Annotated in this window: 55 protein-coding genes and 3 tRNA genes (2 of these 58 running past the window's edge); 28 read left to right on the top strand and 30 right to left on the bottom strand. The window is 62.1% G+C overall.

The window, feature by feature from the left end:
- A protein-coding gene (locus G473_RS0118020) for a putative bifunctional diguanylate cyclase/phosphodiesterase (RefSeq protein ID WP_029014253.1) crosses the window boundary here: on the bottom strand, positions 1–1,564 show its 5' portion. It extends 707 nt beyond the left edge of the window; the window shows 1,564 of its 2,271 coding nt (coding positions 1–1,564); its start codon is at positions 1,562–1,564; its stop codon lies beyond the left edge, outside the window.
- A 267-nt stretch (positions 1,565–1,831) separates the two neighbouring features.
- Between G473_RS0118020 and G473_RS0118015 the strand changes: the two genes are divergently transcribed.
- The 3 genes from G473_RS0118015 (at position 1,832) to G473_RS27625 (ending at position 5,553) form a co-directional block, all read left to right on the top strand.
- Positions 1,832–4,345: a cation:proton antiporter gene (locus G473_RS0118015; RefSeq protein ID WP_029014252.1), complete on the top strand. Its 2,514-nt coding sequence runs from the start codon at positions 1,832–1,834 to the stop codon at positions 4,343–4,345.
- Between the two features lie 119 nt (positions 4,346–4,464).
- Positions 4,465–5,013 (top strand): signal peptidase II, encoded by a 549-nt coding sequence (gene lspA, locus G473_RS0118010; protein WP_245580107.1) that lies wholly within the window; start codon positions 4,465–4,467, stop codon positions 5,011–5,013.
- A gap of 45 nt (positions 5,014–5,058) precedes the next feature.
- Positions 5,059–5,553, top strand: coding sequence for a DUF3035 domain-containing protein (locus G473_RS27625; RefSeq protein ID WP_161631006.1), 495 nt, complete (start codon positions 5,059–5,061; stop codon positions 5,551–5,553).
- A 218-nt stretch (positions 5,554–5,771) separates the two neighbouring features.
- On the opposite strand, the gene G473_RS0118000 is transcribed toward G473_RS27625, so the two are convergent.
- Together G473_RS0118000 and G473_RS27620 are read right to left on the bottom strand one after the other, a co-directional pair.
- Positions 5,772–6,014: a hypothetical protein gene (locus tag G473_RS0118000; RefSeq protein ID WP_245580105.1), complete on the bottom strand. Its 243-nt coding sequence runs from the start codon at positions 6,012–6,014 to the stop codon at positions 5,772–5,774.
- Positions 6,015–6,047: 33 nt separating this feature from the next.
- Positions 6,048–6,272 carry a hypothetical protein gene (locus G473_RS27620; protein ID WP_035707657.1) on the bottom strand — a complete coding sequence of 75 codons (225 nt, stop codon included), beginning with the start codon at positions 6,270–6,272 and terminating at the stop codon, positions 6,048–6,050.
- Between the two features lie 209 nt (positions 6,273–6,481).
- On the opposite strand from G473_RS27620, the gene G473_RS27615 reads away from it, so the two are divergent.
- Entirely contained in the window at positions 6,482–7,954 is a 1,473-nt protein-coding gene (locus G473_RS27615) for a M16 family metallopeptidase (RefSeq protein ID WP_154667457.1), read from the top strand.
- Positions 7,951–9,324: a M16 family metallopeptidase gene (locus G473_RS0117985; protein WP_084438279.1), complete on the top strand. Its 1,374-nt coding sequence runs from the start codon at positions 7,951–7,953 to the stop codon at positions 9,322–9,324. Before G473_RS27615 ends, G473_RS0117985 begins: the two co-directional genes overlap by 4 nt.
- 116 nt (positions 9,325–9,440) lie before the next feature.
- Here G473_RS0117985 and rpoH read toward each other — a convergent pair whose 3' ends face one another.
- Positions 9,441–10,322, bottom strand: coding sequence for an RNA polymerase sigma factor RpoH (gene rpoH, locus G473_RS0117980; RefSeq protein WP_029014248.1), 882 nt, complete (start codon positions 10,320–10,322; stop codon positions 9,441–9,443).
- 145 nt (positions 10,323–10,467) lie between these two features.
- Positions 10,468–11,559: an RluA family pseudouridine synthase gene (locus tag G473_RS0117975; RefSeq protein WP_245580103.1), complete on the bottom strand. Its 1,092-nt coding sequence runs from the start codon at positions 11,557–11,559 to the stop codon at positions 10,468–10,470.
- 188 nt (positions 11,560–11,747) lie between these two features.
- Here G473_RS0117975 and G473_RS30430 point away from each other — a divergent pair, with 188 nt between their 5' ends.
- The 3 genes from G473_RS30430 (at position 11,748) to G473_RS0117960 (ending at position 13,189) form a co-directional block, all read left to right on the top strand.
- Entirely contained in the window at positions 11,748–11,933 is a 186-nt protein-coding gene (locus tag G473_RS30430; protein WP_154667456.1) for a hypothetical protein, read from the top strand.
- 77 nt (positions 11,934–12,010) lie between these two features.
- A complete protein-coding gene (locus G473_RS0117965) occupies positions 12,011–13,045 on the top strand; it encodes a threonine aldolase family protein (protein WP_029014245.1) in 1,035 nt (344 codons plus the stop codon).
- 68 nt (positions 13,046–13,113) lie between these two features.
- A tRNA-Glu gene (locus G473_RS0117960) sits at positions 13,114–13,189 on the top strand.
- A gap of 295 nt (positions 13,190–13,484) precedes the next feature.
- On the opposite strand, the gene G473_RS0117955 is transcribed toward G473_RS0117960, so the two are convergent.
- Positions 13,485–13,832 (bottom strand): zinc ribbon domain-containing protein YjdM, encoded by a 348-nt coding sequence (locus G473_RS0117955; RefSeq protein ID WP_029014244.1) that lies wholly within the window; start codon positions 13,830–13,832, stop codon positions 13,485–13,487.
- Between the two features lie 245 nt (positions 13,833–14,077).
- Here G473_RS0117955 and G473_RS30425 point away from each other — a divergent pair, with 245 nt between their 5' ends.
- Complete coding sequence (locus G473_RS30425) at positions 14,078–14,560, top strand: hypothetical protein (protein ID WP_154667455.1); 483 nt, start codon at positions 14,078–14,080, stop codon at positions 14,558–14,560.
- Positions 14,561–14,644: 84 nt separating this feature from the next.
- Here G473_RS30425 and guaA read toward each other — a convergent pair whose 3' ends face one another.
- Positions 14,645–16,222 carry a glutamine-hydrolyzing GMP synthase gene (guaA, locus tag G473_RS0117950; protein ID WP_029014243.1) on the bottom strand — a complete coding sequence of 526 codons (1,578 nt, stop codon included), beginning with the start codon at positions 16,220–16,222 and terminating at the stop codon, positions 14,645–14,647.
- Between the two features lie 185 nt (positions 16,223–16,407).
- Between guaA and G473_RS0117945 the strand changes: the two genes are divergently transcribed.
- Genes G473_RS0117945 through G473_RS0117935 form a run of 3 tightly spaced genes read left to right on the top strand, consistent with a single transcriptional unit; the run spans position 16,408 to position 17,435 of the window.
- Positions 16,408–16,758: an ArsR/SmtB family transcription factor gene (locus G473_RS0117945; protein WP_051330406.1), complete on the top strand. Its 351-nt coding sequence runs from the start codon at positions 16,408–16,410 to the stop codon at positions 16,756–16,758.
- A gap of 12 nt (positions 16,759–16,770) precedes the next feature.
- Positions 16,771–17,028 (top strand): hypothetical protein, encoded by a 258-nt coding sequence (locus G473_RS0117940; RefSeq protein ID WP_029014241.1) that lies wholly within the window; start codon positions 16,771–16,773, stop codon positions 17,026–17,028.
- 5 nt (positions 17,029–17,033) lie between these two features.
- Positions 17,034–17,435, top strand: a complete 402-nt coding sequence (locus G473_RS0117935; RefSeq protein ID WP_035707653.1) for a hypothetical protein — start codon at positions 17,034–17,036, stop codon at positions 17,433–17,435.
- 3 nt (positions 17,436–17,438) lie between these two features.
- Here G473_RS0117935 and G473_RS0117930 read toward each other — a convergent pair whose 3' ends face one another.
- A complete protein-coding gene (locus tag G473_RS0117930) occupies positions 17,439–18,110 on the bottom strand; it encodes a DUF2987 domain-containing protein (protein WP_029014239.1) in 672 nt (223 codons plus the stop codon).
- A 48-nt stretch (positions 18,111–18,158) separates the two neighbouring features.
- Positions 18,159–18,977 carry a class II glutamine amidotransferase gene (locus G473_RS0117925; protein WP_029014238.1) on the bottom strand — a complete coding sequence of 273 codons (819 nt, stop codon included), beginning with the start codon at positions 18,975–18,977 and terminating at the stop codon, positions 18,159–18,161.
- Between the two features lie 230 nt (positions 18,978–19,207).
- Here G473_RS0117925 and G473_RS0117920 point away from each other — a divergent pair, with 230 nt between their 5' ends.
- From G473_RS0117920 to G473_RS0117910, 3 genes are all read left to right on the top strand, one after another.
- The gene (locus tag G473_RS0117920) at positions 19,208–19,387 is read left to right on the top strand and encodes a CsbD family protein (RefSeq protein ID WP_029014237.1); all 180 of its coding nucleotides are present in this window, start codon (positions 19,208–19,210) and stop codon (positions 19,385–19,387) included.
- A 7-nt stretch (positions 19,388–19,394) separates the two neighbouring features.
- The gene (locus G473_RS0117915; protein ID WP_245580100.1) at positions 19,395–21,023 is read left to right on the top strand and encodes a phospholipase D-like domain-containing protein; all 1,629 of its coding nucleotides are present in this window, start codon (positions 19,395–19,397) and stop codon (positions 21,021–21,023) included.
- A gap of 183 nt (positions 21,024–21,206) precedes the next feature.
- Positions 21,207–22,139 (top strand): ribose-phosphate pyrophosphokinase, encoded by a 933-nt coding sequence (locus tag G473_RS0117910; RefSeq protein WP_029014235.1) that lies wholly within the window; start codon positions 21,207–21,209, stop codon positions 22,137–22,139.
- A 126-nt stretch (positions 22,140–22,265) separates the two neighbouring features.
- Here the strand turns inward: G473_RS0117910 and G473_RS0117905 are convergent, their stop codons facing one another.
- The 3 genes from G473_RS0117905 to gatC all read right to left on the bottom strand — a co-directional run bounded on the left by G473_RS0117905 (position 22,266) and on the right by gatC (position 25,417).
- On the bottom strand, positions 22,266–23,297 hold the full coding sequence (locus G473_RS0117905; protein WP_035707650.1) for a methyl-accepting chemotaxis protein: 1,032 nt from the start codon (positions 23,295–23,297) through the stop codon (positions 22,266–22,268).
- A gap of 336 nt (positions 23,298–23,633) precedes the next feature.
- Positions 23,634–25,115, bottom strand: a complete 1,482-nt coding sequence (gene gatA / locus G473_RS0117900) for an Asp-tRNA(Asn)/Glu-tRNA(Gln) amidotransferase subunit GatA (protein ID WP_029014233.1) — start codon at positions 25,113–25,115, stop codon at positions 23,634–23,636.
- Positions 25,115–25,417, bottom strand: a complete 303-nt coding sequence (gatC, locus tag G473_RS0117895) for an Asp-tRNA(Asn)/Glu-tRNA(Gln) amidotransferase subunit GatC (protein ID WP_029014232.1) — start codon at positions 25,415–25,417, stop codon at positions 25,115–25,117. The genes gatA and gatC overlap by 1 nt, the downstream gene beginning before the upstream one ends.
- Before the next feature lie 102 nt (positions 25,418–25,519).
- Between gatC and ruvX the strand changes: the two genes are divergently transcribed.
- On the top strand, positions 25,520–26,050 hold the full coding sequence (gene ruvX, locus G473_RS0117890) for a Holliday junction resolvase RuvX (protein ID WP_029014231.1): 531 nt from the start codon (positions 25,520–25,522) through the stop codon (positions 26,048–26,050).
- A gap of 55 nt (positions 26,051–26,105) precedes the next feature.
- On the opposite strand, the gene G473_RS0117885 is transcribed toward ruvX, so the two are convergent.
- Positions 26,106–26,654 (bottom strand): GNAT family N-acetyltransferase, encoded by a 549-nt coding sequence (locus G473_RS0117885; RefSeq protein WP_029014230.1) that lies wholly within the window; start codon positions 26,652–26,654, stop codon positions 26,106–26,108.
- Positions 26,655–26,905: 251 nt separating this feature from the next.
- On the opposite strand from G473_RS0117885, the gene G473_RS0117880 reads away from it, so the two are divergent.
- The 3 genes from G473_RS0117880 (at position 26,906) to G473_RS0117870 (ending at position 30,197) form a co-directional block, all read left to right on the top strand.
- A complete protein-coding gene (locus tag G473_RS0117880; RefSeq protein WP_029014229.1) occupies positions 26,906–27,670 on the top strand; it encodes a TerB family tellurite resistance protein in 765 nt (254 codons plus the stop codon).
- Positions 27,671–27,739: 69 nt separating this feature from the next.
- Entirely contained in the window at positions 27,740–29,560 is a 1,821-nt protein-coding gene (locus tag G473_RS0117875; protein ID WP_029014228.1) for an ABC-F family ATP-binding cassette domain-containing protein, read from the top strand.
- 70 nt (positions 29,561–29,630) lie between these two features.
- Positions 29,631–30,197, top strand: a complete 567-nt coding sequence (locus tag G473_RS0117870) for a hypothetical protein (RefSeq protein WP_051330405.1) — start codon at positions 29,631–29,633, stop codon at positions 30,195–30,197.
- Positions 30,198–30,249: 52 nt separating this feature from the next.
- On the opposite strand, the gene gpmA is transcribed toward G473_RS0117870, so the two are convergent.
- Positions 30,250–30,939, bottom strand: coding sequence for a 2,3-diphosphoglycerate-dependent phosphoglycerate mutase (gpmA, locus tag G473_RS0117865; protein WP_029014226.1), 690 nt, complete (start codon positions 30,937–30,939; stop codon positions 30,250–30,252).
- A 380-nt stretch (positions 30,940–31,319) separates the two neighbouring features.
- Here gpmA and G473_RS0117860 point away from each other — a divergent pair, with 380 nt between their 5' ends.
- Together G473_RS0117860 and G473_RS0117855 are read left to right on the top strand one after the other, a co-directional pair.
- Entirely contained in the window at positions 31,320–31,844 is a 525-nt protein-coding gene (locus G473_RS0117860; protein ID WP_051330404.1) for a sigma-70 family RNA polymerase sigma factor, read from the top strand.
- Positions 31,841–32,605: an anti-sigma factor family protein gene (locus G473_RS0117855; protein WP_029014224.1), complete on the top strand. Its 765-nt coding sequence runs from the start codon at positions 31,841–31,843 to the stop codon at positions 32,603–32,605. Before G473_RS0117860 ends, G473_RS0117855 begins: the two co-directional genes overlap by 4 nt.
- A gap of 64 nt (positions 32,606–32,669) precedes the next feature.
- Here the strand turns inward: G473_RS0117855 and G473_RS0117850 are convergent, their stop codons facing one another.
- The 4 genes from G473_RS0117850 to G473_RS0117835 all read right to left on the bottom strand — a co-directional run bounded on the left by G473_RS0117850 (position 32,670) and on the right by G473_RS0117835 (position 36,999).
- The gene (locus G473_RS0117850; RefSeq protein ID WP_051330403.1) at positions 32,670–34,799 is read right to left on the bottom strand and encodes a TonB-dependent receptor; all 2,130 of its coding nucleotides are present in this window, start codon (positions 34,797–34,799) and stop codon (positions 32,670–32,672) included.
- A gap of 158 nt (positions 34,800–34,957) precedes the next feature.
- Positions 34,958–36,118, bottom strand: coding sequence for a pentapeptide repeat-containing protein (locus G473_RS0117845; protein WP_161631005.1), 1,161 nt, complete (start codon positions 36,116–36,118; stop codon positions 34,958–34,960).
- A gap of 258 nt (positions 36,119–36,376) precedes the next feature.
- On the bottom strand, positions 36,377–36,640 hold the full coding sequence (locus tag G473_RS0117840; protein WP_029014221.1) for a hypothetical protein: 264 nt from the start codon (positions 36,638–36,640) through the stop codon (positions 36,377–36,379).
- A 23-nt stretch (positions 36,641–36,663) separates the two neighbouring features.
- Positions 36,664–36,999, bottom strand: coding sequence for an Mpo1-like protein (locus G473_RS0117835; protein WP_029014220.1), 336 nt, complete (start codon positions 36,997–36,999; stop codon positions 36,664–36,666).
- Between the two features lie 149 nt (positions 37,000–37,148).
- On the opposite strand from G473_RS0117835, the gene G473_RS0117830 reads away from it, so the two are divergent.
- The gene (locus G473_RS0117830; RefSeq protein ID WP_029014219.1) at positions 37,149–38,177 is read left to right on the top strand and encodes an aspartate-semialdehyde dehydrogenase; all 1,029 of its coding nucleotides are present in this window, start codon (positions 37,149–37,151) and stop codon (positions 38,175–38,177) included.
- Positions 38,178–38,253: 76 nt separating this feature from the next.
- On the opposite strand, the gene G473_RS0117825 is transcribed toward G473_RS0117830, so the two are convergent.
- Positions 38,254–39,369 carry a THUMP domain-containing class I SAM-dependent RNA methyltransferase gene (locus tag G473_RS0117825; RefSeq protein ID WP_029014218.1) on the bottom strand — a complete coding sequence of 372 codons (1,116 nt, stop codon included), beginning with the start codon at positions 39,367–39,369 and terminating at the stop codon, positions 38,254–38,256.
- Between the two features lie 251 nt (positions 39,370–39,620).
- Between G473_RS0117825 and G473_RS0117820 the strand changes: the two genes are divergently transcribed.
- Positions 39,621–39,696 (top strand) — tRNA-Glu (locus G473_RS0117820).
- 202 nt (positions 39,697–39,898) lie between these two features.
- On the opposite strand, the gene folE is transcribed toward G473_RS0117820, so the two are convergent.
- Together folE and apaG are read right to left on the bottom strand one after the other, a co-directional pair.
- Complete coding sequence (gene folE / locus G473_RS0117815) at positions 39,899–40,525, bottom strand: GTP cyclohydrolase I FolE (RefSeq protein WP_029014217.1); 627 nt, start codon at positions 40,523–40,525, stop codon at positions 39,899–39,901.
- Between the two features lie 231 nt (positions 40,526–40,756).
- Positions 40,757–41,149 carry a Co2+/Mg2+ efflux protein ApaG gene (gene apaG / locus G473_RS0117810; protein WP_029014216.1) on the bottom strand — a complete coding sequence of 131 codons (393 nt, stop codon included), beginning with the start codon at positions 41,147–41,149 and terminating at the stop codon, positions 40,757–40,759.
- A 416-nt stretch (positions 41,150–41,565) separates the two neighbouring features.
- Between apaG and G473_RS27610 the strand changes: the two genes are divergently transcribed.
- Together G473_RS27610 and G473_RS0117800 are read left to right on the top strand one after the other, a co-directional pair.
- Positions 41,566–42,246: a GNAT family N-acetyltransferase gene (locus G473_RS27610; RefSeq protein WP_084438269.1), complete on the top strand. Its 681-nt coding sequence runs from the start codon at positions 41,566–41,568 to the stop codon at positions 42,244–42,246.
- A 90-nt stretch (positions 42,247–42,336) separates the two neighbouring features.
- Positions 42,337–42,410, top strand: a tRNA-Gly gene (locus tag G473_RS0117800).
- 97 nt (positions 42,411–42,507) lie between these two features.
- On the opposite strand, the gene G473_RS0117795 is transcribed toward G473_RS0117800, so the two are convergent.
- The 9 genes from G473_RS0117795 to G473_RS0117755 all read right to left on the bottom strand — a co-directional run bounded on the left by G473_RS0117795 (position 42,508) and on the right by G473_RS0117755 (position 52,350).
- Positions 42,508–43,803: a replication-associated recombination protein A gene (locus G473_RS0117795; RefSeq protein WP_154667454.1), complete on the bottom strand. Its 1,296-nt coding sequence runs from the start codon at positions 43,801–43,803 to the stop codon at positions 42,508–42,510.
- Between the two features lie 90 nt (positions 43,804–43,893).
- Positions 43,894–47,082, bottom strand: coding sequence for a tetratricopeptide repeat protein (locus G473_RS30895; RefSeq protein WP_051330402.1), 3,189 nt, complete (start codon positions 47,080–47,082; stop codon positions 43,894–43,896).
- Positions 47,079–47,780 (bottom strand): OmpA/MotB family protein, encoded by a 702-nt coding sequence (locus G473_RS0117785; RefSeq protein WP_084438267.1) that lies wholly within the window; start codon positions 47,778–47,780, stop codon positions 47,079–47,081. The genes G473_RS30895 and G473_RS0117785 overlap by 4 nt, the downstream gene beginning before the upstream one ends.
- Positions 47,777–48,508: a flagellar motor protein MotB gene (locus tag G473_RS27600; RefSeq protein ID WP_051330401.1), complete on the bottom strand. Its 732-nt coding sequence runs from the start codon at positions 48,506–48,508 to the stop codon at positions 47,777–47,779. The genes G473_RS0117785 and G473_RS27600 overlap by 4 nt, the downstream gene beginning before the upstream one ends.
- Positions 48,509–48,534: 26 nt before the next feature.
- On the bottom strand, positions 48,535–49,179 hold the full coding sequence (locus tag G473_RS0117775; RefSeq protein WP_029014213.1) for a protein phosphatase CheZ: 645 nt from the start codon (positions 49,177–49,179) through the stop codon (positions 48,535–48,537).
- Between the two features lie 95 nt (positions 49,180–49,274).
- On the bottom strand, positions 49,275–50,033 hold the full coding sequence (locus tag G473_RS27595; protein WP_154667453.1) for a MotE family protein: 759 nt from the start codon (positions 50,031–50,033) through the stop codon (positions 49,275–49,277).
- Positions 50,034–50,179: 146 nt separating this feature from the next.
- On the bottom strand, positions 50,180–50,704 hold the full coding sequence (locus tag G473_RS27590) for a DUF6468 domain-containing protein (RefSeq protein WP_035707644.1): 525 nt from the start codon (positions 50,702–50,704) through the stop codon (positions 50,180–50,182).
- A complete protein-coding gene (fliM, locus tag G473_RS0117760; protein ID WP_029014212.1) occupies positions 50,701–51,786 on the bottom strand; it encodes a flagellar motor switch protein FliM in 1,086 nt (361 codons plus the stop codon). Before fliM ends, G473_RS27590 begins: the two co-directional genes overlap by 4 nt.
- A 21-nt stretch (positions 51,787–51,807) precedes the next feature.
- Entirely contained in the window at positions 51,808–52,350 is a 543-nt protein-coding gene (locus G473_RS0117755; protein WP_029014211.1) for a flagellar basal body-associated FliL family protein, read from the bottom strand.
- Between the two features lie 297 nt (positions 52,351–52,647).
- Between G473_RS0117755 and G473_RS0117745 the strand changes: the two genes are divergently transcribed.
- The 3 genes from G473_RS0117745 to G473_RS0117735 all read left to right on the top strand — a co-directional run.
- Complete coding sequence (locus tag G473_RS0117745; protein ID WP_029014210.1) at positions 52,648–53,196, top strand: isochorismatase family protein; 549 nt, start codon at positions 52,648–52,650, stop codon at positions 53,194–53,196.
- Positions 53,193–54,188, top strand: coding sequence for a GlxA family transcriptional regulator (locus G473_RS0117740; RefSeq protein ID WP_029014209.1), 996 nt, complete (start codon positions 53,193–53,195; stop codon positions 54,186–54,188). The genes G473_RS0117745 and G473_RS0117740 overlap by 4 nt, the downstream gene beginning before the upstream one ends.
- Before the next feature lie 167 nt (positions 54,189–54,355).
- Positions 54,356–55,949 carry the 5' end (the start) of a transglutaminase family protein gene (locus tag G473_RS0117735; protein ID WP_029014208.1) on the top strand. It continues 1,727 nt past the right edge of the window, so 1,594 of the gene's 3,321 nt are visible here — the first part of the coding sequence; it begins with the start codon at positions 54,356–54,358; its stop codon lies off the right edge, out of view.

Genomic DNA, 55,949 nt, shown 5'->3' with positions numbered 1-55,949 from the left:
CGATGGGCTGATAGTAAAGCTCGAACTGGCTTTCCCGCAGGGCGGCCCCCAGGTCCGACATCAGGCCCAGCCGTTCCCCGGCGCCATCAATGCCGATCACAATTTCCTGAAGCCGGCCATAGCTGCGTTTGGCCATCTGCATGCTCTCTTCCGCGCGGGAGAGCAGTTCCTCCGCATGGCGTCCGGACAGGCCGCACCAGGCAAGACCGGGCACGGCCATGGGATGCCACTCCCGCCCATCCAGGGTCACGGGCTGGCAGACCGCATCGGCAATGGCGCGTACCCGGTCACAGGCCATCTCCCGCGCCAATCCGGATGGCAACAGAATGGTGAACCGGTCCCCGCCCAGCCGGGCGCACCGGGCACCGGCACCGGCCGATGCCCGCAGGCGCTGTGCGGTTATTTCCAGCAGCCGGTCCCCCCAATGGGCGCCCAGTTCCTGGTTGATGTCGCGAAAGCGGCGGAGATCGATGACGGCCACCGCGCAACTCTCCACATCCCGCCGGTCAAGGGCGGCGATCTCCGCTTCAACCGCACGGACAAGCCCCGCCCTGTTCAATAATCCGGTGATACGGTCATGGCTCTGATCACGGGATAATTGTTCGACCAGCAGGGCATTATCCAGCCCCATGGCGATTGTACGGGCGAAGAGTAAAATCATGCCCATATCCGGCATCTGCTCGGGGCCAAGGCCGGACAGGTGGATGATAATTGCCATGCTGGGGGAAAGGGGGGCATGCACTGCCAGCCAGGTTCCCTCGCTCATCCCGTCAGGCCGGGCAAGAGATTGGGTGACCTGCTGGCAGATTTCCGCCGGCACGAGATGGGAGAGTGGGCCGGGCGGAAGTGATGCCAGCGCCGCCGATGTTTGCCCCGTGACCGGCAATCGTCCGGCCAGCAGACGCGGCTCCCCCCGCGCCTCCCCATTGACCTGATCGACCCGGACAACCAGCACCCCCGCCCCCACGCCAGCCAGGGGAATGAGGCTTTCCACCACGCCGGCGGCAAATCGGCCGCTATCCCGTTCGCCCAGCAATCTGGCCGTCGCCTCCAGCAGATGAGCCAGCCCCCCGCGATTGCCCTCCAGTGCGCGTATCTGCTCATAGGTACGGAGCGCCGTCAGCACGGAGGTCCAGAGCCGGGTGGCCGTCAATTCATCCTTGGCGCGGTAGTCATTAATGTCGTAGCGGGCGACGGCCTCACGTTCCGGCGCCTGTCCGGGCTGACCCGTCCGCAGGATAATGCGGATTTGGTGATTTCCCATCTCTTCCCGGATGGCGCGGGCGAGCGCCAGTCCGGCCTGATCGCTCTCCATCACCACATCCAGCAGGACCAGGGCGATATCGGGATGGGTTGCCAGGATCTGCCGTGCCTCCGCCGCCGAATAGGCGGAAAGCAGGAGAAGCCGGCGCCCGGCATGGACCATATCGCCCAATGCCAACCGGGACGCGGCATGCACGCCCGGATCATCATCCACGATCAGGATCAGCCAGGGCGGTGGGGCAGGCTTGGTCAGGGGAGCCACAACAGGCTCCGGCGCGAAAATCAAGAGATCATCCGTCATAAACCGCCCCTTCCGGCCCTGAACCCGGCATCTACCCACCGGACCGGCCCCAGACGGCCGATACCCGGAAAAATGGTGTGACGGTAGGTGACCGCTCCCCCCCTGGATGCGACCCTGGCGCTGACGTTACGACAGCGTCCCCGGTACGGCAAGCACTGGCCTTGCGAAGGTTGCGGGCCTGCCCCACGAATGCCCCGCTATCCGGTCCCCACAGCGGCATGTCATGGTGAAAACGCCTTGCCGGCCGATGATGGATGATGCATCCCCATGGAAACACTGGTCTATACGCTGCTCGCCGTTGCCGGGTTGCTGGGTTTGGTCAGCCTGATGCAGCCATTGGCGGGGCGCCTGGGCCTGCCCTATACCGTGGTACTGGCGGCGGCTGGCGTGGGGATCGGTCTGCTGTTGCATGGTGGCAGCGCGGTGACCGGCCAGACGGGACCGCTGACGGAGTTCATCCACGCCATCGGCGAGGTCGAACTCACCTCCTCCGCCTTTCTGTATATCTTTCTGCCCGTCCTGCTGTTTGAAACGGCCCTGGCCGTGGATGTCCGCCGCCTGCTGGATGATATGGGGCCGGTGCTGCTGCTGGCCATCGTCGCTGTGCTGGCAACGGCCCTGCTGGCGGGGCTGGCCATGTGGTGGGCCTGGGGTGTCTGGCATGGGCAGGCCACACAACGGGCGCTGATCGTCTGCCTGCTGCTGGCCTCCATCATCGCCACGACCGACCCGGCGGCGGTGATTGGCATCTTCCGTGATCTGGGGGCGCCGCGCCGGCTGTCGATCCTGGTGGAAGGGGAAAGCCTGTTCAACGATGCCGCCGCCATCGTGCTTTTTACCCTGCTGCTAGGCATGCTGACGCGCGGGGGCGATGCCGATCTGGGAGCCGCAGCCCTGGATTTCCTGTTCAAATTCATCGGCGGCATCGCCGTTGGCTGGGCCTTGGGCTGGATCACGGCCCTGATCGTCACGCCGCTGCATAACCAGCCCCAATCGGAAATCACCCTGACATTGGCGCTGCCCTATATCGCCTTCATCCTGGGGGAACATTATCTCCACGTTTCCGGCGTCGTGGCGGTGGTCGTGGCCGGCCTGGTCATGGCGTCGGCGGGGCGCACCCGGATCAGCCCGGAAAGCTGGGTGGGGCTGGAACATGTATGGGCGCAGCTTGGCTTCTGGGCCAATTCGCTGATCTTCATGTTCGCCTCCATGCTGGTGCCGCCAACGCTGTTTCATATGCGGTGGAGCCATCTGGCCCTGTTGGCGGCCCTGATCCTGTCCGCCCTCTTCGCCCGTGCGCTGGTGATTTTCGGGCTGCTGCCGGTATTGGCCTGGGTTGGGGCAAGCGACCGCATCTCCGTGCCCTATCGCATTGTGATGACCTGGGGCGGCATGCGCGGGGCCGTATCCCTGGCACTTGCCCTGGCTGTGACGGAGAACCGGCAGATATCGGGCGGGATCAAGGACACGGTCGCTGTGGTGGTGACCGGATTCGTCCTTTTCACCCTGTTCGTTCAGGGAACGACCTTGCGTCCCCTGATCCGGCTGCTGGGGATCGACAAGCTGAACCCGGTGGAACTGAACCTGCGCAACCGAGCCCTTGGTCTGTCGCTGAGCAATATCCGCGCGGATCTGGAAAAAGTGGCGACCCGTTTCGGCCTGGATACCAATAAAGCGATTGAGCCCTTGATGGAGCGGGGCGCCGAACTGGCACAGGAACAGTTGGACCTGGATGCCCGGTATGGGGCGCTGAAGCCGACGGACAAGCTCTATATCGGCCTCTCGACCCTGGCCCGGTATGAGGAGCAGCGCTACCTCTCCTATTTCCGCGACGGCATCATCTCCCGCCTGACGGTTCAAACCCTCACCGCCGGCGCCGGGCGCCTTCAGGACGGGCTGAAAACCTATGGGGTTGATGGCTATCTGAAGATCACGCGCAAGCTGGTTCGCCCCTCGCGACCGCTACGCTTTGCCTTCTGGCTGCACCGGAAAACAGGGATCGAGCGCCCGGTTTCAGCCCGGCTGTCCGAACGGTTCGCCATGCTGACCGCGCTTCGCTTCGGCGTGCAGGAATTGCAACGTTTCACGACGGAACGGCTGCAACCCATGCTGGGTCGTGAAACCGCGGCGCAGATTCAGGACATCCTGGCCCAGCGGCTGAAACGGGTGGACGAGGCGATGGACACGATACGCCTGCAATATCCAGCCTATCTTGACAGTGTGCAGGCCCAGTATCTGATCCGCGCCGGCTTGCGGATGGAGGAACGGGCCACCCAGGCCCTGTTCGATGAAGCCCTGATCAGCCGGGAAATCCTGAACTATCTGGAACGTGACCTGCGCGATCGGCGCCTGGCCGTGGAAAGCCCGCCCCAGCTTGATCTGGGGCTTGCCACGCATCAGCTTATCGCGCGCGTGCCCTTGTTCGCTGATCTGACGCCAGATCAACTCCGCCGGATCGAACGGCTGCTGCGGCCCCGGCTCTATTTCCCGGCCGAGTCTGTCGTCCGCCATGGGGAAAGGGGTGATAAGGTTTATTTCATCTCCTCCGGCGTGGTGGAAGTCGCTGTTCCCGGACTGGATGAGCCCATCCGGCTGGGCAGCGGCGACTTCTTCGGCGAGATCGCGCTGATTCGCGACCAGCCCCGCAATGCCGATGTCACCGCCGTTACCTATTGCCAGCTTCTGGAACTGGATCGTCGGGATTTCACCCGGCTCTATCAGAAAGACCCTGTTTTGAAGGGGCATATCGATGAAGCGATTGCCCGCCGTCTGACGGGTTGACGTGGGGCTTGCCGCTGCTACGATCCCGGCCCGGCGGATTTATTCTGACGACAGCAGCAGTTTGCCGTCTTTCCGCCGTGTTAAGGTTTCAGGATCGCCCGGTCAGGGATAGAAGGCGCATGATGGTGGATGGAATGGCGGGACCGGTGGGATTGAAGCGGCAGTTGCTGCGGATCGGTGCGCCGGTGGCCTTGGTCGCCTTCGTGCTGGACCAGCTTTCCAAGCAGTGGGTGCTGTCATCCGTTCTGCCCTGCCTTTCGGGCCCCAGCGGTCCTGGCTGTGCCGTCAACAGCCCCATGATCGAGGTGACGGGATTCTTCAACCTCGTCATGGTGTGGAATTTTGGCGTCTCGTTCGGCCTGTTCGCCAGCGGTGCCGATTTGATGCCCTATGTGCTGGTGTTACTGTCCCTGGTGATCAGCGGGGCGCTGATTGCCTGGGCGTGGCGGAGCGCCAGTTCCTTTCAGGCCCTGTCGGTGGGGCTGGTTGTCGGCGGTGCCGTCGGCAACATTATCGACCGGCTGCGCTTCGGTGCGGTTGCCGATTTCCTTGACTTTCATCTCGCCGGCTGGCACTGGCCGGCATTCAATGTCGCTGATTGCTGCATTGTGGTAGGTGTCTGCCTGTTGTTGATCGACGGGCTGTTTGCCAAGCCGCAAACGCCGTAATCATGATTTCGTTCAAAGGTACGGATCGGACCCATGGGTGTGTTCATGCTTAAGCGCAACGCCGCGTCGGCCCTGGCGCTGATCGCCTTCGGCAGCCTGCTGTCGGGCTGCGGGATCTTCAGCGACCGCAATGCCCCGGACGAGTTCCAGGTGGTCGCACGCGCACCGCTGGAAATGCCGCCCGACTTCAACCTGCGTCCGCCGCAGCCGGGCAGCCCCCGCCCGCAGGAACTGGAGCGTGACACCCGTGCCCACTCCAGCCTGTTCGGCGCCAGCAGTGCGGGCACCGGTGCGCTGGTCGACCCTCGCACCAATCCGGCCCAGACGGCCGGTGAAGGCGCTCTGCTCTCCCTGGCCGGCGCTGATCAGAATACGCCCGACATCCGTGCCATCGTGGACCGGGAAAATCCGGGCGTGATCGTGGCCAACAAGGATTTGCTGGACCGCCTGATGTTCTGGAAGGACGGTGCCGTCAATCCTGAGATCGTGCAGCCGGGGGCCGAACCGGCCATCAGCCGCAAGGAAAGCACGGCCCCGTAAGGGATCATCGTTCAAGTATCCGGCGTTGAAACGGGCGGGGTAATTAAATTATCCCGCCCGTTTTCATGTCTACACGCCGCCACGGGCGGTATGGGGCACCAAGTCATACCAAACTGCCGAGGGTTTGCCCCTTGGCAGTTTGGAGACTGGCGACCGCCGCCCGGCAATTGAGGGACACGAAACCTCCCGTGATCGGTCACGATCAAAGGAAGTTGGTATCAGAGACTGTCATATAAGGTCTCGCCCGAGTCTTCATCGCCGGCCGCGTCACGGATACCGGCATGGCGCTGCCATTCCCCACACCAGTCCGTGAAATTGGTGGTGGGAAAAGCGCCGCCAGGACAGCGGTCGGTCACGACCGGGGGGAAGCGGCGGCAGTTTCCTTTCGGCCCCCGTTCCCGCACGCCATGGCCCAGCCAGAACCGGCACGTGTAGCAATTATCACCGCGACGCAAGATCACCCACTCCACACCAGGAATATCGGGCCCATCCTATCACGGGTGCGTGTCGGCTGGGGATTTCGGCGTATCCGGTTCCACATCATCATGGCGTTCCGGCTTGGCCTTGCGCAGATCCGCTGCATGTTCGGTGTAGTAAGCCTGGATATCGGCATTCAGATTGTCGCGCCTGTCGGCATCAGCTGATGAAAGCGCGCCTTGTCCCAGGCGCTGATATTCCGCGACGGCCTTTTCCAGTTCCTGCTCGCTCCGGATCGGCATTTTTTCCTCCTGTCACTGGTGCAAGGACAACCCAGATTTCAGGTCGGGGTTCCGTGGATGCCAGCGGGGGGCGCTTCCATGACAGGTAATTAATCCGCCACAGGACCGGAAACCCTTGGCGCAGACGAAAGGCAGCGGCACATTAGCCACAACATCCACCCCCGTCCCCTTGGGCGGGGGTAGCCCGTTCCAGGGAGGTTGCAATCACCGTGAACGCCCGTCCCCCGTCCCCTCCTGCCCGGCGCCTGCGGGCGCTTCTTGCCCGTGCCGCCGCCGGCGTCGCCTTGGGCGCGCTGGCCCTGACGGCTGCCGTACCGGCCCAGGCCCGGATCTATGATCCGGAGACCTTCACCCTGTCCAATGGCATGCAGGTGGTGGTGGTCAATAATCCCCGTGCCCCCGTCGTCAGCCACATGGTCTGGTACAAGGTGGGGTCCGCCGATGAGCAGCCGGGCAAATCCGGCATCGCCCATTATCTTGAACATCTGATGTTCAAAGGCACCTCCAAGCTGAAGCCGGCGGAATTTTCCCGCACCATCGCCAGCAATGGCGGGCAGGACAATGCCTTCACCTCCTACGATTACACGGCCTATTTCGAGAATATCGCCCGTGACCGGCTGGAACTGGTGATGGGCATGGAAGCCGACCGGATGACCGGTCTGAAGCTGACCGACGAGATCACCCTGCCGGAACGTGCCGTGATCCAGGAAGAACGGCGCCAGCGGACGGAGAATGATCCAGGCTCCCGGCTTTATGAACAGCTCAACTCCCTGCTGTTCGTGCATCATCCCTATGGCACCCCGATCATCGGCTGGATGCACGAGGTCGAGAAGCTGACCACCCAGGATGCGCTGGATTTTTATAAGCATCATTACGCCCCCAATAACGCCATCCTGGTGGTTGCCGGCGACATCACCGCCAAGGACCTGAAGCCGCTGGCGGAAAAGACCTATGGCAAGCTGAAGCCGGTGAAGGACATCCCCGCCCGCGTGCGCGTGACGGAGCCGCCGACGGAAGGTGCCCGCCGCATCAGCCTGACCGATGCCCAGGTCAGCCAGCCAAGCTGGATGCGCATCTGGAAGGCCCCCAGCTACAATGCTGGTGCCAAGGAACATGCCTACGCGCTGGAAGTGCTGCAAAGCATCATGAGCGGCGGCGCCACCGCCCGGCTCTACAAGTCGCTGGTCGTGGATCAGCGGGTCGCTGCCGGTGTCAGCCTCTGGTATCAGCCCACGGCGCTGGACCTGGGCACGCTGGGCCTGTCGGCCACGCCCGTGCCGGGCGGCGATGTGGCTGTCGTGGAAAAAGCCATGGAGGCGGAAATCACCAAGCTGCTGCGCGATGGAGTAACAGCGGATGAGGTGGAGCGCGCCAAGACACGCCTTAAGCGCGAAGCCATCTTCGCCCGCGACAGTCTGCAAGGCCCCGCCTACGCCTTCGGCCTGGCCCTGACCACCGGCCAGACGGTGGAAGATGTGGAGGCGTGGCCCGAGCGGATTGGTGCGGTTACGGTGGAACAGGTGAATGCAGCCGCCCGCGCCGTGCTGGCCGCGGATAACCATGCCACCGGCATCCTGCTGCCCGATCCCAATGCCCCGCCCATGCCCGGCGGCCGCGCCGCGCCGCCCGGCCCGCCCTCCACCACGGCTGGCCACGCGCCCGAAGCGGGAGACGTGCAATGAGAATAGCGATGATATTCCGCCGTACCGCGCTTGCCCTGGCCGGTGCCTGCGCCTTGATGCTTTCCGTGGCCCTGCCCGCCGCCGCCATTGATATCGAACGGGTGGTCAGCCCTGGCGGGGTGGAGGCCTGGCTGGTCCGCGATGCCAAAAACCCGATCATCGCCATCCAGTTCTCCTTTGAAGGCGGCACGGAACTGGACCCTGACGGTAAGCTGGGCCTGGCCATGCTGGCGGCCAGCACCCTGGATGAAGGGGCTGGCGATCTGGATGCCCAGGCTTTCCAGGGTCGGATGGAAGATAATTCCATCAGCCTCGGCTTCTCCGCCGGACGCGATGGGTTTGTCGGCTATGTGACAACGCTGAAAGAGACCAAGGATGAAGCCTTCGATCTGATGCGGCTGGCCCTGACAGAACCGCGCTTTGATCAGGAGGCCATCGACCGTATCCGGGGCCAGATGCTGGCCGGCCTGCGCCGGTCCCAGTCCGATCCCTCCTATTGGGGTCAGCTTGCCCTGGCGGAAAGCCTGTTTCCCAGCCATCCCTATGGCCGGCCCCAGCGCGGTACGCTGGATACCCTGCCCGCCATCGGCCGCGATGATCTGGTCCAGTTCACCCGGACCAGGCTGACCAGGGACGGGCTGAAAGTGGCCGTATCCGGTGATATCACAGCGGCGGAACTGGCGCCGGTGCTGGATCAGCTTTTCGGCAAGTTGCCCGCCACCGGTACCCGTCCTTCCGTCACCGATGTCAGCCCAGCCGCTGCGGGCCAGACCATCGCCATCCCGCGCCCGATCCCGCAGACCATCATCATCATGGCGCAGGAAGGGTTGAAGCGGGACGATCCCGACTGGTACGCGGCCACGGTGTTGAACTATGTGGTGGGCGGCGGTGGCTTCTCCTCCCGCCTGATGGACGAGGTGCGGGAAAAGCGCGGCCTGACCTATGGTGTGGGTTCCGGCCTGTCACCCTGGGACCATGCGGCCCTGGTATCAGTCGGCGGTTCCACCAATAACGAGAAGGCGGGACAGGCGATTGACCTGATCAAGCAGATTTGGGGTGAAGTCGGCAAGAACGGCATCACCGAAACCGAACTGCGCAACGCCCAGACCTACCTTACCGGCAGTTTCCCGCTGCAATTCACCAACAACAACGCGATTGCGGGGCTGTTGCTGTCCGTGCAGCAGGACAATCTGGGAATCGATTATCTGAACAAGCGCAACGACCTGATCAATGCCGTTACCCTGGCCGACGTGAAGCGGGTCGCCGCCCGTCTGCTGGACCCGGCCAAGCTGACCACCGTGGTGGTGGGCCAGCCGGTGGGCGTGAAGGCGGACAAGCAGATGTATGCCGCCCCGGCCCAGAAAGGCTGATCGGCAGCGATAAAATGAAAAGGGGCGCCCGCTGCGGCGCCCCTTTTTTATGGGTTGGAAACCAACCCGGCTGTATGTGTCGGCAGAGGCTGCGGGCCTCCGCCGCGATATCACCGTCAGGTCAAACGCTGCTCGATAGCGGCATTCTTGATCGCCTTTTGCAGCTTCTCAAACGCCCGCACCTCAATCTGGCGCACCCGTTCACGGCTGATGCCATATTGCACTGACAGGTCTTCCAGCGTCGTCGGCTCTTCCCGCAGGCGGCGTTCGATCAGGATATGGCGTTCGCGCTCGTTCAGCGACTTCATAGCATTGGCCAGAAGCGCCTTGCGCTTGCCCAACTCCTGCTGCTCGCCCAGTTTGATTTCCTGGCTGTCCGTCTCATCCACCAGCCAATCCTGCCACTCCCCTTCCCCATCCACGCGGAGCGGCGCGTTCAGGGAATGGTCGGCGGCGGCCAGCCGGCGGTTCATGGACACGACATCGGATTCAGCCACATCCAGGGTCTGGGCGATCTTGGTCACCGTTTCCGGCGGCAGGTCACCCTCGTCGATCGCCTGCATCTGGCCCTTCAGCTTGCGCAGATTGAAGAACAGCTTCTTCTGCGCCGCCGTGGTGCCCATCTTCACCAGCGACCAGCTATGCAGGATATATTCCTGGATAGCCGCCCGGATCCACCACATGGCATAGGTGGCGAGGCGGAAGCCACGGTCGGGGTCAAAACGCTTGACCGCCTGCATCATGCCGACATTGCCTTCGGAGATCAGTTCCGACACCGGCAGGCCATAACCGCGATAGCCCATGGCGATCTTCGCCACCAGACGCAGATGACTGGTCACCAGACGGTGGGCGGCCTTGGTGTCGTCATGCTCCCGCCAGCTTTTGGCGAGCATATATTCCTCGCCCGGCTCCAGCATGGGAAATTGGCGAATTTCCTGGAGATAGCGAGACAGGCTGCTTTCAGAACTGATGGCCGGAATGGCAGGTACGCTCGACATGGTATCTCTCCCCCTTCATGGGCTTTGGTCCCCCACCGGCCCGCATCGGCACCGGCGGCGGCTTTTGCATGGATGATGCAACGACCTTCAGGAAACTGAACCGGCCATGACGGCCCGGCGGCGGGTTTCCTGAAAGCCGCTGCTACTATAACGTTTCAAGCGCCTGAATTAAGCCCTTGAAATCATCCGGTAACACAGTCGTGAAGCCCATCTTCACGCCCGTTGCCGGATGGATGAACTCAATGGCCGCCGCATGCAGGGCCTGGCGCGGAAAACCGGCCAGAGCCTGCTTGCCCGCCTCCGACACGCCGCGTGTGCGGCCCTGCCGGATGCGGCCATAAACCTGATCGCCCACCAGCGGATGGCCGATATGGGTCATGTGAACGCGAATCTGGTGCGTGCGGCCGGTCAGCAGCTTGCACTCCACCAGCGATGCCGCCGGCCCCAGGGCCCGCAGCAGCGTGTATCGGGTGATGGCGGGTTTGCCGCCCCGCTCCAGCACGGCCATGCGCTTACGGTCGCTGGGATGGCGGCCGATATTGCCGGTGATCTCCCCCGACCGGGGGGCGGGCACGCCCCAGACCACGGCCTGATAGGTGCGCGACAGCGACCGGTCGGCGAACTGGGCGGACAGGCCCTGATGCGCCTTATCGTTCTTCGCAACCACGATCAGGCCGCTTGTATCCTTATCCAGTCGGTGGACGATGCCGGGGCGACGCACACCGCCAATGCCCGACAGATCGGCCCCGCAATGGTGCAGCAGGGCATTGACCAGCGTGCCATCGGCATTGCCGGCCGCCGGATGGACCACCATGCCGGCTGCCTTGTCGATCACCAGCAAATCCGCATCCTCATAAATAATCGAAAGCGGGATTGCCTGGGGCTGCGGCGTCGCCGGTGCACTTGCCGGCACGGTGACATCATAGCACTGGCCCTGTTTGACCCGGCGGGAGCCGTCCTCTATGGTTTGGCCGCCTGTGGCGACATGGCCCTGCGCAATCAGCGCGGCCAGCCGTGACCGCGACAGGCCAGCAGCGGCCAGCGCGTCCGCCAGGGCCCGGTCCAGCCGTTCCCCCTCCTGGGCGGCTGCGACCATCACCTGATGGTGCGCCGGCCCGCCTGCATCGGTGGCGACATCCAGGTCACCCCCGATCAGGTCGTCATCCATATCGTCAAAGTCCAGGCCGGCCGGCAGGCCGGTGGTCTCCAACGCAGGAAGTGCGGAACGTGCGGACACTTAAAATTCTCCTTGTCATCGGGGGCTTGCTTATCGTCGCTGGCTTCGCATTCCTTGGCTTCGAAGTCTACAAACGCTCTGTCGACCCCAACCATCCGCGCAGCTTTGCCCAGCGTTTCAAAACCGAAAAGCCCTCAGACACCCCCCCCACCGGAACCAGCCCGGCACCAGCCGCGGAGGCGCCGACGATGGCGCCCCTGACCGGTCCGGCCCAGCCCCTGATTCTGCCGGCGGGTGCCGAGCTGTTGCCCGGCATTGCCAGCGTGGGTGGCCGTATCGCCCTGCAGGTACGCCAGCCCGATGGGCAGGTGCAGATTCTGCTGGTCGATCCGCGCGATGGCGCTGCAACCGTTCTGGTCACCACGACACCGTGACAAAATGGGGGACAGCCCCTTCAGGCGCGGTGACCATGGTCACATTGAAACCCATTTACAGTCGGATTGATCGTTAAATGAATTTCATGTCGGATAATGTGGCTGGCGTGGCCCCTTCCATCCTGGAAGCCATGGTCGCGGCCAATGAAGGCACCGCCCCCTCCTATGGCGCCGACCCGATCACCCGGCGAATGGAACAACGGTTCAGCGATCTGTTCGGCCGCACCGTAGCCGTCTTTCCCGTCGCCACGGGCACCGCCGCAAATGCCCTGTCCCTGGCGCAGCTTTCCCCGCCCTGGGGTGCCATCTATTGTCAGGGGGAAGCCCATATCCAGGCCGATGAATGCGGTGCGCCGGAGATGTTCACCGGCGGGGCCAAGCTGGTCCCCCTGCCAGGCGCCCATGGCAAACTGGATGCAGATACATTGAAAGAGGCGCTGGCCCGGGCCCATAAGGGCTTTGTCCATGCCGTGCAGCCGGCCGCCCTGTCACTGACCCAGGCAACAGAGGCCGGCACCGTGTATCAGCCGGCAGAGGTGGCGGCCCTGGCGGAGATCGCCCATGCCCAGGGACTGTCGGTGCATATGGATGGCGCCCGCTTCGCCAATGCCGTAGCCCACCTGGGCTGTGACCCGGCGGAGGTGACGTGGCGGACCGGGGTGGATGTGCTGTCCTTTGGCGCCACCAAGAATGGGGCCATGGCAGCCGAAGCCGTGATCTTCTTCGATCCGGCCAAGGCGGCGGATTTCGCCTATCGCCGCAAGCGCGCCGCGCATCTCTTCTCCAAGATGCGGTTCCTGTCCGCCCAGTTGGATGCCTATCTGGCCGATGGCCTGTGGCTGCGACTGGCCGGCCATGCCAATGCCATGGCAACAAAGCTGGCCGTTGGCCTGTCGGCCCTGCCCGGCGTAACGCTGGCCCATCCGGTGGAGGCGAACGAATTATTCGTGATCCTGCCGGAAACCATGATCCAGGGCCTGGAAGCCGCTGGATTTGGCTTCTATCGCTGGGACGGCTGCACCATCCGTCTGGTCACCGCCTGGAACACTGATGAACATTCCGTCACCAAACTGCTGGCGGTTGCGGCAAATCTATCTGCCAGGGGAAAATGATGGCATGGTGAAAAAAGTGCTTGATCCATACGGCCCAACCCTCTAAACACGCCTCCACCGCAGGCCCCGTCCCCATCGTCTAGAGGCCTAGGACACCGCCCTCTCACGGCGGTAACAGGGGTTCGAATCCCCTTGGGGACGCCATCCTCCGATTTCTGGTTGGATGTTCTGCGTCAGATAATTCCATATTTCACGATGAAATATCTCAGCTTATTCCAGCGTTTGTTGGATATCTGGAATGCTGCCTTCAAAGCAGTGCGCTCCACACATCACGCCTGCTGTGCCTCCGCAGACCATAGGCGAATCTGCTTATAGCGGCGGATCTGTCGGGCATTTGCGTGACGGGATCAGCCATCACATTGATAATCAAGCCCTAAAGCACACAAAATTTTGATTGGTAGGGCAGCGCTATGCTATGACGCCACCCTATCAAGTCGCCTTACGCCTTTTTCACAAATTCCGACTTCAGGTCCATCGCCCCGATCCCGTCGATCTTGCAGGCGATGTTATGGCCATTGGCACCATCCGTCAGGCGGATGCCCTTGACCTTGGTGCCGCCCTTGATGACCAGGGACGAGCCCTTGACCTTCAAATCCTTGATCACGGTCACGGTGTCGCCATCGGCCAGCACATTGCCGTTGGCATCGCGGATCACGGCATCTGTCGTCTCTTCCGCGCCAGCGGCATCCGGGTTCCATTCATGGCCGCATTCCGGGCACATCCATAGGCTACCGTCCTGATAGACATGCCCCGAGGAGCATTGAGGGCAGGTCAGGTTGTCGGTCAAAGAAGTCACTCCAGCTCGGTGATAAATCGGGAATTTCTTTCCTTTTTATAGAGCTACAACATTCAAAATGTAAAAATCCACAGAAAACAGTGCTTTCATTTTTTTGGGATTTCCATTTCATCGTTAACTTTTCTGAGAGAGATTGATAAGTTAGTTCGCCTGATTAATCAAAATGAGGAAAATCCGTTGCAAAAGAGGTAATTTTTATTATAGTAAATAAAATTTAAATCGAAAATAGAATTAACATGACAAAAAAGATCTTCATAAATTTCATCCTCTTCGTCACATTAATTTCACCCGCGCACAGTTTTTGTCATTATCGTGGCGTAGACTATGCAAAGACAACAATTGCGCAGGAATTCACGGATTCAAAGTGGGTTGTTCGCGCAAAACTAATCGCCGCAGATTATCATTGGTCAGACGAAGACGATTCCTGGACCCTCTATAAACTCGAAACCATGGAGAGTTATAAGGGGAATTTGCCAATGAAATTCACGCTATTTACGGAACGAAATAGCGGCGGATTTTATCTGAATGAGGAGAGGGGCTCACCTGATCTAGGCAGTGAGTATCTACTTTTCTTAGCACCCAGCCCTTGGCCGGAAACAGACCCGCCCGCCGCCAAAGGGGCCTTGTCCATCAACTATAGTTGCGGCCAGTCGAAATCCTGGTCAAAAGTCACACAGACGGAAGCAGAAGAGCTTCGGACCCTCGCAAAACGGCGTTAATACGATATTTGGACGACAATCATCACCATGGCTGAGAATATTGACGGGTGATCAATATCCTCAGCCGCTGGTATCAGACGCCCCTCATTCCCACTCAATCGTGCCCGGCGGCTTGCTGGTGATGTCGTAGGTCACCCGGTTGATGCCGCGCACCTCGTTGATGATGCGGGTGGCGACGCGGCCCAGGAAGCCATGGTCGAACGGATAATAATCCGCCGTCATGCCATCCACCGAGGTCACGGCGCGCAGGGCGCAGGCGTAGTCATAGGTACGGCCATCGCCCATCACGCCCACCGTGCGCACCGGCAGCAGCACGGCAAAGGCCTGCCAGATGGCATCATAGAGGCCGGCATTGCGGATTTCTTCCAGATAGACCGTGTCCGCCTTGCGCAGGATTTCCAGCTTCTCCCGCGTGATCTCACCGGGGATGCGGATGGCCAGGCCAGGCCCTGGGAACGGGTGGCGGCCGACGAAGCTGTGCGGCAGGCCCAGTTCCCGGCCCAGTGCGCGCACCTCATCCTTGAACAGTTCGCGCAGCGGCTCGACCAGTTTCAGCTTCATGCGGTCGGGCAGACCGCCGACATTATGATGCGACTTGATGGTGACCGACGGACCACCGGTGAAGGACACGCTTTCGATCACATCCGGGTAGAGCGTGCCCTGGGCCAGGAACTCGGCACCGCCGATCTTGGCGGCTTCCGCATCGAACACCTCGATGAACAGGCGGCCGATGATCTTGCGCTTCTGTTCGGGATCGGAAACGCCTTCCAGCTGGCCCAGGAACATGTCGGACGCATCCACATGCACCAGCGGGATGTTGTAATGGTCGCGGAACAGGGTGACCACCTGATCGGCCTCGCCCGCACGCATCAGGCCGGTATCCACGAAGATACAGGTCAACTGAGCACCAATCGCCTCATGGATCAGCACGGCGGCGACGGAGCTGTCCACCCCGCCCGACAGGCCGCAGATCACCTTGGAGGAACCGACCTGGTCGCGGATGCGGGCCACGGCTTCGGCGCGGAAGGCGGCCATGGTCCAGTCGCCCTTCAGGCCCGCCACCTTGAACAGGAAATTGCGGATCAGCGCGTCGCCATGCGGGGTGTGATACACTTCCGGGTGGAACTGCACGGCATAGAAGCGGCGGGTATCGTCGGCGATGATGGCATAGGGCGCGCCTTCCGACGTGGCGACGATGCGGAAACCTTCCGGCAGCTTCGTTACCCGGTCGCCATGGCTCATCCATACCTGCTCGCGGGCACCGACATGCCAGGGACCGTCGAACAGGGCGCAATCATCCTTCACATCCACAAAGGCGCGGCCAAATTCACGGGTGTCACCCGGCTCCACCTTGCCACCAAGCTGTTCGCACATGGTCTGCTGGCCATAACAGATGCCGAAGACCGGCACGCCCAGCGTCCACACCGCATCATGGGCACGGGGGCTGCCGGCTTCCGTCACGCTGGCCGGGCCACCGGAAAGGATGATGGCGCGCGGGGCAAAGGCGCGGATGCGTTCCTCCCCGGCACTGAACGGGATGATTTCGCAATAAATGCCGGCTTCGCGCACGCGCCGCGCGATCAACTGCGTCACTTGCGAGCCGAAATCCAGGATCAGGACGCGGTCGGGATGGGCGGCGATGTCGGGAGCGGCGGCGGCCATGGCGCATTTTCCTGGGCGGGTGGAACGGAGAATGCGGCGCAACCTAACCAACCAGCCTCGCCACGACAAGGCGCACATAAGCAAGGCTGCCCCTTGCCATGTCAGGACCGGCAGGGCAGGAGCAGCAGGCACCAGCCCCAAACATTTCTTGACATCTCCTTTCATGCGTAAGAAAAACCTTACACATGAAACATGATCTACAGATTGCCGAAACGACATGTGATGGGGCGCAGGTTCTGGCGGCGCTGGCAGCGCTGGCCAACCCGCACCGCTTGCGTATCGTGGCGCGGCTGGCAGATGGCGAACGGCACTATGTCAGTCAGTTGGCACGCGAGATCGGTATCAGCCGGCCGTTACTGCATCTCCATATGCAGAAACTGCTGGAAGCCGGGTTGGTCACATCGCGGCTGGAATTGTCCGATGATGGCAAGGCTTTGAACTATCTGGAACTGGCACCTTTCCACCTGAGCCTGACGGCGGAATCTATCCGCCATTGCGTGAAAAGCCTGCCGGCGCCGGGGGACACAGGGGAATAAAGGGGAACGAACATGGCCGATGATACTTATCTCTATTCCGTTTTTTGGTTCGTGGTGCTGATCGTGTCTGTCTTCGCCATGCAGATGATCAGCAATGTAGTCAAGGCACGCGCCAAGATGGCCGAGGAAGATGGCTACCGCCAGTTGGCCGAACGCGCCGTCATGGCCCTGGAACACCAGACCGACAGTATCAACGCCCTGCGCAACGACCTGTCGGCTGCGCGGGCATCGCTGGCCAATGTCGAGAAAATCCTGAAACAGGTGGGCTGAACATTATGAAAATGATCTCCCCCTGGCGACTGAATATCCTTCGAGCCGCCTATCTGCTGCTGGCATTGGGTGCCGGTTATCTGAACTGGTCACAAATCCTGGACCCGGCCCGCGAATGGGACATGATGGAAGGCATCGTGGTCATCATGCTGGGAGCTATGTCGCTGCTGGCCCTGTTGGGCCTGCGCCAACCGCTGCGCATGCTGCCCTTGATGCTGTGGGAAATCACCTGGAAGCTGATCTGGCTGGCCCGCGTCGCCCTGCCCGCTGTCCTGGCGGATCAGGTAAGCGACGGGGTGGCGGCGAACATGGTGGCCTGCGGGCTGGTGATTATATTGATCGCTGCCACACCCTGGGACCATGTCTGGCGCACCTACCTGCGCGGGCCGACAGAGGCATGGCGATAAGGCTCATCCCTTCGTCGTCAATACGGTATAGGCAACAGGCCTGTTGACCAGAACGGTCGGATTTTCCCGCCGCATCGCCTTGTCATTGGGGATGACCACCCGCCCCTGATCGTCCGCCGTCAAGACACGTTCCCCCTTGGGGCCCGACAAGGTAACACGGCAATCCATCCCACAATGGAAGCGGATCGCCTTGGCCGACGGTGCCACAAAGGACAGAACCCCGGCCTCCTTGTCGATCAGCTTGTTAAACTGCTCGAAGGCCGCCACGATCTCTGCATAGGGGAAACGATCCCCTTCCGGCAGCTTCATCCCGATCTGGGCACGGATGCGGTAATTCTTCTCCGGCTGGTTGACCTCGACCATCGCGCCTTCCTTCACCCAGGCCGGGTTGAAAGGCATCATAAATTCATTATCCGTGGTGACGGGCACCTCAGTCACCCCTTCCCGCGTTGCAATGCGGATGCGGATTGGGTCGATCAGTGTTTTACCATCCTGGGCCAGCAAGGTCGTGCGCAGCACCAGCCGGTCGCGATCCTTTTTGTCATAGAACCGGACGAGTTCACTATAGAACTCCTCATATGGTTCCTGATGTACGGCGGGTTGCTGGGCAAAGGCCACAGGGGCCACAGTTGCGGTCAGCAAAGCCGCAATGGCAAAACGGGGCAGACCCTTCATCCAATATTCTCCCTATCCATTTTTGGCCAATCCATCATCCGGAACGCTTCAGCCCAAAGGATTGATGGGAAATACATCGACGCGGCCCTTCTCGGCCACCAAAAGGCTGGATTCCGCCACTTCCGTCCAATGCGCGGAATCCTCGTCCAGCGGTTCAGACAGGACCAGAACACCGTCCTTACCACCTTCCAGATTCAAGCGGCCATCACGGCAGCCGCCCACATGGCCACTTGCCCAGTACAGGCTGGGCGACTTGCCGTCGCTGGACCACCGTAACGCATAAAGCTGCCTGCCGTTGCTGCAGGCCGCCGTCATGCGGAAAGGTTCATCCACATTTTCCTTCCGCATCATGCCCATGATCTGGGCAATGGTCAGGGCGAACGCGCTCTGGGGATCTTCCTCCAGGCCATTGCCCAGCGCCAGATAGAAGAACGCCTCACTATCGGTTGATCCTTCCCGATGGCGATAAAGATCGCGCCGGATGGCACCTTCCACATCCTGGCGCACCATCGGCCAACCACCGATCTGGCCATTATGCATGAAAAGCCAATCCCCGTAGCGGAAGGGATGGCAGTTCAACCGCGCCGTCGCCGTACCTGTGGAGGCCCGGACATGGGCGAAAAACAAAGGCGACCGGATTTGCTCAGACAGTGAACGCAGATTGGCATCCGACCAGGCCGGCATCGTATCACGGTAAAGGCCGGGCCTGGGCAGGTCACCGTACCAACCCAGACCAAACCCATCGCCATTGGTCGGCACGACACTGCGTTGGGCGGAAAGGGATTGCCTGATTAGGGAGTTACGCGGCTGGAACAGTAACGTGTCCATCGCAATCGGCACACCTGTATAAGCCAGCCAGCGGCACATTCCGCGCCATCCCCTCTCATCTCCGGACCCCAGGATCACAATCCCAGGAGACATTCCACACTAAGCAGGCGCCTGTGGCGGAACAAGGGCAGTGGTAGACCACCCGAAGGGAGCAAGCCATAAAGGTTAAACCCAAAAGCCCGGAACCCGGATAGCTGGTTTGCCGTTTATCCCTGTGTGAATGCCGCACAACCCCATCGGGGGCGGCGCCAGATCAACGGAGGACCACCATGAGCAAGGAAAATATCAAGGGCAAGTTCAACGAAGCCAAGGGTGAGGTGAAGCAGGCCGTGGGGAAGGCCACCGATAATCAGCGCCTGGTCAATGAAGGGACTGCCGACAAGGCCAAGGGCAAGGTGCAACAGGTGGCCGGCCATACCAAGGACGCCATCCGCGATGTGACCCGCTAACGGTGGAATGATGCACGACGGTTCCGCCTTGAACCTCGTCGAGATGACGCCGGACGGTCTTACGTCCGGCGTCATTCCGTTGCAGGACACGCCCCCCCCTCCTGCCCCGTCAGATAGCGACCAGGCAGGGTCTCTGCTCCGCCCTGGCGATACCTGCTGGCGGGTGGAGCGGGCGGATAGAATGGCCGTCATCGTCGATGCGCAGGATTATTTCCGCACCCTCAAACATGCCCTGCTTAACGCACGCCATCAGGTGCTGCTGATCGCATGGGATTTCGATACCCGGATCAGACTGGAACCGGATAAGGACCAGCCAACACCCAAGGGAGCCCCGGATAAGCTGGGGCGCTATCTGGCATGGTTGATCCGGGGCCGCCCCGATCTGCAGGTTCATGTGCTGAAATGGCGCTTCAGCGGCCTGTGGGGCCTGATGCGGGGCATGACACCGCTTTGGATACTCAATCTCATGAGTGGGCGGCGCCTGCATTACCGTGTGGCGTCAGACCATCCCCTGGGCGCCTGCCACCACCAGAAGATTGTAGTGATTGATGATAGGATCGCCTTTTGCGGCGGCATTGATATTACCGCAGAGCGATGGGACACGCGCGGCCATCTGGATGATGACCCTCGACGCCGTGGCCCCGGCCCCAAGCTGTACGAGCCGTACCATGACATGACAGCCATCGTGGATGGTGACGCGGCAAAATCCTTAGGCGATCTGGCGCGATTACGCTGGTTCCACGCTACGGGTGAGAAATTACCCGTCCCGCCGCGTGACGCTGATGAGAAAGATGTGTGGCCGGAAAAACTGCAATCCCTGTTCGATTGCCCCATGGTTGGCATTGCCCGCACCCAGCCCGCTTTCAGCGGACAGGAAGAGGCGGTGGAAATCGAACGGCTGTGGATTGCCGCCATCCGCGCCGCCAAACGACATATCTATATAGAGGCGCAGTATTTCGCCTGTCGCCGGATCGGCAAGGCCTTGGTCGAAAGACTGGAGGAGCCGGACGGCCCCGAAATCGTCGTGATCAATCCCACTGTTGCCAATGGCTGGCTGGAAGAAGCCGCAATGGGAAGGGCCCGCGACCATATCATGAATGCGCTTTGTGCCCTGGACCCGGACGGCAAACGATTCGCCTGCTACGCGCCGGTCACACCGAAGGGCATACGCATCTATGTGCATGCCAAGCTGCTGATCGTGGATGATCAGATTCTGCGGATCGGTTCTTCCAACATGAATAACCGTTCCATGGGGGTGGATACGGAATGCGATCTGGCCGTCGCCCTGGGACGGGACAGCGCGGATGAAGAGGGCCGCGTCCGCCTGCGGGCATTACGCGACGGGCTTATTGCTGAACATCTGGGCATCTCCCTGCCCCTCGCCGCCCGTACGATCGACGAAAAGGGCAGCCTGATCGCTGCAATCGAAGCCTTGCGGCAGCCAAAGGGCAAAACCCTGATTCCTGTGAATTGCCAGGAGGTGAATGCTGCGGAAACCTATCTGGTGGAACAAGCCTTGCTGGATCCGGAGCGGCCGCGCTTTCCCTTCCAATCTTTCTTCCATCGCCTGGATTGGGGATGGGCGCGGCGCCGGCGGGCACGGCGCATGAAGCGGGATGGTCACAGCCTTCGTTAAAATCTCAAAACCTGCGCCCATGCCCAGACGGTCTGCCACACCGTTGTAGGGCGCAACGGTGTGGTGATTGCCTGGAAGGGGGGCCGGGGTTATGGTGCGCCCGCCTTTGTGAAGGTTTGGCGACGCCGGCTATCGGCGGCGCCGCTCACCCCTTTTCTTCCACCGAAAGACGGGCAGCACGACATGAAGCTGATCGCCGGCAACAGCAATCAGCCCTTGGCTGAAGCCATCTCCCAGTGCCTTGAAGTCCCGCTGACCAAGGCCACCATCCGGCGGTTTGCCGATAACGAGATCTTCGTTGAGATCAACGAGAATGTCCGCGGTGAGGATGTTTTCGTGATCCAGTCGACCTCGGCCCCGGCAAACGACCATCTGATGGAACTGCTGGTGACGATTGATGCGCTGCGCCGGGGCTCCGCCCGCCGTATCACGGCGGTGCTGCCCTACTATGGCTATGCCCGTCAGGACCGCAAGACCGGCCCGCGCACGCCGATCTCCGCCAAGCTGGTCGCCAATCTGGTGACGACCGCCGGTGCCGACCGCGTGCTGACGCTGGACCTGCATGCCGGCCAGATCCAGGGCTTCTTCGACATTCCGCTGGATAATCTGGTGGCTGGTGGCGTGTTCACCAAGGATATCCAGGACAAGATCCAGGGCGGCAATCTGATGGTTGTCTCCCCCGACGTGGGTGGCGTGGTGCGCGCCCGCGCCATCGCCAGCCGGTTGAATGCCGATCTGGCCATCATCGACAAGCGCCGTGAACGCGCCGGCGTGTCGGAAGTGATGAATGTGATCGGCGATGTCTCCGGCCGTGACTGCATCCTGATCGACGATATCGTCGACAGCGCCGGCACCCTGTGCAACGCCGCCATGGCACTGAAGGAACGGGGCGCCACCTCCGTCCGCGCCTATGTCACCCACGGCGTCCTGTCCGGTGGGGCTGTGGACCGCGTTGCCAAGTCGCCGTTGGATGAGTTGGTGACCACTGACAGCATCGTGGCCACGGAAGCGGTCCGCAATTCTCGCAATATCCGCCAGCTTTCCATCGCCCGCCTGATGGCAGACGCAATTGAACGCATCAGCAACGAACGGTCGGTATCCAGCCTGTTCGACTGATCCGTAAAACCCTGGTGGGGTTCATAAAAGGCGGTGGGTGAAAACCTGCCGCCTTTTATTTTGCGGGGAGTTGAAGGGACGGCGACTACCCTCGCCGCCCCTTCCCCCTATTGGCATAGGGCGCAATCAATGCGCCTGACTGTTGGATTGTACGATCACACCGTACCAGCCCAGGCCGCGATAGGTTTCATAGCCGGGCGTCAGCGCAAAGCCGACCAGACGCCCGAACTTGTCCACATAATGGCCCATGGGCTGGCCCTGTGTGTTCAGCGGGAATGTTTCCGTCAACTGCCCCCGCCCGTCAGACGAAGAGATGACCCGGCCGGCTGCATCCACCAGAAGGCACCGGGTGGTCGCTTCCTCGCTCCGGTCCAGGCGGACACCAGTGGTCACGGCACGAGCCTGCGGCTCCCAGTCAAAGAAGATGCCCATGGCACCGATGACCTCACCATCCACGGCACCGTCACGACGCACGGCGGTGGAATAGGTTGCGACCGTGCGGCCATCCAGAACCGTATTGGTCGTCACGTCCGTGACGGCGAAATCGGAGCCGTCACGGGTGGACAAGGCCTGACGGAACCAAGTCTCATTAGCCACATTGGTGCCGACTGCATGCGGGAAGCGACGCGGGCGGCCCGTCGCAATCACCCTTCCATTCCGGTCCGCCACCCAGAGGTCAAGATAGACCGTATAGCTGTCCAGAATCACACCCAGACGGGAACTGGCGAAAACAGCGGCTTCCGCTGTGGGATGGGCCACGCAATCCACCACGGCCTTGTCCGTCGCCCACCAGCGGACATCACAAGACCGCTCATAAAGATTCCGGTCGATAATCTCGATCATGTTCAAAGCGAGATCGGCCAGACGCTGCCCCCGGAAGCGGACCATCAGGTCTTCGCCCACCGTGGCCATACGATCGACCAATTGCCCAATTTCGGAGCGCAGTTCGCTGGCGACCACGCTGACCTGCCGGGAGATGGAATTGACTTCGTTCGCGACCACCGCGAACCCCCGCCCGGCATCACCGGCCCGGCCGGCCTCAATCAAAGCGTTGAACGCCAGCATTTTCGTGGTGCGGTTGATATCTTCGATGGCCGATACCTTCTGGCTGGCCACATCCAGGACATTCCGCGTCAGGTCGATAAGGCTGTTATCCATGAGACGCCTCTTTATATGCACCGCACAAGCTATCGAGCAGATGCAAAGGGCGTGCCCATCTTTAAGGAATGCTTAACCCATTGACACTTCACGAAAGTGAAATGTCTTCATAAAGATACTTAATTTCCGCTTTGGCGAAGGAAACAGCAATACCCGTGCTACCGCCTACGAATTGTGCAGATGAAGGGGAAGCCAACCGCAATATGCGCCCAGGTAAGAGAATTTCCTATTCAGTCAATAGTATTGTTGCATTGCATGACCGCCCTGCGGACAAGAAAAGGGCGGCACCGGAACCGATGCCGCCCTTTTGGAAACACCTATGCGTGCCTTATGGGCTTAACGGCAGAACGGCGGCAGGGGCTGGGAGCCCGCAGCCTGCTCCATAACGCCAGCCACGCGCAGTACCGTTTCCTCATCAAACGGACGGCCAATAAGCTGCAGGCCCAGCGGCAGCCCATCCGACGCCAGCCCTGCGGGAACCGAAATGCCCGGCAGGCCCGCCAGGCTGGCCGGCACCGTGAACACGTCGTTCAGGTACATGGCAATCGGGTCGTCCTGCTTCTCGCCAATGGCGAAAGCCGTGCTGGGCGCCGTCGGCGTCAGGATGATGTCGCACTGCTCGTAAGCCTTGGTGAAATCCTCGGCAATACGGGCACGAACCTTCTGCGCCTTCAGGTAATAGGCGTCGTAATAGCCGGCCGACAGCACATAGGTGCCGATCATGATACGGCGTCGCACTTCCTTGCCGAAGCCTTCACCGCGCGTATTCTCATACATTTCCTGCAAGTCCTTGCCCTCGACGCGCAGGCCGAAGCGCACGCCATCGTACCGGGCGAGGTTGGAGGAGCATTCCGCCGGGGCCACGACATAATAGGTGGCCAGCGCATATTTGGTGTGCGGCAGGCTGATTTCCACCGGCACAGCGCCGGCGGCCTTCAACCATTCAATGCCCTGCTGCCAGACGCGCTCGATCTCCGCCGGCATGCCCTCCACCCGGTATTCCTTGGGAATGCCGACGCGCAGGCCGCGGATATCACCGGTCAAGGCTGCCTCAAAATTGGGCACAGGCATATTGACCGAGGTGCTGTCCTTCGCATCGAAGCCGGCCATGCTCTGCAGCATGATGGCGGCGTCGCGTACCGTGCGGGTCATCGGACCCGCCTGATCCAGCGAGGAGGCGAAGGCCACCGTGCCCCAGCGGGAGCAACGGCCATAGGTCGGCTTCAGCCCGACAATGCCGGTAAAGCTGGCCGGCTGACGGATGGAGCCGCCGGTATCGGTACCGGTGGCGGCAATGGCGAAGCGGCCGGAGACGGAGGCAGCCGAACCGCCGGAGGAGCCGCCGGGCACCAGCTTGCGCGCTTCCGCCGCCGGGTCCTTGCCCGACCAGGGGTTCAGCACCGGGCCGTAATAGCTGGTGATATTGGCCGAACCCATGGCGAATTCGTCCAGGTTCAGCTTGCCCAGCATCACGGCGCCATCGCGGAACAGGTTGGCGGTGATGGTGCTTTCATAGGCCGGCTTGAAGCCGTCCAGGATGTGGCTGGCGGCCGTGGTCAGCACGCCCTTGGTGCAGAACAGATCCTTGATGCCCAGCGGCATCCCGTCCATCGGGCCGTTATTGCCGGCGGCATAGCGCGCATCGGACGCCTTGGCCTGTTCCAGGGCGATTTCGGGCGTTTCGGTGATGAAGGCGTTCAGCGGACGGGCCGCTTCCACTGCCTTCACATATTCCTCGGTCAGTTCGACCGCGGTGAATTCCCGCTTCTTCAGCCCGTCCAGGGCCTCGGACATCGACAGGTGGGTCAGATTGGTCATTATTCGACGACCTTGGGCACGGAGAAGAAATGTTCGGCGGCGTCGGGGGCGTTCAGCACCACGGCATCGGGGTAGCCGCCATCGGTCACCTGATCGGGGCGGCGACGCAGGGTTTGCGCCGCGACCGAGGTCATCGGCGCGACCCCATCCGTATCGACCTCGCCAAGCTGTTCGACCCAGCCGAGCAGCTTGTTCAACTCCTCCGCCAGATGCGCCTGTTCCTCTTCCGGCACCTTGATGCGGGCGAGGTGGGCGATCTTTGCCACGGTCTTGGCGTCCAGGGTGGCCTTGTCCTGCGACATGGTGCTAAATCTCGTCATAGCTGCGGGCGTGTTGCCCCGGCCGCCCACATCAGGAAACCGATGGTGTGGGCGCGAAAGCGGTTGGGAAGCTAGCACCACGACATGTCAATCCGCAACCTTGAGGAACTGAAGGCCGCCCTGCCCCGGCACGCGCGGCTGATGGGGCTGGATATCGGGGAGAAGACCATTGGTCTTTCCGTCTGCGATCCGGGTTTTACCGTGGCCTCGCCCATCGGCACCATCAAGCGCACCAAATTCACCCAGGATGTGCAGGAACTGGCCCGCGCCATGAAGGACCGCGACGTGCGCGGCCTGATCATCGGCCTGCCGGTCAATATGGACGGGACAGAGGGTCCGCGCTGCCAGTCGGTGCGGGAATTTGCCCGCCAGGTCCTGATGCGCCCGCAGATGTTCGGCAATATGGAGCCGGAGATCGCCTTTTGGGACGAACGGCTTTCCACCAGCGCGGTGGAACGCATGATGATCGAATGGGACATGACCCGCAAAAGGCGGGACGAGGTGGTGGACAAGATGGCCGCCGCCTACATCCTGCAAGGCGCCCTGGATTATATCAAACGGGCAGAACAGGCGGCAGAGCCAGATCACGACCCGCTGGATGATCTGGAAGATTGAGCGAACGCGGGCTGAAAGGCCCGCGTGAATCAGCCTGACGCCTCACCCTCACGCCTTAAGCAGCGCGCGGCAGCCCGCCATGGTCCAGCATCATGGTCAGCGCCGTGCTGCCGCGGTCCATGGCTTCCAGTGCCAGGGAGAAAGCGTCCGCCGGCTCCAGGTCGAAATCGCAGGCAACCTCGCCGCCATCGAACGTGACCCGGCTGTCCAGCCGGCCGGCAATGCGCAACATGCGGTGATTGTCGGAAAGACAGAACAGCATGATGCGGTCAATGCCGCGATTGCGCGCCAGCACCATGGCACGGCGCACCATGGTCGAGCCGATACCCTGCCCCTGCCAGCCGGATTCGATGGTAATGGCCAGTTCAGCACGGTCCGGACGGTGCGGATCACGTCGCAGTTCCACCGCCGCCCGAACCTCTCCCCCCACCAGGGCAACCAGGATGGTGGCACCCGACCAGTCGATCCCGTCCACATAGGACCGCACCGCATCATCCGACATGCCGCCCATGAAGCGGGCGCGCCGGTCGGCAACGGGCAGGCGCAGCAGGTGGCTGGTATAGCGGCCGGCTTCAGCCGGGAGCAGGGTGCGGAACACGGTCATGGAACGGCCCTTGGGAACAAAGCGGATAAACCCGATGCACGCCCCTGGCGCATTCTCCCCTGTCCCAACCGCCGGATGACCCGGTCTCATTGTGCGATGCAATATAATGGACCCGGTGCCTGGGGAGAAGTGCGCCCCGATCATACCGCGCCTGTCCTGCCGCCATACGAATGTGACCGGTGTGCAACAGCGATTGCGCCTGCCTTGCCAGGCGTTATCCTGTTCTATGCTTGGAGGAGCTGGGAAAGATCATGAGCATCTGGGGCAAGATCATCGGTGGAGCTGCGGGTTTCGCGGTTGGCGGGCCGCTTGGCGCGCTGCTGGGGGCCGTGGCTGGCCACGCGCTGGACGAATTGCGCCCTACCGCCGCCCCCGCAGAAGGCGCGGAAAAGCCGGACCAGACCCAGACCATCGCCTTCACCGTTGGCGTGATTGTGTTGAGCGCCAAGATGGCAAAGGCCGATGGCGTTGTCTGCCGGATGGAGGTGAACGCCTTCCGCGAGGTTTTCCGCGTTCCGCCAGAGGAATTGCGCAATGTCGGCCGGCTGTTTGACATCGCCAAGCGCGATACCGCCGGATTCGAGATTTACGCCAAACAGCTTGCCACCATGTTCCAGGACCGCAAACCGGTGCTGGAGGAACTGCTGGGCGGGCTGTTCCATATCGCCGTGGCCGACGGTGTTATCCATGATGCGGAACTGGCCTATCTGCGCCGCGTATCGGAGATTTTCGGCTTCCCGCCGGAAGAGTTCGAACAGGTTTGCCGAATCCATGGCGGCCATGCCGCCGGCTATAGCGACCCGCTGGACGATCCCTTCGCCGTGCTGGGCGTGGCACAAGACAGCGATTTTGCCACCGTGAAGGCCGCCTATCGCAAGCTGGCACGGGAAAACCATCCCGACCGGCTGATGGCGGAAGGCATGCCGCAGGAATTCATCGATCTGGCGCAGGAGAAGATGGCTGCCATCAACGCTGCCTTCGACCGGATCGAGAAGGCCGCGAAAGAACGGGTGTAATCCCCTTCCCTGCCCGTACCATTCTCTTTAGAACGGGGCCTGCAACCCGTTCCAGGAAGTTCCGTACCCATGGCCCCGAATAATCCCGCCCTTGTCGGCCTTGCCGGCGCGTCCGTCCATATGGGCGCCACCGTCCTGTTCGAGAATATCGATGTCGCCGTGTCGCGGGGGGAGAAGATTTGCCTGGTCGGCCGCAATGGCAGTGGCAAATCCACCCTGATGAAGGCGCTGGCCGGCATCATCGATATCGACAAGGGGGAACGCTTCATCCAGCCGGGTGCGCGCGTGGCTCATCTGGCACAGGAGCCGGATTTCAGCGGCTTCAACACCGTTGCGGAGTTCGTGGCCGGCGGGCAGGAGGAGCCAGCGCTCTACCGGGTGGAAGCCGTGCTGGAGGCGCTTGATCTGCCGGGCGACCGCGCCTGCGCCACCCTGTCCGGCGGGGAATCGCGCCGGGCCGCCTTGGCCCGCGCCCTGGTGGACCAGCCGGATGTGCTGCTGCTGGACGAGCCGACCAACCATCTGGATATTCCCACCATCCTGTGGCTGGAAAAGGAGTTGCAGCAGTTCCGCGGTGCCTTGCTGCTGATCTCCCATGACCGCGCCTTCCTGGCCAACCTGTCCAAGCGCATCCTGTGGCTGGATCGCGGTGTGCTGCGCACCACCGATCAATCCTTCTCCCAGTTCGAAGCGTGGCGGGATGAGGTTTATCGGGAGGAAGAAGCCACCTATCACAAGCTGGACCGCAAGATTCAGGCGGAACTGAAATGGATGTGGGAAGGCGGCATCTCCGGCCGCCGCACCCGTAACATGGGCCGCGTCCGCCGCCTGCAGGGCATGCGTCAGGAACGGGCCGACCGCATCAAATCCCGTCAGGTCAATCTGGGTGTCGCGGAAGGCGATGTCTCCGGCAAGCTGGTGATCGAGGCGGAAGCCGTCTCCAAATCCTTCCACGGCAGCGCGGGGGAGCGGGTGATCTGCCGCGATTTTTCCACCCGCATCCTGCGTGGGGATAAGGTGGGGCTGATCGGCCCCAACGGGGCCGGCAAATCCACCATCCTGAAGATGCTGACCGGTGAACTGGCGCCCGACAGCGGTACGGTGAAGCTGGGCACCAACCTGCAGACCATCATTTTCGACCAGCGCCGCGCCCAGTTGGACCCCAATGCCACGCTGAAGCAGGTGCTGCTGCCGGAAGGCGGCGACAATATCTGGGTGGGCGGCAAGCCCCGCCATATTGCCAGCTATATGAAGGACTTCCTGTTCGATCCTTCCATGATGGATCAGCCGGTGCGCGTGATGTCCGGGGGCGAGCGCAACCGGCTGCTGCTGGCCAAGCTGTTTGCCCAGCCCAGCAACCTGATGGTACTGGACGAGCCGACCAACGATCTGGACATGGATACGCTGGACCTGCTGGAAGAGGTGCTGGCCGATTATGAAGGCACGCTGCTGCTGGTCAGCCACGACCGTGACTTCCTGGACCGGCTGGTCACCAGCACCATCGCCGTGGAAGGCGATGGCGACGTGTCAGAATATGCAGGCGGCTACAGCGATTATCTGACCCAGCGCAAGGAGAAGGAGCCGGAAGCCGCCAAGCCAGCCACCGCGCCTAAGCCCGCTGCGCCGGCCCAAAGCGCCGCACCGAAGACCAAAAAGAAGCTCTCCTTCAAGGAGAACCGGGAGTTGGAAGAACTGCCGGGCCGGATCGACGCGCTGGAAAAGAAGATCAAGCAGTTAGAGGCCAAGATGGCCGATCCTGCCTTCTACAGCAAAGACCCCAAGGGCTTCGCCAAGGCGACTGAAGACATGGGCATCGCCCAGGCCGATCTGGCCACCGCCGAGGAACGCTGGCTGGAACTGGAAGCCCTGCGGGAAGAACTGGAAGGGTGATTGCTTGACAAAAGCTGCATGACGGAACAGGAATTTTACTCAGGGCTGTAATTTAAAATGGAATCAGCTTATGAAAAAATTTCTATTGATCATGTCCTGCACTTTATTGGTCGCGGGATTGTTTCTGGGCTTCAATATAGCTTTTGTCAGTTATCCGGTGAAACAGGAGCTAGAAGAAGATGAACGAAATGACGGAATTACACTCATCGCCTATCATCAATATCTCATAAATTATAGCACCTTAGTCCTCGACCTTAGAGAACTCCGCACCTCTCAAGCCTCACCCTTGGATATCACAAGGATGTTATTTCAAAGCGCAAAAGCACTAAAAGACAAGAAATTTGGGAAAATTATATTATCATATCGCGGGTCTGCAAAATTTTTTCTTGATGGAGATTACTTCAAAGATCTTGGCGAAGAATTCTCAAATAACCAAAACCCATTATATTTAATGAGGACTTTACCTCAAAACGTAAAAGCGCTGGATGGAACGCCTGAGTTTGGCGAGCGATCTGGCGGGATTATTTATGTCATGACAAAGCAGATGGAGGATTTGCAATCCCTTCATCGCCGCTGGTGGAGTAACGATGTTGAAACGGCGCACCTGATTGAAAGTCTGCACCAAAAGCCAGAATAGTATCGAAAACTGAATGACGTGGGGCCAGCGCCCCACGTCATTCAGTTTTTCCTCAGTCCAGGAAATACCGGTCCAGCGCCTGCAGATCGGCATCCAGTTCGTAAATGATCGGCTTGCCGGTCGGGATTTCGAACTGGACGATCTCGTCGTCGCCCATGCCGGACAGGTACTTCACCAGACCCCGCAGGGAATTGCCGTGAGCGGCAACCAGCACGCGCTTGCCAGCCTTGACCTGCGGGGCGATCACGTCGGTCCAATAAGGAACGACGCGGGCAATGCAGTCCTTCAGGCTCTCGGTACGCGGCAACTGTTCCTTGGACAGATCAGCGTAACGCGGATCGCCATCGGGCAGGCGCTCATCGCCTTCTTCCAGCACCGGCGGGGCGATGTCAAAGGAACGGCGCCACACCTTCACCTGATCGGCGCCATGCTTGGCCGCCGTCTCCGCCTTGTTCAGGCCCTGCAGGCCGCCATAATGGCGCTCGTTCAGGCGCCAGCTTTTGTGCTGCGGCACCCAGATGCGGTCCATGGCTTCCAGCGCCAGATTGCTGGTCTTGATGGCACGCTTCAGCACCGAGGTATGGCAGATATCGAAATCGAACCCGGCCGCCTTCAGCTTCTCACCCGCCTCGCGGGCTTCTTCAACGCCCTGCGGCGACAGATCCACATCGGTCCAGCCGGTGAACAGATCCAACTGGTTCCAGACGCTCTGGCCATGGCGGATCAGGACAAGCTTCGTCATCTCCCAACTTCCTTCATTGATGGCGCGGACCTTTGGCGAAGGTCGGGCCCCCTTGCACCCATGTCTGCGGTCCTACCACAGGCGGGTCATGCTGCACCAGCGCATGTCGGGATGTTCATTGAACGAATGATGGAATGGAATCCCTTACCCGCACGTTCATTGATCGGACCCGGCTCTCTGCCATCCATCTCCGCGCCCGGGATGGATGGACCGGGTTGGGTGACCACCAGCGCCAGTGCCCCGGCAATGGTGGTAAACGCGCCCGCTCCACTGATCCCGCCTGGATCCGGTCCAGGCGGGATTTTCCTGTTTGACGCTTCATGCGATGGAAAAGACGATAGGGGCGTTGGTCTGACAGAAAGACCGATTGGCAGGTGGTGATGAGCAGCGATGATTTCGCCAAGGGCCTGGAACAGCATCTGGGGGCGCTCAGGCGCTATGCCCTTCTGCTGACGCGCAACCCCGTGGAAGCGGAAGATCTGGTCCAGGATTGCCTGACCAAGGCGATGGTATCCGCAACACAATGGCGGTCGGGGACGGATCTGCGCGCCTGGCTGTTCCGCATCCTTTACACCTGCCATATCAGTGACCGCCGCAAGCGGCAAGTTCGCGACCGTTATGCCGAAGTGGTTGTGGTCGAAGACAGCGTCCCCGCTGAACAGATGGTTCATATGGAATTGAAACAGGTCCTGTCAGCCCTGGACGAGTTACCCGACGGGCAGCGGCAAGCGATCCTGTCAGTGGCACTGGACGATATGAAATATGACGATGCCGCCCGGCATCTGGGGGTGCCGATCGGAACCTTCATGTCAAGACTCTCGCGGGGGCGGGAGGCGTTGCGTAGACGGTTGGACATGGGGGGGAGAATGAAGGGTCTGTCTCTTGTCAAGGGTGGGCAAAAATGACGGATGAACTGGACGAACTGGATATCCACGCCTTTCTGGACGGGCAGTTGGACCCGCGCCAGGAGGCGGCGGTCCTGGCGCGGATGGAAAATGATCCCGGCCTGCGCGAAAGAATGCGCGCCTATGCCGAACAGGATCTGGCGCTGAAAGCGGCGCAGGCGGAAGGCCTGTTGCATCGACAGCCCCTGCCCGGCCTTGTCGCAGGGTTGAGCGGCCGTTTGCGCCGGCAAATCCAGCGGGAACGGCTGATCCGTATCGCGGCAGCGGTCACGCTGTTCGTCATGGGCTGGGGGGCCCGTGATGTCAGCGATTATGTGATGGAACCGGACCTGCCCGATTATGCCCGGGACGCGCTGGAAAACCACGAGGTCTTTGCCGAACGGCAGGTGCCGCCGGTGGAAATTCCCGGCAACCGCCAGGAGGAATTGCACCGGATGCTGGTGGCCCAGCTTGGCAGCGAAGTGAAAATTCCCGAATTGCGCTCCATCGGGCTGCGCCTGATTGGTGCGCGGCGCACGGGAACCGATGACGGCCCCGGCAGCCAGCTTATTTATGAAGATGGAAACGGCCATCGGGTCACCCTCACCGTCGCCTCCAGCGATGACCAGCCGGATGCTGACCAGTTGGAAATGACAGAGGCCGATGGCTACGTGGTGGGCTATTGGCGCGGCCAGCATTTTGGCTATGCCTTGATCGGCAAGGAACCGGCACAGAACCTGATACAGGTTGCCGCCGCCATCGGCGCCCCAATGGCAGAATGAAAAAACCCCGGCGGGGGAACCCGCCGGGGCCTCTTATCAGGCACATTGCCGCGACAGCTTACGATCAGTAAGCAGCCCGCAACGCCATGCGGAAATCACGCCCCGGCTGCGGCAAGCGATCCTTCAGGAAAGAGGTGGAGAGGCGGACCTCTTCATCCGTGATGTTCCGCACTTCGAACAGCACGCTGATGTCACGTGAAGGCACCGGGTGCCAATCGACCGAGGCATTGAAGACGGTATAGGAATCGGTCGGCAGTTCGAAATCGCCCGTCCGCTTCTGATTATCAGCCCACACCATCTCCACCCGGGTGGAGATATTGGCCTGGGCATATTCAAGCCCCGTGCGGAATGACAGGGGCGGCATCCGCGGCAAAGCGATGTTGCGCGTCGTATCTTCCGCCCGGACATAATCCAGAGCCGCATCCAATATGACGCTGCGATCCTGATCCCGATAAAGATCGGCTGCCGCTTCGACCTCGAAACCCCAGAACCGGGCATCGGTTGCGCCATAAGCCGCGACAGGCAGGCCATCCTCTTCCGCGCCGGTAAAGGATTCGTAGATGTAATCATCATAATCGGTCAGGAACAGGTTGACCGCACCAGTGATGGGGCCACCGGTCTTCTTAACCGTCAATTCACCACCCAGACCCTTTTCCTTGCCAAGGGTAGCATCGCCCAGCTCATAGGTGCTGGTGGCCAGATGGGCACCGTCGGAGAGCAGTTCCTCCGCATTGGGCGCCCGCTCCGTGCGGGACAGGCTGACACCGGCCAGCCAGCCGCCTCCCAGCTTGTAGGACGCACCGGCCGACAGGCTCAGCGTGGTGAAGTCGCGGCTGAAACGGATGGTGTCAGCATCAATATCCTGACGTTCCAGGCGGGCGCCCCCTTCCAGGGCCAGCGGGCCGAAATCCAGCCGCTGAACGGTGAAGACACCCATCTGCACCGTCTCCGAGGGCGGAACGAACGCCTCGTCACCAATGGCCTGGAAATCGCGCCGGCTGGCCTGCACGCCCACCGCACCGGAAAGATTATCCATCTGGCGCTGGACCAGTTCGACGCGGCCTTCCCAACCCTTGTTCAGGAAACGGGTACCCGTCTCGCCGCCTTCCAGTTCCTTATGCTCGTAATCGGCCCAGCCGAAGCGCAGGCGGGTTGTATCGAAAATCAGGAACGGCTGGTTGACCTCCCCCATCAGATCGACGCGGGTCTGACGCAGGTCGATACGGACATCCCCTTCTTCATGTTCGTGCTCTTCCTCATGATCATGATCGTGGTCATGATCATGATCATCCCCTTCGGCATGGCTGTGCCCGGCGGGGATACCGTAATTGGATTTCAGGCCACTGACGCTGGCACCAAAGAAACCCCAGTCGCCGACATAGGAAAGACCAGCCGTAGCCCCCTTCTGGGTCAGGCTGCTGTTCGGCACTTTGCCGGATACTTCTTCCTCTTCCTCGTCACCATGGTCATGGCCCGCATGCTCGGCCTCCTCCGCCGCGCGGAAGGCAGCGGATTCCATGAAGCCGGGAATGTCGTAATCACCGGTCTGGCGCCAGAACCCATCCAGGTGCAGCACCCAGGGGCTGTTCAGGCTTGCGTCAATGCCGGCTGCCAGCGACCGCTCATTGGCATTACTGCCAATACCAACGCGGGTGAAGCCATCCACTCCCCCTTCCGGGGCCGCAACGGGAATGCGCCCGTCGATCACATTGATCACGCCGCCGGAAGCATTATTGCCGTAAAGCAATGTCGCCGGGCCACGTACCACTTCCACCCGCCTGGCCGTGGCGAGATCCAGCGCCGGGGCGTGATCGGGGCTGGTGGTGCTGGCATCGATGCTGCCAATACCGCCGGACAGGACACGGATACGATCACCGCCCTGACCACGGATGATCGGCCGCGATGCCCCCTGGCCGAAACCGGTCTGCGACAGACCGGGCAGCCGTTCCAGCGCCTGACCAAGGGTCGTCGCCAGCGCGCGGTCCAGGTCCTCACCGGACAGGACGGATGTCCCCTGCAGCACGTCGAAACGGCTCTGCCCCAGCGGAGAGGCGGTGACGACGATTTCTTCCACCCCCTGGCGGGCATGGGGGTTGGCATCCGCCACCTCTGCCGTTTGTGCCAGGGCGGGCATGGCAACAAACAGCCCGCCCATGATGGCCGTCACGCGGGCCGCCGACCGATAGAGGCTCATGATACTCACCAGTTAAAATGTTATAACATAACTTTAATAGGCAAAAAGCAAATGCAGGGTCAATAGCCCATCCGCCGCAGGGATACAGTGCCGCCGCATGGCTAGGATGTCTCAAGGGGATAAGGACGCACTGGCCAATGCCAGCCGCGAAACAAACGTTAATCGTGGCGGACCAGGGCGAAAATCGCCCCTTCCAGTTCCGCCCCATCAAGGCGGGCCCCGCGCATATCAGCGCTGGTGAAGTCAGCGTTGGTGGCAATGACGCCGCGCAAATCGGCATTGCGCAGATCGGCCTTTTGCAGGCGGGCATTGGTCAATCGCGCTGGCCAGCGACGGTTCGCCACATCCGCGCTGACGAGGGGGCAAAAATTGGCCCCGCGCATTTGCGCGCCCATAAGGTGCGCCCGCTCCAGATTGGCTCCGCGGAGATCGGCGTTTGTCAGATCAGCATCACGCAAATCCGCGCATTCCAGGTCAGCCATCACAAGAGAAGCGTCCGTAAGGATGGCACGCTGGGCCAGACAAAAGCCCATGCGGGCCATGGTCAGACTGCATCCGCGCAAATCCTGTCCACTCAAATCCCACCCTGTCAGATCGGCCCGGCGACCTTTGGCGCCCGCGCTGGCGATCCATTCACCATGGTCGTGCAGGATCTGTTTGATGCTGCGCGTTTCCATACCGATGCCGGGTGTAATGGCGCCGCGCTTATGCAGATCTGCCATCAAGACCCCATCCACGATGGCACCTTTGAAATTGGCCCCTTCCATCGCGGCATCCCGCAAGATGGCATCCGTCAGGATGGCGCCGGCAAAATCCGCCTCCTGCAACTGCGCATCTTGCAGATTGGCCCCTTCCATAATGGCCCCGTGGAAACGGGCGCCGCGCAGATCGGCCCCGCGCAGGTCGACATTCCGCATGACCGCATCGGAAAAATCAGCCTTCAGCGTGATCGCGCCATTCATGCGGGACCCGGTGAAATCCGCGTTGCCGGCAATGCTTGCCGCCAGGTTGGCCACGCGACCATCAAAGGAAGCCGGCAGCGGCTGGGGGCCATGATAGCTGGCCAATACGGCTTCCCGCATGTCGGCGTCGCGAAGCCTGGCGCGGGTCAGATTGGCACCCCGCATCGTCACGCCGCGCATATCGGCTTTGGACAGATCGGCCTGTTCCAGGTTCGCCAGCCGCATATCGGCAGCAAACAGATTGGCCCCGGTCAAACGGGTCTTCACCAGTTGCGCCTGGTCCAGCCGCGCACCGGCCATTTCGGCGGCGCGCAGATCCACGCCGGACAGATTGACCGACCGCAGATCCCACAACACAAAGACCGCCCGCTGCCCTCCGATCCGTCCTTCCATCAATTTGGCATGGCGGCGCAAGGCCTCCGTCAACTCTTCAGGTGACGGACGACGCCATTGTGGAGGGTCCAGCGGAGCTGCTGAATTGGCCTGGAAGGGCATGACGGAAAGGGGCCTGATTTTTGTGCTTTGTTAATCATGCCAGAGCAGGCCCACGCACAGACATCCCAGGATGATGCCATCGGGATAGGGGGCACGCCAGATCAGATGCCCAGTCCAGGGTCAGGAAACAAACTTACGCGCGTTCGCGACCATGGTGGAATACATGGTCCGAATAAAGTCTGTCGGGCGCAGGCGCCCGAAAGGGATGTTTTCCGACGCATAGGCAACCAGGGCCTCCGGGGGCGTCACCGGCACCACTTCAAGGCCCGCGCGGCGCAATCCGTCGATCACCGCCTTGCCCTGTTTCATGTAATCCTCATTGAACAGGGTCTTGTCGGCGTCCTTGATGGACCGGGCGATAATCTCCACAACGGACTGGCTCAATGTCGCTACTCCCTTCCTTGGCCCTATTCCTCGACCCCTGCCCGGCGCAACTCGCCCCGCAGGCGTCCCATCAGGAAAAGAAAGAACATGCGATAATCCGCCACCAGGGACCAGAGCGGATAGGTGAAGGTGGCCGGCTTATTATGTTCAATGGCGGCATGGGATGCCCAGGCGAACAGATAACCAGACAGCGGCATGGCCAATAAATACCAGGGATTGCCCGTTACAATGGCCACGCCCAGGAAAATAAGTGCGATGGCACTGCCGATATAATGGAAAGCCCGGGTCTGGGGGCGGCTATGTTCCCGCAGATAGAAAGGCCAGAACTCGGCGAACGTGCGATATTGGTGTTGTGCCATGGTTGCATTCCTCCCGTCGCATCGGCGCACTCGTCATTTTCTTGCCATTTCAGCGCCTTTTTTATAAGTCAGGATGCCTAACCGGGCTTGTCAAGCAGCAAGCGTGGCATTTCTGACATCTCAACCACCAATAATTTGAGGATATGAAGATGGGTTACAAGGTCGCTGTCGTCGGCGCCACGGGCAATGTCGGCCGGGAGATGCTGCAGACGCTGGCGGACCGAAAATTCCCGGTCTCAGAAGTGGTGGCACTGGCGTCGGAACGGTCGGCCGGCCAGCAGGTGTCGTTTGGTGAAGATCAGGTACTGAAGGTTCAGGACCTCGCCACCTTCGATTTCAGCGGCACCGATTTCGTCCTGTCCTCCCCTGGCGCCAAGGTGTCGGCCCAGTTCGCGCCGCGCGCTGCGGCTGCCGGTGCCTGCGTGATCGACAATACCAGCCATTTCCGCATGGACCCGGACGTGCCCCTGGTGGTGCCGGAAGTGAATGCGCATCACCTGTCCGGCTGGCGCAAGAAGGGCATCATCGCCAACCCCAACTGCTCCACCATTCAGATGGTCGTGGCCCTGGCGCCGCTGCATCGCGCTGCCGGCATCAAGCGCGTCGTCGTTGCCACCTATCAGTCGGTTTCCGGCGGTGGCAAGGAAGCGATGGACGAGCTGTTCACCCAGACCCGTGCCATCTATGTCAACGATCCGGTGGAAAAGAAGAAGTTCACCAAGCAGATCGCCTTCAACGTCATCCCCCATATCGATGTGTTCATGGATGATGGCGCCACCAAGGAAGAATGGAAGATGATGGTGGAGACGAAGAAGATCCTCGACCCCTCCATCAAGGTCCATGCCACGGCTGTGCGCGTGCCGGTCTTCATCGGCCATTCGGAAAGCCTGAATATCGAGTTTGAGCGTCCGATCAGCGCGGATGAAGCACGCAAGATCCTGCGCGGCGCCCCCGGCATCTCGGTGGTCGATCATCGGGCTGATGAAGGCTATGTCACACCGGTGGAAGTGGCCGGGGAGGACAATGTCTATGTCAGCCGTATCCGCGAGGATGCAACGGTCGAAAACGGCCTGGCCCTGTGGGTGGTGGCCGACAATCTGCGCAAGGGCGCTGCCCTGAACGCGGTGCAGATCGCCGAGGCGATGATCCGCGACGGCCATATCGGCCCGGCCGACTGATCACCCGCGCACCGGTGCAGTATTGAACCGCCGCCAGGGCACTCTGGCGGCGGTTTTCTTTTGGTGCGTCGGGCTTTTAGCCCAGAGGATTTGTCCGGTACAGCGCCACCTTGATGCCGCCATGCAGCACGGGGCCTGATACGGGCAGGAATGGCAGTTCAGTAACCCGGGCCAAGGCCGGCTCATTGGTGATGATGCCCACCCGCCAGCCTTTAAACCGGGTCAGCAGTACCTTGCCCAAGGCACCATAGAGACCGTAAAGCTGCTTGGTATCGCCGATACGGCCACCATAAGGCGGGTTGACGATGACAAGGCCCGGCGGGCCTTCCGGCGGGGTCAGATCGCTGATGGCGTGATGGCGGAAATCCGTCCAGCCCGCGACACCGGCGCGCTCGGCATTCTCGCCACTCATCTTCACGGCACCGGCATCGCGGTCGCTGCCATAAAAGCGCACATCCGGAACGATGCTGCGGGCGTGGTCCCGAAGGGCATGCCAGGCGGCGGCATCGAAGCCGGCCAGTTTTTCAAAGGCAAAGGAACGCGCGCGGCCGGGATGCAGCCCGGCCGCCATTTCCGCTGCCTCAATCACAAAGGTGCCAGACCCGCACATCGGGTCGACCACCGGTTCCTTACCCTCATATCCGCATTGGCGCAGGAACAGGGAGGCCAGCGTCTCCCGCATCGGCGCCTTGTTGACCGCTTCCTTATGACCGCGCTTGTGCAGGGACTCGCCGGACGTATCAATGCTGAAGGTGCAGAGATCATCATCGATCCGCGCCTTGACCACCAGTTCCGCGTCTTCCGTAACCGGCGCGCCCAATTCCTCTGTAATGGCACGGGCGATGCGCTGGGCGGCGGCACCGGCGTGATAGATCTTGGAGTTGGTGCAGGAGGCATCCACCCGCACCGGCACGTCGGGGCGCAGAAAATCCGCCCAGGGGAATTTACGCGCCCGCTTGTCGAGCTGTGCCAGATGTAGTGCCCGGAAGGAGCCGATCCGGGCCAGCACCCGCGTGGCACCACGCAGCATCAGGTTGGCCCGCCAGACCTGCCGCCAGTCGCCTCTGGTGACAACGCCCCCCTTCACCGGCTTGGGCTGGGGGAAGCCCGCCGCCTTCATCTCCGCACAGAGCACGGATTCCAGGCCGGGGGTGGTGACCACGAAGATCTCGAAGGCGTCGTTCTTTTCCATGGTCGGTTCATATCCCGGCGCCGGGTAGCAGACGAGGGATTTCTTGCCATGGCACCCCCTCCCCCCATTCACAGCCGCCCGGGCGGAAGAGACAGAAAGCCCATCACCCGGCAAACAGGAGAGCCCTTCAAGCCCCTCCGGCCATGCTAATGAACCTCAAAGAAGGATTTTTCATCAATCAGCAATTTCTGTGAATTTTGTGCTTGCCAGCCCCCGTCCATTCCATTACATACCCGCCCCACACCGGCCTCGTCCCCATCGTCTAGAGGCCTAGGACACCAGCCTTTCACGTTGGTAACACGGGTTCGAATCCCGTTGGGGACGCCACCGCCGCTTAGCGCAGGCAGTGATTTTACGGTGACTTCCACATAAATACGGCCTTGTATGGAACCTGCCGCAGCGCAGGGTTTTCCATTTTCGGCCATGACTAGATGCACCGTCCGCGCCATCAATGACTGGCCAGCTGCGCTTCTATATGCATTCCTCCATGACCCATTGCGGACAGGCCATGGAGGAAATCCGGATTGCGTCAGCCTTCCATGGAACTGGCGGGATTGCCAATCATGGCCAGAAACTCCCGCCGGGTTTTCGGGTCCTCGCGGAAAGCGCCCAACATACGGCTGGTGACCATGGTGACACCCGGCTTGTGGATGCCGCGCGTTGTCATGCACTGGTGCGTCGCCTCGATCACCACGGCCACGCCCAAAGGCTCCAGCACCTCTTCAATCGTATTCGCAATCTGGGAGGTCATTTTCTCCTGGATCTGCAGGCGCTTGGCATAGACCTCGACCACGCGCGCCAGCTTGGAGATACCCACCACCCGGTTACGCGGCAGATAGGCGACATGCGCCTTGCCGATGATCGGCACCATATGATGTTCGCAATAGCTTTCCAGACGGATGCCTTTCAGCACCACCATCTCATCATAGCCATCGGTTTCTTCAAAAGTGCGGGCCAGCAACTCCACCGGATCAACGGCATAGCCGGCATAGAATTCTTCATAGGATCGGACCACACGGTCCGGCGTGCCGACCAGGCCTTCCCGATCGGGGTCATCCCCCGCCCAACGGATCAGGGTCCGCACGGCGGCTTCCGCTTCGGCCTTGGTCGGGCGGGTCAAGGGAGCATCCCGGTGACCCTGAACGGCGCCGGGAATGACCTTGTCTGCTGTGTCCTTATATGCGGCCACGGGTAAGCCCTCCTTGACTGATTCCAAACTGTTCTTTGCCCGACACGCGGGGTCGGGGTTTACGATCCGATGAATTCGGTACTACCCAACTAGGCCAGCCGCCACCGGTTTCAAGCGAAAGCCCAGCGGGGTGCAAGCAAGGCAGCCCCGCTTTTGTTTCTGTATCTGAACGATTGCCGGCACAGGAGAAAAAGCCCGTCAGTTCAGGCGCCTGACCACGTCGGGCGCATCCAGGGAAAAAGCCGGGATCGCAATGTCGAACCGCTCCCCTTCCAGGGTGGTCATTCCATAGCTGCCAACCATGATGCCGGACGGTGTTGGCAAGGGCGTACCGCTGGTATAGCGGAACTGTTCGCCCGGTCGCAGCACGGGCTGTTCACCCACCACCCCCGGTCCCCGCACTTCCTGCTGGCGCCCCAGTGCATCGGTAATGTGCCAGTAGCGGGTCAGCAACTGTACCGTCTCACTGCCCTGATTCTCGATCAGGATATGGTAGGCCCAGACATGGCGCCCTTGATCGGCCTGGGATTGGTCGGGCAGATATTCCGGCTGTACGGTAACCTGGATGTTGCGGGTGATCTGACGATACAAGGCTTTACTCCCATTCCGGCCGCCGACCAGGCCAAACCGGACAGGGGCGCCGAACTGCTGCCGAAATACATCATGGCTCTAGCATGGAAAACCCCGTTTTCCGCGCCAGAGCGGGCGATCATAGCGCCCGTCAGACGCTCGACCAAGCATGAGACGACCGCCTTCCGGATTTGGACATGAAAACGCCACTTGCGTCCTGGCGGCAATCGCTTCATATAGCGATCAGGTTCAACTGCCGATGAGTTGCGCAATGCTGCGCCCCATCTCCCTGCGACGACGAAAGATCTCGTGCCTGCCTCACGGCTGGCCGGTCTATTTGCTCGGGGCCTGATGGCGCATTGCGCACCAGGGGGCCCCGGCCACGATGCTTCTGCGCATCGCCCCCTTTATAAAATCTGCCGGGACACCCCAATTACATGAACATCACCGTTGAGCTGCCGGCGCACGCCGGTGCCATCGAACAGCTTCTCGACACCTCCTTCGGCCCCAAGCGGCACACCAAGACCGTTTACCGGCTGCGCAAGAATGTGGCCCCGGTGGCCGATCTGTGCTTTGTCGCGACGGATACGGATGTTGACGGCAACGAGAAACTCGTCGGAACCATCCGCTATTGGCCCATCATGCTGGGCGGCACGGTGCCGGCCTTGCTGCTGGGGCCCATCGCCATTGATCCCGAACATCGGTCTGGTGGCCTTGGCGGCAAGATGATCCGGCATTCCCTGGCACGCGCGGCGGAACTGGGGCACCGGATCGTGATCCTGGTGGGCGATGCACCTTATTATGTGCGCTTCGGCTTCTCCCGGGAAAAGACGCTGGCCCTGTCCCTGCCCGGTCCGGTTGATCCGGCGCGGTTCCTGGGACTGGAACTGGTGGATGGCGCCCTGGACGGCGTGACCGGCACGGTCGGCCGCGCCACCACCCGGTCGCGGACCAGCAATGGTTCCAGCCGCACCCTGCCCGCACGCAAGCCCGCAGCGGTGACCCAGCTTGTCACCACCGCCACCAATGGCGGGATAAGCGAGACTGAGATGGAGCCGACCGCCCTGGCCCCCTCCCCCACACCAATGGTGTCTCGACGTCGTCGCGCCAGTCGATAAGGCCGGCGCGACACCGGGGAAAGAATATAGGGGACGGGGCGAATAAGGCCTTGAAACCCCACCCGGAACCTTCTATAAGCCCTTCCCGACGCGGGTGTAGCTCAATGGTAGAGCAGAAGCTTCCCAAGCTTACGACGAGGGTTCGATTCCCTTCACCCGCTCCATGATCCTGCTGCAAGCAGGTTGAAGCCGTTCAGCCCTTCAGGTTGAGACGGCTTTTTTATTTTCTGGCACCCAAGTACCAGGACCGAGGGGGGATGCTCAGTCGCCCCCCTTCTCCGCCCGCAACCGTGCCCAGTAATCCAGGCGTTTGCGTACATCGCGCTCGAACCCTCGTTCGACCGGACGGTAAAATTCGCGGCGGGGCATTTCTTCCGGGAAGTAATTCTGCCCGCTGAAACCTTCCGCCGTGTCATGGTCGTAATTATAGCCCTTGCCGTAACCCAACTGCTTCATCAGCTTGGTCGGCGCATTCAGTATATGTTTAGGCGGTGACAGGCTGCCGGTTTCCTTGGCGGCACGCACTGCTTCCTTATAGGCCGTATAGGCGGCGTTGGATTTGGGCGCGGTGCCCAGATAGATCACCAGTTGAGCGATAGCCAGTTCGCCCTCCGGGCTGCCCAGCCTTTCATAAGCCTCCCATGCCGCCGTTGCCTGGGTCAGGGCTGCCGGGTCGGCCATGCCGATATCCTCTACCGCGAAGCGGGTGAGGCGGCGGGCGATATAGCGCGGGTCTTCCCCGCCGGCCAGCATGCGGGCGTACCAGTAAAGCGCGGCATCCGTGTCCGACCCGCGCAGCGATTTATGCAGGGCGGAGATCAGGTTGTAATGGCCTTCCTGCGCCTTGTCATAAAGCGGCATCCGCCGCTGCACGGCACTGGCAAGGCCATTGGTGTCCAGCATCGTGCCCGCCGGCAGGGCGAACAGTTCCTCACACAGGTTCAGACAATAACGGCCGTCACCATCGGCCAGCGCCTTCACCGCGTTGCGGGCATCGCCATCGACCGGCAGGGGGCGCCCCTCCTCCGCCTCTGCACGTTGCAGCAATTGCTCCAACGCCCCATCGTCCAGGCGGTTCAATACGAACACCTGGGCGCGGGACAGCAAGGCGGCATTCAATTCAAAAGATGGATTCTCTGTCGTCGCGCCCACCAGGGTAACGGTCCCATCCTCAACATAGGGCAGGAAACCGTCTTGCTGGGAGCGGTTGAACCGATGGATCTCATCGATGAACAGCAGCGTCCCCTGCCCACCGGTACGGCGCGCGCGCGCAGCCTCAAAAACTTTGCGCAGATCTGCCACGCCGGAGAAAATGGCCGACAAAGGCTCAAAATGCAGATCGGTCGTCTGGGCCAGCAGCCGGGCCAGCGTGGTCTTGCCGCAGCCAGGCGGCCCCCAGAGGATCATGGAGGAAAGCCGCCGCGCGGCGATCATCCGGCCAATGGGTGCGCCCTCGCGCAGCAGATGATCCTGGCCCACCACCTCGGCCAGCTTCTGGGGCCGCAACCGGTCGGCCAGGGGCCGGGGTGCGGCGGCATCGAACAATCCTGCGGCCACATTATCCCCGCTGATGATCCCGTTCCGTTCCTGCCTTTAGATAGTCGTTCCAAACCGGAAAGGAAACGGTGAAGCGTATAACCAGACCGATCAGGAGGGAGGCTGCGTTGCCGGTGCCGGGCTGGCCGCGGTCGCCGGGTCCGCCGCCGGGGCTGGGGCCGCTGTTTCCTGCTGCTTGGCGCGGTAAGTATCCAGAAAGCTGCGGAACAGGTCGATTTCCGTGATACGTGACCGGATGGTGGCGGCGTCGGCCAGCCCCGCCGAGGCTTCCGGCCGGGTCAGCACCTGGAAGGCGGTGGCATCCGGCCCCTGGTCCATGGCGGTGCCATAATCGCGGCGCAGCGCATCCAGCCCCGCATTATCCTGCGCCAGGGACAAAGCAACCGCGCGGTTAACGACCAGTTTGGACTGGGCCGGATCAATCGCCGTGCCCGCCGCCGGCGGCGGGGTAATCAAATCACCCAGGGCGGCAGCGGCGGCGGCCCATTGCCGGTCCCGCATGGCGATATCCACCCGCAGCAGGTTGGCATTGCGTGACCGGTCATCGGTCAGCAGGGCCACCGCTTCGCCCCCCTTGCCCGCCTGCGACAGGGCGCGGGCGCGCAGCAGGCGCCGCTCCTCCACCAGATCGGCGGGCATTTCCTCCATCTGGGTGCGATCAAGGGCGGCCAGCGCCTCTGCCGGCTTGCTGTCCAGCAGCCGGATGCCGGCCAGCCGCGTCCCGACCCTGGCCTTGTCCAGCCCCGTCAGGCGATATTGCACCTGATGGTCCAGCAGCTCCGCCGCGCGGTCCAGCAGGTCAATCTCCACCATCCGTTCCGCCAGCTTCTGGATGATGCGGTCACCATCAGGACCGGGCGGGGTCAGTTCCCGATATTGTTCATACAGCGCCAGCGCATCCAAGGCCGGCATCTTCGCCGCCCCGTCCTTGGCGAACAGATCGGTGAAGGTGCGGGTCATGTCCGCAGCAATCTCCTTGGCGTCCGGCGTATCCGGAAACAGGGCGATGGTACGGCGCATCGTGTCGAAGGCTTGGGGATAATTGCCAGCCAGGGCATGCACCTCCCCGATACGGCGCAGATTGGACAGTTCCAGCGCATCGCCGATCCAGGCGAAGCGCATCTCCTCCATCCGCTTTGCGGCTTCCTTGGCGTCGATCTTGCCGGCGGCCAGCGACGTATCGATGAAGTCGCGCTTGGCCCGCATGGCGTAAAGCCGGTCACGACTGCCCATCGCTTTTTCAAACTGGGCCAGCGCCTTGTCATTATCGCCTTCGGCGCGGAATATCTTGCCGCGATAATAATCCAGCGCCGGGCCCAATTGGCCTTCGGCAACACCGCGTTTGACGGCGCGATCCAGGATGGCGGCTGCGGCCTTGGGCTGGTTCTGTTCCAGCGCAGTATTGGCGGCCGCCAGCGACAATTCTGAAAAATATGGGTCCGGATAATTTGCCAGCGCTTCCTTGCGGGCTTCGAACAATGCCTGAGCAGCGGCATAATCCTGCTTGCCCCCCAGGGCAGCGGCCCGCCACAGGTCGGTATCCGCCTCCCCCGCCAGACCTGGATTGCCCAGATCGGCCAGGGCGCCATCATAATCCCGGGTCAGGGCGCGGGCGATGCCGCGCACGGCCAGAAACTCTGGCCGGCGATCCACATCGGGCTGCACCTCCTGCACCCGGTCCAGCATGCCCTGCGCCTCATAAGCCAGACCATTGGCGATATAGAAGCGGGCAAGTCCCAGCCGGCCCCGATTACGCTCGGCCTCCGGCAACTGCACAAGCTGGTCCCATTTGGCCTGCCGCGCCTTGATATAATCCGCAGCAGGCACCTGTCCCCACCGCTTGAAATCATAGAGACGATCCACCTCTTTCTTGGGCGGAGGCGGCGGCGCCACGGATAAAATATCGGCGGCGGAGGATAATTGCAGCCCGCCAGGGGCTGTGATTTCCACCCCTTCACGCACCGGCTGAACGCTCAACCCATCATCAAGCGGGCGGACCACAAGCCCTTGCAGCGTGGGCAGGAGTTGCGCCTGGGCGAAACGCTGGGACAGGGCGACATGGGGGCCGGGCTGGGACAGCGGCACAACCGACAAAGTATCGCCGACCACCGGATCTTTGAAGGAAAGGACTGATCCGGCATCCGGCATCGCCACCACCAGACGCGGCCCCAGGGCAAAGTCGAGATCGGGGGTCGCGATCAGGCCAGTGGGGCGCGTGTCAGCACCGGGCAAGTCGGTGACACGGTTGAAATCGACATGCCATGCCGTGCCATCACGGCGAACAGCGGCGCGCATCAAGGCCGGCATCGGCAGGCGGAAGCCTCCAGCCTCAGGCACGGTCACCGGTTCAATCGTGGAGCCCAGCCACGGTACAGCGGCGGGCGCTGGTGCCGTCTCCGGCGGGACGGGGCGGTCAAACAGGATATAGAGCCATCCCGCCCGCTCGAACACGGCAGCGGCGGTACCAGCCTTGGGATCGAACGGAATGCTCATGGCACCCGCCTGCTCCGCCGGTGGCAACGCGGGCGAGGACACGGGTACGGGCGTGGCGGGTGCGGCCGCCGGCACAGATGTCTTGTTTTGTCCGGCTGGGGCCGGTGCCGGGGTCGGGCTGGCAGGGGTCGGCGCCGGCGCGGCGCCGGCAGCCGCCGGTTCACCAGGGGCAGGCGCAGCACCACCGCGAAGCTCGAACAGCGGCGCCCCTTCCTTGGTACGACGCGGATCAGCCGGAACCGGTTTAGCTGCCGTCTGAGCCGGCTTTTCCGGGGAGGCGGCTGGCTTCGCCGGATCAGGCGTCAGCCGGGTCGGGGCCTGCGTGGCGGTCGGCGCGGGTTTGGGCGCCTGCGTGGGCTCAGGCGCAGGGGCAGGTGGTTTGGCAGCAGGCGCCTTGTCCAGCACATCAATCACCACCCGCGTGCCAGCCCGCATATCCTTGATGCCGGCGCCGGCCGGGATGCGGAAGCGCACCAGGAGGGCACCGTCGACCCGTTCCTGGCTGAGGCCGGTGATGCGGGGTGGCGGGGTGCGCACCACCCGCGCCAGATCCGCCTCTGCCGCCACCGGAAAACGGATCGTCACCTGATCGCCATCCTGCTGCACGCTGTAGGGCGTGTTGCGAGGCCAATCAAACACCAGCCGGCTGTAAGTGGGATGGGTGCCACTGCGCACGCCCACCTTTTCCGCCGCCGGGCCAGGGGTCGCCGCCGGCTGGGCCTGCACAGGGGATACCAGCAGCGTGGAGGCCATCAGCAGGGCGCAGAGGGAGGAAAGCCGGCTCATGCCCCGCCCCCATGGTCACGGACCACCAGTTCAACCCGGCGGGCCCGCGCATTGTCGGCAGCACCGGCGGAAAGCCCGTCGCCATGGCCCCGTACAGTGATATCGCGCAGATATCCGGCATCCCGCAGGGCCTGGGCCACCGCCTGGGCGCGGGCCAGCGACAATTCCCAGTTGGAAGGCCAGCGGCTGCCGGCCGGCGTGGAATCGGCATGGCCAACCACGTCCAGGGCGTTGCCGATATTGGCGGCGACACCCCCCATGACGAACATGGCTTGGCGTCCTGCCGGCGAAAGGGTGGCATCACCGGGGGCAAACAGAAGCTCTGATGGCAGGGCCAGCACCAACCCCTGTTCCCGTTTTTCAATCGTGACTGATGCCAGTTCCGGGTTATCCGCCAGCAGATTTTCAAAGATGCGGCCCAGATAGCCCAGATCGGCCGCCCGTCCCCGGTCCAGCGCCGTTGCCGTCAGGGCGGCGCCAGCCGGCTGCACGCCACCGCCCACATCACTCATCCCCGGTGTTCCTGCCACCAGGGCCTGATAACGGGCCGGGTCCGGCTCCGACATGGCGTAGAGCATGACGAAAAAGGTCAGCATCAGGCAGATCAGGTCGGTGAAGGTCACCATCCAGGCCCGCCCGGCCTCCGTCGCAGTGGCCGGCAACAGGCGGGGCAGACTGGAAAGAGAGCGCCGCATCATTGCCCAACCCCCACCGGTGTGACCGGCGATGGCAGGGTGAACAGGAACCGCACCTGTCCCGCCGCAGTTCCCCGCTCCAGCCCCACCGACAGGGGGGCCGGCGGCACGCCATTGGCCACAAGCGCCCGTGCCATCGCACCGGCGCGGGCAACCAGGGGGGCGCTGTCCGCTACATCTTGCGTGGCAAACAGGATTTCAGCCTGGATCTGCACTCCTTGCGGTCGGGGCGCCAGCGTTGCCGCCACCCGGTCCATCAAAGCAATGCGATCTGGGCGGATGGCCAGCGTGTCCCCCACAAACAGATCAGAAGCCGGCAGGATGACGGCCAATGTCGTGCCGTCCGCCCCGGCATCCACCTTCGCCAAGGCCAGTTGGGTGCGCACCAGATCACCGAGATCGCGCAGCGAAGCCGCTGCGGCCTGCTGGCCCGCCTCTTCACCCCCGGCACCGCCCCGCCCGGTCAGGGGCATGGCAAATGCCTGATCCACGCTGCGTATGACGGCACCAACCTTATCCTGATGAAAATGGGAAATGGCGTTCAGCAGGATGAAAAAGGCCAGCATCAGCATGAAAAGGCCGAGATAGGCGTAAAGTGGCGCGCCGCCGCCCTGCCCTGCACTCGCACCCCCCCCCGGCACGCCAGCGCCAAACGGCAGCGTCATCTCCCGGTCAGGGGAAAACCTGTCGGAAGCAGGGCCGGTGGGCGTTGGCAGGTCGGTGGGCGACATTCATCCTCGGGTCGGGTTGCGGGCGATCAGTCGAACAGGGAATCAATGAAGGCCTGATCGATACCAGCCCCCGGCATGGAGGGGCCGTTCAACAGCTTGGTATCGGCGGCAACCTCAGCAACCGGCGTTTCCGCCGTCACGGGGTGGCGGCGCTGCACTTCCTCGCCCATGGCGACCAGCAGCACTTCCACCTTCTGCTCAATATGTTTCAGCGCCCGCACCACCTTGCTGATACGCTGGCCGGTAATGTCCTGGAAATTACAGGCTTCATAGATGCCCGTGGTGATGTCCATCAGCTTGGTGGACACTTCCGCCGGCACATCGCCCGCCAGCCCCATCATCTGGTCGCAAGCGTCCATGATGCGGTTGGTCGCATCTTCCGTCGCGCCGACAACCGCGTCCAATTCATCCGTCGCCAGGGGGATATGTTCAGAATGGATGTCCGCCGGCTGGATCGCCGCGATTTCCTTCTTGGCATTGTTGATGAAGCGGGCCAGCCCCTCCAGCTCCGAATAGACCTGAAGATGGTGCTGGGACAGTTCCCCACCCAGGGAGCCGACAACGGATGTGACGATGCCGGCCACCTCCTCACGCGACAGCGGCTGGCGGGCCTCTGCGCGGGCGACCTCCAGACGTTCCTTCAGAGCGGGATCAACGGCGGTGCGAAGCATCTGAACACCTTCACAGCAAGAAGAAGAGAGGCGGACAAGGGTGATAACAGGCAACTAAAAAGATGGAATAAAAGGCTCCACCGGTCTTCATACAATCATTCCGGTACGGTGGGCAGCCTCTTCCGCTCAGCAAGCAAAATGGTAACTTCCTGCGCGCGTGCAGAATCCATCGCTGCCAGCACGGGCGCAGCCTTGCTTTCCTTCATCCGGCTGATGACGTTCAGCAGAACCTTGTTTTCCAGCGCATTAAAGATCTTCGCGGCGTCCGCCGGCTTCATCGTCTCGTAAATCTTCACCAGACTATCAAGCTGCGCCTGCTGTTCGGCATTCACGGTCGTCAGCAGGCCCTGGATTTCCTTTTTCAGATCCTGCAACTCGGCGATCTTCTGGTCGAAACGAGCCTCTGCCGCCGCCAGCATCGCTTCCCGCTGATCCAGTTCGCGGGCGCGCTGGTCAATCTGTTCGCGGCGCTCCTGCAACCGCTGCAACAATTCAAGCTGCGTCGGGCTGAAAGTCTGGGCCGGCGCACCGGAAGGCTGCGACGAGGCGGGCGCGGTGGCCGCCCCTTCTGCGGGCGGCGTTCCCTCAGGGGCGGCGGCTGGTGGCTGGGCATGCGGGGCGGCCGCCGGCGTTGCGGCCGGCGCCGGTTTATCCGCCTGCGCAACCTGCTGTGGCGGCACGGGCAAAGCGTCCGGCCGTTCCGGCAAGCCGACGGGCTCCGCCTGCTGGGCAATGGATGAAGGCACCAGATTGAAGGCCGCACCCGTCGAAAGGCTGACCCAGATATCGCCAACCTTCACCCCCACCAGCAGGCCGGCGGCGCAAATCACGGCTGGCAAAAGACCGGGGCGCAACAAGGCTCGCCGGGGCTTCCGGGGGGCGGGACCGGGGGGACGTTTTCCAGCCTTGCCGGGCGCTGCTTTACGGGGAGCGGAAGCTGCCCGTGCAGGTGCGGCACCGGGCCGGGGCGCCTGACCGGCAGCCAGGGGCGGCTTGGTGTTCATGGACGCAGATTCTCCAGCGCCTGAAGCAATTCCTTCTCCGCGCGCGATCTGGGTTCAGCCCCGGTGGCGGGGGATGCCGGCACCGGTTGGGACCGGGCCGCCGGCGCGGCAGCGGCCTGGGATAGGGCCGGGCCGCGCGGCGGTGCGCTCAAGGCCGGCGCGGGCGCCGTCGAGGTTGGCATCACCGTCTGGCGCGCCTTGCCCGATGCCGCTTCCAGCCGGTTGGCCAGATCGTCGGCGGCATGGACAATCAGTTCCATCTCGTCCTTCAAGGTACGGGCACGGGTGATAAGCGCGCTCAGCGCCTCACCGGATTCCGTTGCCGCCTTGCGCATGCCCTTGACGGAACTGTCGGCCTGGGCCGTCGCTTCCGCGAAACCCTTGATCAGTTCTTCCAGTTCCGCCCGGCTTTCCTTAACGGCGGAAAGCTGGCGGTTCAACCGCACGGCATAGATGATGGTGGCAACCAGCAGGCCGATAACGGCCAGGTCCAGCACCAGGGAAAGCAGGCCGGGGATCATTGCTGCGACTCCGGTTTGGGCGACTCACGATCGATCCGCACGGCGATATTGCCCCCCTTGCGGCCCATCCGGCCCAGGAACATCGGCACATCCCCGCATCGCAGCTCAATCGTTTCCTCCGGCGCGACGTTCAGCAGCACGCGGCTGCCGACCCGCCAGGACAGCACCTCGTTCAGCGGCAACACAATTTCATCCAGTACAGCCGAGAGGTGAACATCCGTTTGCCAAAGCTCCGACGCCAGGTGGGTTTCCCAGATGCTATCACGGCCAAATTTCTCACCCATGAACATCTGGAGCAGCAGTTCGCGCACCGGCTCCAGCGTGGCATAGGGGATCAGCAGTTCCAGACGACCGCCGCGATCTTCCATATCAATGCGCAGCTTCACCAGCACGGCGGCATTGGCCTGCCGGGCGATGGTGGCGAAACGGGGATTCGTTTCCAGCCGGTCGAAACGGAAGGTGACGGGCGACAGCGGGTCGAATGCGGCGGACAGGTCCGACAGGACCACATGGACCATGCGCTCCACCAGATTGCGTTCAATCGTGGTGTAAGGCCGGCCTTCAATACGCATCGCCGCCGTGCCGCGCCGCCCGCCCAGCAGCACGTCCACGATGGAATAGATCAGGGCTGAGTCGATCACCATCAGCCCGTAATTGTCCCACTCCTCCGCCTTGAACACGGCCAGCATGGCCGGCAGCGGGATGGAGTTCAGGTAATCGCCGAAACGGACGGAGCTGATCTGGTCCAGCGACACTTCAACGTTATCGGACGTGAAGTTACGCAAGGATGTGGACATCATGCGGACAAGGCGGTCAAAGACCACCTCCAGCATGGGCAGGCGTTCGTAATTGACCAGCGCCGAGTTCACCAGCGCCATGACGCCGGTATTGTCGCCGTCGCCGGAACCGTCCTTGTCGAAGCCCAGCAGGCTGTCGATTTCGTCCTGGTTCAGCACCCGGGTGGCGCCACCGCCCCCGCCGCCGCCCATATCACCGAAGGCGTCGCCGGCAGCCTCATCCGCCATGGCCGCCCATTCGGCGGCCATCCGTTCTTCTTCGCTCAGTTCCTCAGGCCCGGCCATGCTTCATCCCCGCTACCGGTCTCACTGCTGGACCAGGAATTCTTTGATCAGCACATCCTTGACCTTGATCGGGGCCGTCGCCGTATTCACCCGCAGCAACAGTTCCTCCCGCAGCCGGTACATGCCGGCCGAGCCGCGCAGGTCATCCACCCGCAGCTCACGCAGATAGACCTGGAAAGCGTCGGTGATGCGCGGCATCGCCACATCCAGCGGCGCCATTTCTTCCGGCCGCGACACTTCAAGGGTGATGCCCAGCTTCAGCAGGGTGGCGCGCCGTTCCCCGGTATTCAGGTTCACCAGGATATCCGGCATGTCCTTGAACAAGGGGGGGCCGTTATAAGGCGGCAAGGCAGGCTCATGCTTTTCCTCGACATGCTCCTCCTCCCCCTCATGCTTCTTGCCCAGAAGCCCATCCAGCATGCCGGTGAAAAAGGCCGCGGCACCCCCCGCGACGATCAGCAGAATCGGCAGCACGATGAACAGAACGATTTTCTTGCCGCTCAACTTCTTGCGCGGCTGTTCATGTTCCGTCGACCCACCGCCATCGGTTTCCATGGCAGTCATCGTGTGCGCACCCCTACCGCTTCGTACAGTTACAGTCAGCCGCTGTCGTAGCGAATGACCCCCTTCTGAGCCACTCTAATCATGCGGTGGTTAACAAGCGCTTTCAACCGTTTCCACGGTTTTGCTGAAAAAGCCTGTGAGAATGGACGAAACCGCTGGCAGCACGCGGTCACTGGGCCTGCTTCTGGAGGATATGGATTTGGCTGTTTTTGTCCGCATTTGGTCCGGTGCATGCCTTTCTAGCCTGGAATATCCCTAATAAATTGAGCACCATCCTAGAGCGATGGAGTTCATAAAATGTCCGCTTCACAGACCGCCCTGCTGATCATCGATGCGCAGGAGAGCTTCCGTCACCGCCCCTATTGGGACGTGGCTGACCTTGATCGCTTCACCCGCCGTCTCCAGCGGTTGCATGATGGGGCGAAAGAAGCCGGGGCCAAGGTGGTGCAGATCTTCCATGTCGAAAAGGATGGGCCTTTCTCCATCGCGTCGGGCCATGTCCGGGCACTGGAACCCTTGCGGATTGATACGGATGCCCGGTTTGAGAAAACCCGCCACAGCGCCTTGATCGGGTCCGGCCTGGATGTGTGGTTGACCCGGAATGGCATAGGTCGCGTGATCGTCAGCGGCATCCGGACGGAGCAATGTTGCGAAACCACAACCCGCCACGCCAGCGATCTGGGCTATGAGGTGGATTACGTGACGGAAGCCACCCTCACCTTCCCGATGCAGGATCGGGAAGGGCGTCTCTGGTCCGCTGCGGAGATCGCGCAACGAACGGAACTGGTGCTGGCCCGGCGCTTTGCGCGCATCGCCAGTGTGGAAGAGGCATTGGCTGCATTATGACAGAGAAGCGGCGGCTGATCCCCGTATTGGTGGTGGTGCCGCCGCGCGCCCTGCTGCTGGACATTGCCGGCCCGCTGGAAGGGCTGCGTCGCTGCGGTCTGACAGCGGGCAGCCCGGTCGGGTATGATGTGCGTTATGTAGGGCCGATGGAAAAAGTCACCAGTTCCATCGGCCTGGAACTGGCCGGCATCGCCCCCCTGCCCGCCATGGTGGCGCCCGGCACCCTGATCCTGGTCTCGGGCAGCGTCAGTCCCCCGGCGGGGCCGGAGGGGCAGCAGGACGAAACAGCAGAACAAGCCATCGTTGATTGGCTTGCCCGGACCATGGGGCCGGAGCATCTGCTGGTCTGTATCTGTTCCGGCGCGATACTGGCCGGGCGGGCGGGTCTGCTGAACGGCCGGGCCTGTACCACCCACCATGCCGACTGCGCACTCTTGCAAAGCCTGGCGCCTGCCGCCCGCGTGCTGGAGAATCGCCTTTATGTCGAGGATGGTCCGGTCTGGACCAGTGCCGGCGTCACGGCCGGCATCGACCTGATGCTGCATCTGATCGCGCGGCAGGCTGGCCCGGCCATCGCCAGCGCCGTGGCCCGGCATCTGGTTGTTTATATACGCCGCACTGGATCGGACCCCCAGCTTTCCCCCTGGCTGGAGGGCCGCAACCATCTGCATCCGGTCATCCACCGAACCCAGGATGCCATCACCGCCAACCCCGCGCGGGACTGGACATTGGGTGATCTGTCGCGCATCGCGCATGCCAGCCCGCGCCATCTGTCGCGCCTGTTCAATGAATATACCGGCATGAGCGTTCCCGACTATGTGAACAGGCTGCGCGTGGCGCTGGCCCGCCAGTTGCTGGAGACGTCCCGGCTGGACATGGAAACGGTCGCGGAGCGGGCCGGATTCGCCTCCGCCCGGCAGTTACGCCGCGCCTGGGGGCGTTTGAACGGGGCACCGCCCAGCGCCGCCCGTGCGCCCGCCGATCACCGCTAGCCCTGCCCCCGGTCACGCGACCGGGCAAGAAAGATGCTGCCAATCCCTCCATTCGACAAGAATGCTGCAACGCAGCTTAACCCGCCTTCCTTTTGATGTTACGGTCACCATCCGGGGTTGCGGCGGCACCACGAGCCGCCGTCTAAGAGGCTGGGAGACAGGACCGTATGGGTATCCATGTCGCGTTGAACCATAAGACGATTTATCGTTATGACCGCCCGGTGATGCTGGGCCCGCAGGTGGTCAGGCTCCGGCCCGCCCCGCATTGCCGCACCCCCATCCTCTCCTACTCGCTGAAGGTCACGCCCAAAAAGCATTTCCTGAACTGGCAGCAGGACCCGCAGAGCAACTGGCTGGCCCGCTTCGTCTTTCCGGAAAAGACGACGGAATTCGTGCTGGAGGTGGATCTGGTGGCCGATATGGCGGCCATCAACCCGTTCGATTTCTTCCTGGAACCCGCGGCGGAAAAATACCCTTTCACCTATGAGCCGCTGCTGGCCAAGGACCTGAAACCGTTCCTGGAGGCGGAAACGCCCGGCCCGCTGCTGGCCGAACTGCTGGCCGGCGTCGACCGGAGCGAGCAGGCCACCGTTTCCTTCCTGATGGCGCTGAACAGCCGGCTTCAGGAGATGATCGGCTATGTCATCCGGCTGGAACCGGGGGTGCAATCCTGCGAGGAGACGCTGGAAAAACGCACCGGCTCCTGCCGGGACAGCGCCTGGCTGATGGTGCAGGCGCTGCGCAATCTGGGGCTGGCGGCGCGGTTTGCCTCCGGTTACCTGATCCAGCTTGTCGCTGACCAGAAACCGCTGGAAGGGCCGGAAGGACCGACGGCTGACTTCACCGACTTGCACGCCTGGTGCGAGGTGTACCTGCCCGGCGCCGGCTGGATCGGCCTGGACCCCACATCCGGCCTGATGGCGGGGGAAGGCCATATCCCCGTTGCCTGTACGCCCGACCCATTCAGCGCCGCCCCCATCACTGGGGGGCTGGAACTGTGCGAAGTGTCATTCGAACATGCGATGTCTGTCACCCGCATCGCCGAGCAGCCACGCACGACCAAGCCCTATTGGCCCGAGCAATGGGCGGCGATTGAGGCGCTGGGCCACCAGGTGGATCGGGAAATCCAGGATGGCGATATCCGCCTGACCATGGGGGGCGAGCCGACCTTTGTTTCCATCGACGATATGGACGGGGCGGAATGGAACACCGCCGCCATGGGCCCCACCAAACGCACCTTGTCCGGTGATCTGATCCGCCGGCTGAAAACCCGGTTCGGCCCCGGCGGCCTGCTGCATTTCGGCCAGGGCAAATGGTATCCGGGGGAAAGCCTGCCGCGCTGGGCCCTGCAGCTTTACTGGCGCCGCGATGGCGATGCGCTGTGGACCCATGATGAATATCAGGCGGATGAGCGTATCCATTACGGGTTCGAGGCAAGCCATGCCGATGAGTTCATCCGCGCCCTGGCGGTAAGGCTGGGCATCCCCGCCGACTATGCCCGTGCGGCCTTTGAAGACCCCTGGCACTATATCCAGCGTGAACGCAAACTGCCGGTGAATGTCGATCCGTTCGACGCCAAGCTGGAAAATGAAGAGGAGCGGGCCCGTCTGGCCCGTGTATTCGAACGGGGGCTTGACCGCCCGATTGGCTATGCCCTGCCGCTGAGCCGCCGGCACGAAGCAACCGGCCCGGTATGGCTGTCCAGCACCTGGCCGCTACGCACCGACCGTTTGATCCTGGCGCCGGGCGACAGCCCCGTAG

Source organism: Niveispirillum irakense DSM 11586 (assembly GCF_000429645.1).
Lineage (GTDB): Bacteria > Pseudomonadota > Alphaproteobacteria > Azospirillales > Azospirillaceae > Niveispirillum > Niveispirillum irakense.
Note: the sequence above shows the minus strand (reverse complement) of the source record. Positions and strands in the feature narration are given on the sequence as shown.

What these genes read in the sequence shown, in the direction of transcription:
- G473_RS0118015 (WP_029014252.1), top strand. Translation starts at nt 1,832, where the DNA reads ATGGAAACACTGGTCTATACGCTGCTCGCCGTTGCCGGGTTGCTGGGT.
- lspA (WP_245580107.1), top strand. Translation starts at nt 4,465, where the DNA reads ATGATGGTGGATGGAATGGCGGGACCGGTGGGATTGAAGCGGCAGTTG.
- G473_RS27625 (WP_161631006.1), top strand. Translation starts at nt 5,059, where the DNA reads ATGCTTAAGCGCAACGCCGCGTCGGCCCTGGCGCTGATCGCCTTCGGC.
- G473_RS27620 (WP_035707657.1), bottom strand. Translation starts at nt 6,272, where the DNA reads ATGCCGATCCGGAGCGAGCAGGAACTGGAAAAGGCCGTCGCGGAATAT.
- G473_RS0117985 (WP_084438279.1), top strand. Translation starts at nt 7,951, where the DNA reads ATGAGAATAGCGATGATATTCCGCCGTACCGCGCTTGCCCTGGCCGGT.
- rpoH (WP_029014248.1), bottom strand. Translation starts at nt 10,322, where the DNA reads ATGTCGAGCGTACCTGCCATTCCGGCCATCAGTTCTGAAAGCAGCCTG.
- G473_RS30430 (WP_154667456.1), top strand. Translation starts at nt 11,748, where the DNA reads ATGGCGCCCCTGACCGGTCCGGCCCAGCCCCTGATTCTGCCGGCGGGT.
- G473_RS0117965 (WP_029014245.1), top strand. Translation starts at nt 12,011, where the DNA reads ATGAATTTCATGTCGGATAATGTGGCTGGCGTGGCCCCTTCCATCCTG.
- G473_RS30425 (WP_154667455.1), top strand. Translation starts at nt 14,078, where the DNA reads ATGACAAAAAAGATCTTCATAAATTTCATCCTCTTCGTCACATTAATT.
- guaA (WP_029014243.1), bottom strand. Translation starts at nt 16,222, where the DNA reads ATGGCCGCCGCCGCTCCCGACATCGCCGCCCATCCCGACCGCGTCCTG.
- G473_RS0117945 (WP_051330406.1), top strand. Translation starts at nt 16,408, where the DNA reads ATGAAACATGATCTACAGATTGCCGAAACGACATGTGATGGGGCGCAG.
- G473_RS0117940 (WP_029014241.1), top strand. Translation starts at nt 16,771, where the DNA reads ATGGCCGATGATACTTATCTCTATTCCGTTTTTTGGTTCGTGGTGCTG.
- G473_RS0117935 (WP_035707653.1), top strand. Translation starts at nt 17,034, where the DNA reads ATGAAAATGATCTCCCCCTGGCGACTGAATATCCTTCGAGCCGCCTAT.
- G473_RS0117930 (WP_029014239.1), bottom strand. Translation starts at nt 18,110, where the DNA reads ATGAAGGGTCTGCCCCGTTTTGCCATTGCGGCTTTGCTGACCGCAACT.
- G473_RS0117925 (WP_029014238.1), bottom strand. Translation starts at nt 18,977, where the DNA reads ATGTGCCGCTGGCTGGCTTATACAGGTGTGCCGATTGCGATGGACACG.
- G473_RS0117920 (WP_029014237.1), top strand. Translation starts at nt 19,208, where the DNA reads ATGAGCAAGGAAAATATCAAGGGCAAGTTCAACGAAGCCAAGGGTGAG.
- G473_RS0117915 (WP_245580100.1), top strand. Translation starts at nt 19,395, where the DNA reads ATGATGCACGACGGTTCCGCCTTGAACCTCGTCGAGATGACGCCGGAC.
- G473_RS0117910 (WP_029014235.1), top strand. Translation starts at nt 21,207, where the DNA reads ATGAAGCTGATCGCCGGCAACAGCAATCAGCCCTTGGCTGAAGCCATC.
- G473_RS0117905 (WP_035707650.1), bottom strand. Translation starts at nt 23,297, where the DNA reads ATGGATAACAGCCTTATCGACCTGACGCGGAATGTCCTGGATGTGGCC.
- gatA (WP_029014233.1), bottom strand. Translation starts at nt 25,115, where the DNA reads ATGACCAATCTGACCCACCTGTCGATGTCCGAGGCCCTGGACGGGCTG.
- gatC (WP_029014232.1), bottom strand. Translation starts at nt 25,417, where the DNA reads ATGTCGCAGGACAAGGCCACCCTGGACGCCAAGACCGTGGCAAAGATC.
- ruvX (WP_029014231.1), top strand. Translation starts at nt 25,520, where the DNA reads ATGTCAATCCGCAACCTTGAGGAACTGAAGGCCGCCCTGCCCCGGCAC.
- G473_RS0117885 (WP_029014230.1), bottom strand. Translation starts at nt 26,654, where the DNA reads ATGACCGTGTTCCGCACCCTGCTCCCGGCTGAAGCCGGCCGCTATACC.
- G473_RS0117880 (WP_029014229.1), top strand. Translation starts at nt 26,906, where the DNA reads ATGAGCATCTGGGGCAAGATCATCGGTGGAGCTGCGGGTTTCGCGGTT.
- G473_RS0117875 (WP_029014228.1), top strand. Translation starts at nt 27,740, where the DNA reads ATGGCCCCGAATAATCCCGCCCTTGTCGGCCTTGCCGGCGCGTCCGTC.
- G473_RS0117870 (WP_051330405.1), top strand. Translation starts at nt 29,631, where the DNA reads ATGAAAAAATTTCTATTGATCATGTCCTGCACTTTATTGGTCGCGGGA.
- gpmA (WP_029014226.1), bottom strand. Translation starts at nt 30,939, where the DNA reads ATGACGAAGCTTGTCCTGATCCGCCATGGCCAGAGCGTCTGGAACCAG.
- G473_RS0117860 (WP_051330404.1), top strand. Translation starts at nt 31,320, where the DNA reads ATGAGCAGCGATGATTTCGCCAAGGGCCTGGAACAGCATCTGGGGGCG.
- G473_RS0117855 (WP_029014224.1), top strand. Translation starts at nt 31,841, where the DNA reads ATGACGGATGAACTGGACGAACTGGATATCCACGCCTTTCTGGACGGG.
- G473_RS0117850 (WP_051330403.1), bottom strand. Translation starts at nt 34,799, where the DNA reads ATGAGCCTCTATCGGTCGGCGGCCCGCGTGACGGCCATCATGGGCGGG.
- G473_RS0117835 (WP_029014220.1), bottom strand. Translation starts at nt 36,999, where the DNA reads ATGGCACAACACCAATATCGCACGTTCGCCGAGTTCTGGCCTTTCTAT.
- G473_RS0117830 (WP_029014219.1), top strand. Translation starts at nt 37,149, where the DNA reads ATGGGTTACAAGGTCGCTGTCGTCGGCGCCACGGGCAATGTCGGCCGG.
- G473_RS0117825 (WP_029014218.1), bottom strand. Translation starts at nt 39,369, where the DNA reads ATGGAAAAGAACGACGCCTTCGAGATCTTCGTGGTCACCACCCCCGGC.
- G473_RS27610 (WP_084438269.1), top strand. Translation starts at nt 41,566, where the DNA reads ATGAACATCACCGTTGAGCTGCCGGCGCACGCCGGTGCCATCGAACAG.
- G473_RS30895 (WP_051330402.1), bottom strand. Translation starts at nt 47,082, where the DNA reads ATGAGCCGGCTTTCCTCCCTCTGCGCCCTGCTGATGGCCTCCACGCTG.
- G473_RS0117785 (WP_084438267.1), bottom strand. Translation starts at nt 47,780, where the DNA reads ATGATGCGGCGCTCTCTTTCCAGTCTGCCCCGCCTGTTGCCGGCCACT.
- G473_RS27600 (WP_051330401.1), bottom strand. Translation starts at nt 48,508, where the DNA reads ATGTCGCCCACCGACCTGCCAACGCCCACCGGCCCTGCTTCCGACAGG.
- G473_RS0117775 (WP_029014213.1), bottom strand. Translation starts at nt 49,179, where the DNA reads ATGCTTCGCACCGCCGTTGATCCCGCTCTGAAGGAACGTCTGGAGGTC.
- G473_RS27590 (WP_035707644.1), bottom strand. Translation starts at nt 50,704, where the DNA reads ATGATCCCCGGCCTGCTTTCCCTGGTGCTGGACCTGGCCGTTATCGGC.
- fliM (WP_029014212.1), bottom strand. Translation starts at nt 51,786, where the DNA reads ATGGCCGGGCCTGAGGAACTGAGCGAAGAAGAACGGATGGCCGCCGAA.
- G473_RS0117755 (WP_029014211.1), bottom strand. Translation starts at nt 52,350, where the DNA reads ATGACTGCCATGGAAACCGATGGCGGTGGGTCGACGGAACATGAACAG.
- G473_RS0117745 (WP_029014210.1), top strand. Translation starts at nt 52,648, where the DNA reads ATGTCCGCTTCACAGACCGCCCTGCTGATCATCGATGCGCAGGAGAGC.
- G473_RS0117740 (WP_029014209.1), top strand. Translation starts at nt 53,193, where the DNA reads ATGACAGAGAAGCGGCGGCTGATCCCCGTATTGGTGGTGGTGCCGCCG.